Genomic DNA, 56,337 nt, shown 5'->3' with positions numbered 1-56,337 from the left:
GTGATCTCCGTCGACCTCGCCGACACGGCGCCGCGCACCATCGCCTCCGGGTTGCCCGTCGGGCCGCCGCCGGGCGTGGTGCCCAAGCCGCTCAAGGGGATGCCGCCGTTCTCCGGGCCGCAGGGCCCGTTCGCCGGCATCGCCGCCGCGGCCGACGGGACCCTGTATGTCTCGGCCGACGGCGAGGGCAGCGTCCTGGCCCTGCGGCCGGCGCAGAAGCGCCGCTGATGCCCCAGACACTGCCCGGCGAGCACCGCTACCTGCAGATCGCCCGCACGCTGCGCAAGGAGATCGTCGACGGCGTGTATCCGGTGGGCTCCCAATTGCCGACCGAACACCAACTGTGCGAGCGATTCGCCGTCAGCCGCTATACCGTTCGCGAGGCCCTGCGCCGGCTGCGCGAGGACAACCTCGTCGCGTCGCGGCCACGGGCGGGCACCCGAGTGGTTTCCGGGCCGACGACCAGATCGTATGCGCAGGACGTCATGTCGATCGACGACCTGCTGGCCTTCGCGGCCGGGGCGCAGCTGACCATCGAGACCAACGAGATGGTGACGATCGACGAGGAACTCGCCGCCCAGACCGGGCTGCCGGCCGGGACGCAGTGGTTGTCGGTGCGCGGCTATCGGCGGGCTGACGACGCGCCGTCGCCGCTGTGCCGGACCGAGTACTACATCAGCCGCGATTTCGCCGCCGTGGGCCGGTTGCTGCACCGGCACACCGGTCCGATCTTCCCGTTGATCGAGGACCTGTTCGGCGTGAGTATCAGCGAACTGCACCAGGAGATCACCGCGGTCGTGCTCGTCCCCGAGCTGGCCGAGGCCCTCGGCGTGGCGCCGGGCACGGCCGCGCTGCGGATGCGGCGCACCTACAAGACGTCCGACGGCGAGGTTGCCCAGGTCACCGTCAACACCCACCTGTCGTCGAGCTTTCGGTACGCGATGACCATGCGCCGCGTGAACGACTAGGCCGGGGAAGGGGAGGAGCGTGATAGCCCGGGTACGCCAGGACGCCGCGCTCGCGGCCGACGCCTACCGCCGCGGGCTGTGGGCGGACACCACGCTGGCCGATTCGCTACGAGCCGCCGCGGAACTCTCGCCCCGGCGAACGACGCTGGTGGACAACGATGTTCGGGTCGACTGTGCAACGCTCTACGACCGGGCCGTCCGGCTCGCGTCCGCGCTGCTGCGGCGGTTCCCGCCCGGCACCGTCGTCTCGTTCATGCTGCCGAACTGGCACGAGGCCGCCGCCATCTATTCGGGCGCGACGCTGGCCGGGATGGTCGTCAACCCGATCCTGCCGTCGCTGCGCGACCACGACCTGCGCTTCGTCCTCGAAGACGTCGGGGCCGCCATGATCTTCGTGCCGCACCGGTTCGGCGGCCACGACTACTCGGCGATGCTCGAACGCGTGACCGCGGAATTGAGCCCGGCACCCGAGGTGGTGGTGTTGCGCGGCGACGCCGGCCCGCACACCCCCTACCGCGCGCTGCTCGACCACGACCCGGTCCCCGCGCAGCTGCCCACCCTCGATCCCGATGCCGTGCGCATGGTGCTCTACACGTCGGGCACTACCGGCCGCGCCAAAGGCGTTCTCCACAGCCATAATTCGATCCGGGCGCTGATCTGCCAGATCCGCGACCACTGGGCCATCGACCCGGGCGACACGTTCCTGGTCCCATCGCCGATCGCCCATATCGGCGGTTCCATCTACGCGTTCGAATGCCCGCTGCTGCTGGGCACCACCGCGGTCCTGATGGACCGGTGGGACCCGGCGGCGGCCGTCACGCTGATGGACGGCGAGCGCTGCACCCACATGGCCGGGGCGACACCGTTCCTGCAGCAGTTGCTGGCCGCCGCCCACGCCGCGGGCAGTCGCCTCCCCGAGCTGAAGGTGTTCATCTGCGGCGGCGCCTCGGTGTCGCCGTCGCTGATCCGCCGTTGCGCAGACTATTTCGACCGGGCGGTGGTCACCCGGGTGTACGGCTGCACCGAAGTGCCCGTCGCGACCGTCGGCGCCCCCCGGCCGGACGAGGCCGAGCGCGCCGCGGCGACCGACGGCCGGCCCGGCATCGCCGAGATCAGGATCGTCGCCAACGACGCCGCGCCGGACGGTGACGGCGAGATCTGCGTCCGCGGGCCGCAGATGCTCACCGGCTACCGGCATCCCGAGGACGACGCCGATTCCTTCGACGCCGCAGGTTTTTTCCGCACCGGAGACCTGGGGCGCTGGGTCGACGGCGAGTATCTGGTGGTGACCGGCCGGGCCAAGGACGTCATCATCCGCAACGGGGAGAACATCTCGGCCAAAGAGGTGGAGGACCTGCTCGCCGACCACCCGGGCATCGCCGAGATCGCGGTGGTCGGGGTGCCCGACGAGCGCACCGGAGAGCGCGCCTGCGCGGTGATCGTGCCCGCGGGTTCCGCGAGGCCGGACGTCGGCAGCCTGCTGGGGTTGCTCACGAGTAAGGGGGTGGCCAAGTTCAAATCACCCGAAGAGGTGGTCATCTGGGACGCGCTGCCCAAGAACGACGCGGGCAAGATACTCAAGCATCGGATTCGCGCGGCGTTGATGTCTTCCGCGGGCCACGGTCAGGGAAGTCAGGGAGCAGGGACGGCACATGGCTGAGATGAAGGTCGCGATCGTCACGGGGGCCAGCGGTGGCATCGGCCGGGGGTGCGCGACGAAGCTCGCCGAGATGGGGATGGCCGTCGTGGGAACGGGCCGAGACCGCGATCGGCTGGCGCAGCTGGAAACGGCGATCGGGGACCCCGATCGCGTCGCCACGCTCGCCGTCGACCTGACCGAGGACGACGCGCCGCGGCGCATCGTCGACCTCGCGGTGTCGCGATGGGGACACGTCGACTTTCTGATCAACAATGCCGGCGTGGGCAGCCCCAAGCCGCTGCACGAAACCGACGACGAGACGCTCGATCACTTCCTGGGGGTGATGCTGCGTGCCCCGTTTCGCCTCGCCCGGGACGTGTTGCCGCACATGGGACCCGGCTCGGCGATCATCAACGTCACGTCGACCTTCGCGGTCATCGGCGGGCTACGCGGGGGCGCCTACTCCGCGGCCAAGGGCGGGCTGACGGCGCTGACGACGCACATCGCCTGTCAGTACGGCGCGTCCGGCATCCGATGCAACGCCGTGGCGCCCGGCGTCACGCTCACGCCCATGGTGGAGAAGCGCCTGGAGGACGAGCGCTTTCGCAAGATCAACACAGAGATGACGCCGCATCAGCGGCTGGGCACGATCGACGACATCGCCGGCACCGTCGCCTTCTTGTGTTCGCCGGCCGGCAGTTTCATCAACGGCCAGACGATCGTCGTCGACGGCGGATGGAGCTCGACGAAGTATCTGTCGGAGTTCGCGCTGGCGTCGGAGTGGATCGCGCGGTGACCCAACGGTTTCGGTGACCCCGCTCAGTTGTCGGCGAAATCGATGAGGCCGCGAATGTTGCGGCCCTCGCGCAGGTCCGAGAACGCCTCGTTGATCTCCTCGAGCCGGTAATGGCGGGTGACCAGCTCGTCCAGCCTCAGCGTTCCCGCCTGATACAGCGACAACAGCATCGGCACGCTGGTGCGCGGATTCATGCCGCCGTAGAGCGCCCCCCGCAGCTGTTTGGCCGACAGTGTCATCTCCTGCAGCACCAACGGAACCGGGGGCTCGGTGAACGGGGTGATGCCGGTCAGCACGCAGACCCCGCCTTTGCGCAGCAGCGCCATCGCCGCCGGGATCAACTCCACCCGGACGACGCCGGGCGTGACGATGACGCGGTCGGCCATGACGCCCGCGGTGATCTCCCTGACCAGCGCGATCGCTTCCTGCGCCGAGGCGACGGTGTGGGTGGCACCGAAAAACTTGGCCGAATCTCGTTTGGAATCAACGGGATCCACCCCGACGATGTGGGTCGCCCCGACGGCACGCGCCCCCTGCAGGGCGTTCATCCCGACGCCGCCGGTGCCGATGACGACCACGGTGTCGCCGGGTTCGGTGCCCGCCGACACCGTCGCCGAGCCCCAGCCGGTGCTGACACCGCACGACACGAGCGAGGCGGCGTGGAACGGGATCGTGTCATCGATTTTGATCACGGATCGCTCCGAGAGCACGGCGTATTCGGCGAAGGTGCCGAGTTGGCCGTAGGCCAGCAGGTTTTCGTCGCCGAGATGCCGGCGGCAGGTTCCGTCGGTGGGCATCTCACGGACGAACAGGCTCGCTCCGACATCGCAGATGTAGCTCTGGCCGTTCACGCAGAACCGGCAATTGCCGCACGCGGGGATGAACGAGAGCGCCACGCGGTCACCCGGGCGCACCGACGTCACGCCGGGCCCGACGTCTTCGACGACGCCGGCCCCCTCGTGACCGCCGAGCAGCGGGAACCAGTCCGGCCCGGACATGCCGCTCGCGGCCAGCACCTCGGGCGTCGGCACCACATCGCCGGTGAAGAGGTGGTCATCGGAGTGGCAGATCCCGGCGACCGCCATCCGGACCATGACTTCGCCCGCGTGCGGCGGGTCGAGCACGATCTCGCGGATCTCCCAGTCCATCCCGACCCCGCGGATCACGGCCGCACGACACTTCATTGCACCCTCCTCACGCCCGACCACCGGAGCTCATGCTAGAGCGTGCACGCCGACCACCGATCCGGGTAACCCCGCTCACTCAACCGGACTCGAAGTGGCGCCGGATGCCGGCCAGCATCTCGATGTGCGCCTTGACCGCTTCCCGGATGGTGAGGGCGGCCAAGGGCCGCGGCGCGGAAATCCGCACCCGCTCGGTGACGCGGGTCCCGCCGGGAACCGGTGTGAAGCTGACCGTTCCGCGCAGGCGCACCCCCGGTGACTGATCGGCCTCGGTCAGCACGTCGCCGTCGGCGCGCACCCGCAGCCGCGCCCGGTAGCTGACCTTGATGGTCAACGGGCCCAACGGGATTCGGTCGATCACCCGGTAGACCTGCAGGTAACCGTCCGCGGTTTCCGTGCGGGAGACCGTCTCTACCGCGACGATCAGGGGGTGCACCAGCTTGATGTTGTTCAGGTCCACGTAAAAGTCGCGGACCGCTTCCGGCGGGGCCGGCACGTCCTCGGTGAGGGTGCGCTCGGTGTCACCGCGCCACCAGCTCACTGCGCGAACTCCGCGAGCAGGGCCGCGGTGCGCCACCAGGTCAGCGCGACGAACACCGCGAGCGCGGTCAGCGTCGCCGCGACTTGGACCGCGTTGCGACGCTCCTTGGGCGGATAGACGTAGGCCGCGGCGACCGCGGCGCCGGTCACCAGCCCGCCCAGGTGGCCCTGCCAGCTGATCAGCTGCGAGCTGATCGCCGGGACGACGAAGGTGAAGACCAGGTTGATCACGATCACCGCGACCACCCAGCGGATGTCGAGCGCCAACTTCCTGCCCACGACGAACGTGGCGCCGAACAGGCCGAAGATCGCGCCGGAGGCGCCCGCCGTCGCGGTGTTGAGCGGCGACAGCAGATACACCAGCACCGAGCCGCCCAGCCCGCTCAGGGCGTACAACGCGCCGAACCGCAAACGGCCCAGCCACATTTCGAGCGGAGGCCCCACGACATACAGCGCCCACATGTTGAACAGCAGGTGCGTCGCGCCGTAGTGCAGGAACGCGGAGGTGACCAGGCGGTAGTACTGGCCGTCGGCGACCGCCGGTGGCCACAGGGTGAGCTGTTTCTCGAGCTGCCCCGAGGCGATCTGGATGACGAAGGCCAGCACGTTGATCGCGATCAGCGCGTACGTGACCACCGGCGCGCCCGATCGTTGCCGGCCCCCGAAGCGGGTCCGGGGCTGGCGAACGCCGCGGGCGCCCGCCTGCACGCAGTCCACGCACTGGTGTCCCACGGCGGCGTCGCGCATGCACTCCGGGCAGATGTAGCGGTCGCACCGGTTGCAGCGGATGTACGTCGGGCGGCCCGGATGCCGGTAGCACGTCGGCGCCGCGGCCGGCGACTGGGGCACGCTGGCGTGGCTCATCGCACCATTGTTGCCTGCCAGCCCTCTTACCGATCCCATTTGCCGGACCTCCGTACCGGCCTACGGTGGTGGGGTGACCGGAGTCGTCGAGCGGTACCTGGAATGCCTCGCCGCCCACGACTGGGCCGGCGTCGCCGCCACGATCGCCGACGACGGGCTGACCCGGGAGGGCCCGTTCTGCGACGTCATCGAGGGCAAAGCGCATTACGTCGCGTACCTACGCAAGGTGCTCACCAACTTCGAGGGCCACGAGTTGCGGGTGCAGCGCGTCTCGCACGTCAACGACCGGCTGTCGTTCGTCGAGTTGACCGAGGCGTTCGTGATCGACGGCGCCCCCGCCCGCTGGCCCGAATGCATCCTGTTCGAGCGGAACGACGACGGTCTGATCTCGCGCGTCAGCGTGTTCTTCAAACAGCCCGGCAACGAATCGGCAGCGGCCACCTGAAGGGCCTGTTCCCTCCCCTGCCCGGTTCACCTACTGTGACACGGGTGGAGTCACACGGAACCCCCGAATTGGTGCCCGTCGAGAAGTTGCACTCCGGCGACCCGGTCACCGACGTCAACGGCGGCGGTCAGCGCTACATCGTTCTCGAGGCGAAGACCGTCGGTGACGGCTGCGTGGTCCTGGAGCTCGAGACGCGGATCGATCACCACTTGCAGGTCATCGAGAAGTCCTTCCCCGTCGGCTACCAGTTCGGCCGGGCGCACCACCACAGCCTGTAAGCCGCGGTTAGCGCGCCCGCTCGCCGTCGCTGTCGTGCCATTCCCACCGCTCAGACGGCGCCGCCCGCGGGCAGCCCTCCGGGGAGTCCTCCCAATTCTCCTGGCGCCCAAGGGCTGTCATGTCGAAGAAGCTCCAGGTAGTGCCCAGCGCCTGGAGACCGCGGTTGTTGACGAAGGCCGCGGTTATCGATGAAGGCCGCGGTTATCGATGAAGCAAGTGCGGAACACCCGGAGACCGTGCCGTGCCACTCGTGCACGGCCGAAGTCGACATCGGAGCTGCCGGTGATCGTGTACCAGGGTGCAGGCCGGCGTCGAACTCGAAATGCCGCCCCACGCCCTGTGGTTCACGCCGCCGCGTGCCGAAGGCGCACTCCATCCACGTGCTGCCCGTCGGCGCGGCCGGCATCGCCACCTTGACCGTCTTTCTCGACCCGCTCCTGTTCGCGAGGTTTGGACTGCCGCCAACCCGGTAAACTTCCACCCAGGGACCGCGGTTACCGCCCCTGACAAGAGTCGCACCGATCATCGGTGTCCTCGCATGCCCACCTCCGGCCCACCCGTGTGGACAGGTCCCTGACACGCCAGGATCATGAGTCGCGGTACACGCAATCGAAGGGTGACGCAGTGAAGATTCCCGGCGTAACCGACGTCGTCGCCGGCGTGGCCGGCGGAGCGGCGCAACTGGTGCGGGCCGGCGTCTCCACAGCGGCCGGGGCGGCGAGCGCCGTGCAGACGCTGACCAGCCCGGTGACCGAACTGGCCGTGCCGGTGGTGCAGTCGATGGCGCAGACCACCGGCCGGGTCATCGGGGTGACCGGCCCCGCGCCGCGCGCCCCGGCCCGGGTCACCGCGATCGGCACACCCGAAATCCGGCTGGCCAGGCGGACGTAGGACTCGAAGTCCAGGCCGGCGATGACGCCGCCGGTGAAGATGCCGGCCGCCTCGGACAGCGCCTCCTCGCGCCGCGGGGCCGGCAGCGGGGCGACCTTCCGCTGGGCGGCCATCGTGCGCGAAACATACAGCGGCGGAACCACACTCAACTCGGCAACCGCGACGCCGGACATGCTGGCGATGACTTCGCTTTTGCGCGTGCGGTATTCGCCCCCCGCGCCGAGCGCGTCGATCCGCAGCACGGCTAGTACACCCCCTCGATGACGGTCTCGCCCTCGAAGGTGCTCACCGGTCCCACCGCGCTGACCGAGTCGCTGAGTTGCCCCGCCGGACCGGGCAGCCGCACCGCGGTGTCGCGTTCGAGGTTGTTGGGGATGAACATGCCCTTGCTGACGTGATTCATCACCACCTGGCCCCGCCCGCCGTAGGGCACCCGCTCGCCGGTGTCCGGGTCGATCACCCAGAACACCACGTACGGGGTGCGCGGGTGGAAAACGAATGAGCCTTCGTCGGTGATTTCGGTGACCGCTTGCGAGAGCACCATGGTGCTGCCGAAGGCCATGGTGATCGTCGTCCGCGGGAACATGTCGCGCAGCAGGTCGAGGGTGTCGGCGTCCACGTGCGCGCCGCTGAGCAGCAGGTATCCGACCTTGGCGTTGATCAGGTCGACGACGCGGTCGTGGCGGGCGATCGCCTCCAGCAGCGGCGGGGTGGTGTGCATGTTCGCGACGTTCTGCGTCTGCAGGATGACCGCGGTCTGCTCGATGACGTGCTCGACGTAGGCGGCCACCGCCGCGGCCCCCCGCGGGGCGGCGTTGCCCGCGGCGATCTTCTTGACCCAGCGGGGATCGATGTCGACCGCGTGGCAGGCGGCCCCCAGTCGCTCGGCCACCAGGCGGGAGAAGTAGCCGACGCCGTGCGGGCCGCTCGGCATCACGCACACGAATCCGCGGCCGGGCAGGAAGCCGCCGGCGGCGAAGTCCTCGGTCTGCCACCGCACGACCTGCGCCACCCAATCCGGCATCTGCACAGTGCGTTTGGGGGCTCCGGTGGTGCCGCCGGATTCGAATATCTGCGGCACCGGGGGCGGCGATCCGGGGGATGCGTAGCCGCGCGGGACGAGGTCCTCCACCGGCACGTCGCGTAGATCGTTGACGAGGTTGGGGAACATCCGCAGATCCGCGAAAGAGCGGACCTCGGTGAGCGGGTCGAAGCCCAGCGTCCGCGCGGTGCGCAACCAGTACGCGGATCCGGTGTCCTCGCCGAAGTGCCAGGCGATCGCCGCGCGCAGATAGGCGTCGGGGTCCTCGACCGGCGTCGGTCTCGGCACGTCCAACAGCGAGAAGTCGACATCGGGCATGCGACCGATCCTGTCCCACCCCGGCGGGCACGCCAAGCACGCCGGGCCCGGCCGCCACCGCTATTGCCTTAATTCACAGGGTGTTCTACCACCGTGTACCCGCCGTTCAGCGGGCCCGGGGCTCAGGCGGCCGGGCGGTTGTGCAGCGTGCGCGGGTCGACGCCCGCCCGGCGCCACGCGGCGGCCGCCCAGGGCAGGTAGATGGCCCACAGCGGCAGCCGGTTGACGAGCGGGTTCAGCGCCCGCATGGTCGCGGCGAACCGCTGGAACCGGCGTTCTTTCCTGTCGTCCCATGGCAATTGGCACACCTGGCGCATCTGGGGCGGCATCGTGCCGACCAGGACCAGGCGGGTGTAGGCGTTCAGCGGCGCGGAAAGCACCCTCCACACGGGCCGGGGGATCCAGCGTGGCCCGGGGATGCCCTTGCGGATGTAGCCGGTGCCGTAGAGGACAGTCTTGTGCGGGACGAACCGCTCGAGCATGTCGTCCCAGTAGGCCACGAATTCGTCATAGGTCGGCGGCTGGCCGCGATCGCTGACCCCGTACAGGTCGTACCAGACCTTGCCCTCGGTGAAGATCTGCTCCTTCTCCGCGCGGGACAGCCTGCGGATGAACGTGTCGGCGGTGTAGATGACCTGGTCGACGAACGTGGCGTGCGCCCAATAGAACAACTCGGGGTTGAGCGCGTGATACCGGGAGCCGTCGCTGATCGTGCCCTTGATCGGCTTGTGGAAGTCGCGCACCCTGCGGCCCCACGCGTGCGGGTCGTCGGAGTAGACGGTCTTCATCAGCGGGGGTGCGGTTCGCTTGGCGCGGCCGAGGGTGTCGCTGAAGATCACCGAGTGGTCGAGTACGCCCTGCGCGAGCTGCTCGATGCAGTTCTCGACACCGGCCGTGCGCTGAAACCCGAAGAACTGGGTGCGGTGATCGCCGTAGAACTTCCAGATGAGCGACTCCGGCCCCAGCCGCGGCGTGGCCGCGGACCCGTCGACGGGCATGGGCAGCGCCTCGCGAACGCCGGTGTCGAAATCCTGTGCGGCCGATCCCGCTGCCATACCGACTCCCTCGCGGCGCCCGATTGTGAACAGAGACACAAATGCGTATCTTTGTGTCAAGATAACATTCTTCCGCCGAGATTGCCGTGGGGGTCGCGATCCATGCCCAGCCACCGCCTCGAGCCCAGCCTCGACGACAAGATCCTCGACACCGCGCGGGCGGTGTTCGAGACCTACGGCGTGCGCCGCGCCAACATCGAAGACGTGGCCTCCCGCGCCGGGGTCAGCCGCAGCACCGTCTACCGGCGCTTCCCCACCAAGGACGCCCTGCTCGGGCAGGTGGTGCGACGGGAGGCGGAAACCTTCTTCGCCACGCTCGACCAAGCCACCTCCGGCCGCACCCCGGCGGAGGCCGTCGTCGAGGCGTTCGCCCTCGGCGTGCGACTGGTCGGGGACTCGCCGCTGTATTCGCGCATCGTCGAGAGCGAGCCGGAGTTGTTCGGCCTGTTCTCGCGGTCGCACGTCTTCCCCATCCGCCAGTTCGCCGACGGCATCGCCCACACGCTGCGGCGCTGCGGCGCCGCGGCGCCCGAGGCGGAGCTGGGGGACATCGCCGACATCCTGCTGCGGGTCGCCCTGGGCATCATCGTCTTTCCCACCGACCGGCTCGACATCACGGATCCGGCGGCCGTCCGGCGGTACGCCGCCCGCTATCTCGTCCCGATCATCGACCGCTAGCCTGGAGCCATGGCGCCGCCGGCTCCGCGGGCCCGGTACGCCAGCTGCAGTGAGGTCGACATCGCCTATCAGGTCTTCGGTGATGGCCCGACCGACCTGCTCGTGCTGCCGGGGCCCATGATTCCCATCGACTGCGTCGACTCCGAGCCGTCGATGTACCGCTTCCATCGCCGGCTGGCCTCCTTCAGCCGGGTGATCCGGTTCGACCAGCGTGGGATCGGCCTGTCCTCGCGGATCGCGTCCGTGGACTCGATCGGTCCGGACTCGTGGGCGCACGACGCCATCGCGGTCATGGACGCGGTGGGATCGGAGCGGGCGACGGTCTTCGCGCCCGGGTTCACGTCACTGGCCGGACTGGTCCTGGCGGCGGATTTCCCCGAGCGGGTGAGCAACCTGGTGATCTTCAACGGCGCCGCGCGCACCCTGCGCGGTCCGGACTACCCGATCGGCGCCGAGGTGGCCTCCGCCGATCCCTTCACGACGGTCGGGATCGAACCGGACGCCGTCGAGCAGGGCTTCGACATGCTGGCCGTCATCGCTCCGTCCGTGGCCGCCGACGAGGCGTTCCGGGCGTGGTGGGACCACGCCGGCAATCGTGCGGCCTCCCCCAGCATGGCCCGCGCCTTCATCAGGAAGATCCGGGACGGCGACGTCCGCGACGCCCTCGCCCGCATCCGGGTGCCGACCCTGATCCTGCATCGCGACAATCCCGACTTCAGCCCGCTGGGCCACGGCGTCTACCTCGCCGAACACATCGCGGGCGCGCGGCTGATCGAGCTGCCGGGCAAAGACTCCCTGTACTGGGTCGGCGACACGGGGCCCATGCTGGAAGAGATCGAGGAATTCGTCACCGGCGTGCGCGGCGGCTTGGACAGCGAGCGCCTGCTCACCACCATCGTCTTCACCGACATCGTCGGGTCGACCGAGCGCGCCGCACAGCTCGGCGACCACCGCTGGCGCGACCTGCTGGACAACCACGACACCATCGTGCGGCACGAGCTGCAGCGGTTCGGCGGCCGCGAAGTCAACACCGCCGGAGACGGATTCGTCGCGACCTTCAGCAGCCCGAGCGCCGCCATCGCCTGCTCGGACGCGATCGTCGACGCGGTCCGCGTGCTGGGCGTCGAGGTGCGGGTGGGCATCCACGCGGGCGAGGTCGAGGTGCGGGGCGTGTCGAAAACCGACGTCGCCGGCATGGCCGTGCACATCGGCGCGCGCGTGGCGGCGCTCGCCGGTCCCAGCGAGGTGCTGGTCTCCTCGACGGTGCGTGACATCGTCACCGGGTCGCGGTACCGGTTCGCCGACCGGGGCGAGGCGGAGCTGAAGGGGGTGCCGGGACGGTGGCAGTTGTGCGCCCTGGCGCGCGAGAACGCCGCCGTCCGCCGGGCGTAGGCTCGATATTCCGAGTACCGCTTGGTTTTTGAACCGAGTTCGTCTGTTGAATCGAAGGAGTACCCGTGACCGACGTGCACGTCTCGCTGCCTCCCGCGCGGGCCGCGGGCCCCGACGGCCTGGCCCTGGGCATCGACATCTCCGAGCCGATGCTCCAACGCGCGGTGCGCAACGAGGCCGGGCCGCAGGTCGGCTTCATCAGGGCTGACGCGCAACGACTTCCGCTGCGCGACGACACCGTCGACGCGGTGGTCTCGACGGCCGTCCTGCAGTTGGTGCCCAACCCGACGGCAGCCCTGGCCGAGATGGCGCGGGTGCTGCGCCCGGGTGGACGGCTGGCCGTGATGGTGCCGACCGCGGGGCCCTTGGCCCGGTTCTGGCAGCAGCTGCCGAACGTGGGGGCGCACGCGTTCGGTGAGGACGAAATCGGCGACATCCTGGAAGAGCAGGGATTCGCCAGCGTTCGGGTCAAGAACCTGGGCAGCATTCAGTGGGTGCGCGGCACCAACGGCTGAGTGCCTCAGCGGTCGGGCGCTTGCGCCAGCGCGGCCAGCCGGTCGATCGACTCGCGCAGCATGTCCGGAGTCGTCGCCCGGGCGCGTGGCAGCCGGGTGCTGTCGGTCAGCGCCGTCCAGTCATAGGTATGGGTGACACTGGTCAGTGAGGCGTTGACGGGATGCAGCTCCCAGCGCCAAAGGTGGCCCGGCGGCTGCTTTTTCGGCTCCGCCGGGCACCACGCGATCTTGCTGCCCTCGATGAATTCCACCACGTGGTTCTCCCGCACGGCCCCGCTGGTCAGTGTCGTCCTGAAGATGTCGCCGACCTGACGCACGCGCTGCCCCGGGGCGGCCGAGGCGAGGTTGTCGTTGCCGTCCCAGCTCGGCTGCAGCGACGGATCGGCGATCAGCTCGAAGATCCGTTCCGCGCCGGCCGAGATCACCCGGGTGGCGCTGACAATGCCGTCCTGTTCCTCTCCCATGCCGATATCCAAACACGGGCAGGTTAACCCCCGCCGCGGTCGATGTGACTTTTGGCGGATGCGATAGGGACCTTCGACCTCGAACCGGCGCCGGATTGCTGTCAGGCTGATTCCTGCCGGGCCAAACCCGGCGGTTTGCCTTCGGGCAGACGTTCATGGCGGTGGTGCCGTCGACCTCCCCCCGGTCGCCGGCACCACAGCCTCCACCATCTCAGCCCAACCGCAGTGCCTCGATGGGGCCGGACAGCGCCGCCTTGACCTGACGGGTGTCGTCGTCGGCCAGCACCTCGGCCTCGGCCCGCTCGATGCCATCCACCACCGCCCGCGCCACCTGACGCGGATCGTTTTTCGGCGCGTCGAAGCCGTCGGCCATGTCGGTGTCGGTGAAGCTCAGGTGCACGCCGGTGACGACGGTCCCCTGCTTTTCCAGCTCGATCCGCAGGGAGTTCGTCGCGGACCACAGGGCCGCCTTGGAGTCCCCGTAGCCGCCGAAACCCGGCAACCAGGACAGGACCGAATGGATGTCGACGAGCGCGCCGCCGCCGTTCTCGGCCAGGATGGGCGCGAACGCCTTGGCGACCCGAAGCGCGCCGAAGTAGTTGGTCTCGAACACCGCGCGTACCTCATCGATGTCGGCGTCGAGCAGCTTCGGAGCGCCCAGTATGCCGGCGTTGTTGACGACGATGTCAGCGTCGGGTGCCGTGTTAGCCAGTGCGGCAACCGAATCCGGCTTGGTCACGTCCAGTTCGACACTCACCACGCGTGGGTCCTCGCTGGGCTTGGGCGCCCGGGCCGTCGCGTACACCTTCGTCGCCCCCCGCTCCAACAGCTCCGCCACGATGGCCTTGCCCAGGCCGCGCTGCCCGCCGGTGACCACCACCGTCGCGCCTTTGATGTTGACCATATTCTCGCTCCTTGACGTAGGTGAACCAGTTTTACCTCTGTCACGGTAGTGGACGCACTTGACAGAGTCAAGTATCCTTTGACTATGTCAGTTGAATGGCCTGCGTCACACCGCTACGGAATCACTCCGGCGGACGGAGGGCTCGGACTGGTCCAGGACTTTCTCAACACCACCGGCATCGCGGGATACGGCCCGGACCTGCTGGCCGATGCCGAATCCGCCGACGACTGGGCAACCGGTGCGGTGCGCACGTGGGCGTCACTGCGTGGCCTGGCGGGGGCGCCGCCGGCCCTGGAAGAGGCGGATTTGGTGAAACTGCGTTCCCTGCGGTCCACCATCCGCAGCATGGTCGACCACGAGTCACCGCCCCGCCGCGGGCCGGGTGCCGTCTCCGCCTCCTTCGGGCTGTCGGACTCGGGCGAGGTCCGGTTGGAACCCGCGGGCGGCGGCTGGCGCTGGCTGGCTTCCGCGCTGTGGGCCGAGATCCTGCTGAGCCAGCAGGCCGGAACGTGGCGGCGGGTGAAGCGATGCCACAACCACCACTGCGGGTCCGCGTTCTACGACCGCTCCAAGAACAACAGCGGTGTCTGGCACGACGTGAAGACGTGCGGGAACGCCGCGAACCTACGCGCCTCCCGGGCCCGCAAGCGCGAACGCGAGCGCGCCGGCCGTTCCTGACTTGCACGCCGCCAAGGACGTCAGGGCTTCCGCCAGTGCAGGCGGTACCGGTAGTAGAGGCCCCGGCGGATGACCGCCCCCGGCAGCACGTCGCGCGCCACCCGCCGGATCTCGGCGAGGCTTTCCCCGGGCTCGGCGACCGCCACTCCGACGTCCCGGGTCTCCCGGTGCAGCCACGAACCCACGCGAACCGGCGGCGTGCAGAGGGCGGCCCACGTCCAGTCGGCGACGCTCTTGTTGGCCGAGAGCCCGACGACCGCCAACTCCCCTCCCGCGCAGAGCATCCGGCGCGCCCTGTGCAGCGATTCGCGCAGCGGCAGGTGATGCAGGCTCGCCACGAACGTGATCAGGTCGTACGAACGCTCGTCGGCATCCATGCTCTCGAAGCGGCCCAGCCTCACCGAGGCGTTGTCGAGAATGCGCAGCCGCGCCCGCGCCCGCCGCACCGACTCCGGATCGGCATCGATGCCGACCACACTCCGCGACACCGGTGCCAGCCGCTCGAGCAGCAGCCCCTCCCCGCATCCCACATCGAGGACGTCACCGCGCCGCCGGGCCGCGATGTCGGCCAACCACGGGTGGTAGGCGGTGTTGTGGTTCCAGTAGTCATCCACCGGTCGGCCCGGGACGCACTGTCAGCAGCGCTCGGCCCCCTTGGCCATCAGGGGCACATCGGGACGGGCACGGCGTGACCCGGCCCTGCGCACGGCGTTCAGGGCGTCGCACGCGCGGGCCCTGAGCGGCGCGACGACGTCGAGTCGAGCGGGGCCCTCACTGATCCAGGCCTGCAGCGCTGCCACGGTATCGATCCTTCGGTCGGTTCGGCCGGGTGTTCAACCGAATCACTGTATTGAATTGCACCGCCGCTGTTTTACGCGCTCGCCGCGCCGCGGTAAACGCCGCGAAAATGTGTGCAGTGACGTACCGCACACCGTCGGTGAAGCGCAGCGTGCGTCACACGCCGCCGCCGCGGCGGAACCGCCGCAGATAGCCGACCAGGCGGTGCGCCGGAACCGGTTTCGGCCAGTCGTCGGCCCGGAAATAGGCGTCGGTGCCGCCGTCGACGAACACGACGCTGCCGCAAAGGAAGTCGGCCGCATCCGACAACATGAAGCACATCCAGGCCGCCATTTGCGGTGCCTCACCGAACCCGCCGACCGGGACCGGGAACGACCGGACCGCCTTGGCCTGCCTGCGATCTGACAACTGTTCCTGCAGCAGTGGGGTCATGACCGCCCCGGGCGCGAGCGCGTTCAGGCGCACCCCCGACCCGGCCCAGTCCGGCAGCACCGCGTGCCGCCGCACCCAGCGGCTCACGGCGATCTTCGACGCCGCGTACATCATCGTCGGCGCGGCCGGCCCGAGCAGCCGGACCGAACGCACCGCCTTGTCGGCGTCGTGCGCCAGCAACGCGTTGATCGTTCGGCGGGGCACCGCGGGCACCGTCGTCGCCGAGTTGCTGGCGACGACGACGACTTTGGACCGGCCGGCCGCCGCGAACGCCGGCCGCCAGGCCTCCAGAAGCTCGACGACCCCGAGGTAGTTGACCTGCGCGATCAGGCGCGGCCGATCGCGCCCGGGGCTGGGGCCCAGGCCGGCGGCCAGAACGGCCCCGTCGAGCCTGCCGCCCACGGCCTCCAGCACGGCGGCGGCGGCGCGCCGGCGTCCATCGGGCGTCGACAAGTCGGCGACCACGTCGGCGTCTTTAAGGTCGACACCGACCACGGTGTGGCCCTCGCCGCGGAGCCGCTGCGCGGTCTCGCGGCCCATGCCCGAGGCCGATCCGGTGATCGCATAGGTGGCCATTCGCATCTCCGTCCTGCTCGGTCCGGCGGTCAGCCGTTCGAGGATTTGCCCAAAGTCTCATCCGCCCAAGCCCGCAACGCGGCGATCGGCATCGCGCCGGATTGGCGGCCGAGCGGCTTGCCCTCCCGTAACAGCAGCAGGGTCGGCACCGCGCGGACGGCGTACCGCTGCGACAGCGAGGGAGCACGGTCGACGTCGACCTTCACCAGCTTCAGCTCCCCCGACCGCTCCCCGGCCAGTTGCTCGAGCGCCGGGCTGACCATCCGGCACGGGCCGCACCACGTCGCCCAGAAGTCGACGAGGACCGGGATCGAGGATTTCTCGGCGACGTCGGCGAAAGTGTCGTCGCCGGCGTCGACGATCCACGGCAGCCAGTGCCGGCACTGCGCGCAGCGCGGCCTGCCGGCCGCCGCGGCGGGCACCCGATTCCTTCGGCCGCACTGCGGGCAGCCGACGATGCGCGCGCTATCGGTCATGTCGACGATCGTTCACCGATCCCGTCATGCGGCGGTCGCGGCCCGCTCGACGTCGAGCAGTTGCTCGCCGCGGCGCTCCTCGTCGTAGGCCTTGCGACCGCCCCGCAGACCGAACAGGCGTTTCGAGACGAGCAGGTACACCACGGCCGCGACGTTGATGCCGAAGGTGACGGCCCGGGTCATCGTGACGCCCTTGGCCAGGTCATGGATCTCCAGCGGGAGGAACACCGACGTGGCCACCACGGCGAAGTACTCGCCCCACCGCTTGAGCAGCCACAGCCCGACGCCCTCGACGACCTCCACCAACGCATAGACCACCAGCGCCACGGTCAGCAGTGCGAGCGTGGAGGGCTTGGCGGCCAGCGCCTTCTCCAGTTCGTGCACCGCGGTCATCTGGTCGACCCTGAATCCGCTGGCGCGCAACAGCGGTAGGTCGCGGTCGAGGGTGGCCTGAATGGAGCCGCGCGCTCCCCGGAACTTCCACACCGCATATGCCGCAAGGGTGATCGCGAGCGCCCGGAAAAGCCGCTCCACCGCGAGGATGCGGATGATGATCGCCTGCCGTAACGCCTTGCCGCGCATGATCATCGGCGCATCGTCGGCCGGCCCGCGGCCGGACGGCGGCCCCAGGGTGAACTCGCCGCAGCGCAGGCAACGCCACACCTCACCCAGTCCGGTGGTGCCGCTCAGCCGATCGGCGAGGGCCGCGTCATCGGGCGCATAGGTGACATGCCCTTGCATTCCGCACGTGGCCAGCTCCCACCGGTTGCCGCCGCGGTCCTTGCGCATGGACTCCGATCTTTCAGGGCGGGTGGCGCATCACGCAAGAGGCACGCGGCGCGACGGTCTCAGAACCGCGGCCTGCTGCGCGGCCGTCGGGCGGTGGGACTGACGGCGCCCAACAGGGCGGCGAGCGCGCCGGCCGTGATCCCCTCCAGCTGGTCGACCGCGGCGATGATCTCGGCCTGCAGAGGCTGGTCGCAGAACGGCTCGGCGAGCCAGCGGAATTTGTCGACAACGCGTTCCCAGGACATGGGCCGCGTAGGCGAGCCCTCGTAATCGCTTTGCTCGCGGCTCAATTCGCGCCCGTCGGCCGTGGTCACGTGCACCCGGGCGGCGGTTCGTCCCGGATAGTCGGCGGTCAGGTCGGCGGCGGGTTCGACGTCGACGCGGGCCAGCAGTTCCTGGACGTCGGCGCGCAGGACCCGCTCGTCCTCCAGTTGCTCGGGACCCACCCCGCCGTCGAGCAGGGCAACCGCGGTCAGGTACTTGAGGTTGTAGTCGGCCTGTTCCTTGGTCTCCGGGTGGCTCTTGTCGCCGTAGGCGCCCCCACCGGCGAAGTCGTACGCGCCCTGGAAAACCTCCAGTTTCACCCGCGCGATGTCGCTCCCCAGCAGATCGTTGTCGGTGCGGATCGCCAGCACGGCATCGATCACCACCTGCCCGTGGATGAGGGAGCAGTACTGCTTGAGATAGGTTTCCTCGACGCACGCGAGCGACGGGTCGTGGGTGCGCAAGTCGATCGGCTGCCCGAAAAGCTGCACCAGACCCTGGGGGCCCTCGAACAATGCCTTGGGGCCGGTGATGCCGCGGCCGGCCAGCACCGTCGTGTACACCGCACGCATGCCGGTGATGGCGGGCGAGATGCCCTTCCAGTGGGCGACGGGCTCGGCGTGCACCGCCGCCAGCGACACGTTGTCGGCCGCGGCGGCGGCGATCGCGTTGGCGGTCTGTTCGGCGTCCAGGCCGAGCAGCCTGGCGGACCCGGCCGCAACCGACATCGCCAGCTGCAGAGCGTGATTGAGGCCGCGCGCCATGACGGGCACCTGGGCGCTGAACCGGCACTGCACCTCGTAGGCAACCGCGAGGGCGAGCAGGAAGTCGGCCCCGCTCGCGCCGGTGTGCTCGGCCACCGCCAACACGGCCCCGAAGTTATCCGCGGGATGGCACAGCCCCCCGACGGTGAGGTACGTGTCGAGCAGGTCGGGATACCGGACCAACACCGCGTTGAAGAACGCGGCCTGGTCCACCGACGCCCGGCCGCCGCCGACGAGCGTCGCCGTGGGCGCGCCGCTGAACTGGTCGGTGTGCGCCCGGATCGTCGCAATGAGCTCGCCGTCCAGCGAGCCCACGGCGCAGGCGATGCTGTCGAGCACGTTGCGCTTCAGCAATTGCCGCGGTCGGCCGGCGAGATCCGCCGGACCCGCGCCGACGACGAAGTCCGCCAGATCGTCCACAACGTGGCCACGCGCCATGGCTTTTCGCCTCCCGGTCCGGGACCCGACCCGGACCCACGTTAGCCCGGCTGTTCGGACAGCTGCCGAGCGCCCGTGACCGCGGCCGCCTCCTCGACCAGGCGGTCGCCGATCTCCCGGACCCGCCGGGCGCTCAGGGGGCACAACGGATGCACGGCCACCATCAGCGCGACGCGCCCGCGGTGGTCGAAAGCCGGTGCGGCGATGGTCACCACGGGCTGCTTGCGGCGACCGGGGTTGTCGTCGGAGACGAAGCCGATGGTGGTGAACTCGGCCCGCAACTGCTCCAGGATCTGCCGCGCCGGGGTGGGCATGTCGGCGCTGTCCAGCGTGGCGACCAGGCGCACCGCCTGCGCCAGCGCGGGCGTCGTCCAGTCGACGTCGTACCCGCGCCGGCGGGTGCGCTCCAGAATGCGTTCCAGCCGCCCCGTCCGGTCGGGGTCGTCGCCCGCGCCCCGGCGGATCCAGGCGCGGCGCTCCTCTTCGGGGTCCCACGCGGCAAAGGCGACGCCGAAGGGCGGCGCGTAGGGGATCCGATCACCCGGTATGCCCGACGGCTGGGTCGCGGGTTCACCCTCGAATGCGGTGACCACCAACCAATCCCCGAATCGCTCGACGACGGAGCCCGCGTAGCCGACCTCGCCGGCGAGGCGCAGCATCGCGGAGCGCGCCGCGTGCGCGAGCGGCCGGACCGTGTCGGTGCGCGCGGCCACCACGGCAAGGGCGGGTCCCAGTGTGAAGACCTTGGTCACCGGGTCCCGGCTCGCCCACCCGCGATCGCACAGCGTCTTGAGGATCGCATGCGCCGTCGCCTGGGTGAGGTCGAGCTCACGCACCACGTCGGAGAACCGCAGCTGCCTGTTGCCGGCGCGCGCGAGCAGCTCGACCACGTCGAGCACCCGCGCCGTCGGCGCTGACGTCGATCCGCGAATTTCCTTGACTCCTTCAGGAGGGGCTTCCTACAGTAAAGCCGAACATTCGATGCTTTGTCTCGATTATTCGAGAAGGTGCGCCGAGCCAAAGTGCGCAGCGCTACTCGACGTTCCCGAGACAACGGCCCCTGCAGCCCTCGATGGAGCAGTCCAATGACCGAACATGAAGATCGCCAAGACATTTCGGACCTGCTCGTTCGCTACGCCACCGGCATCGACCGTCGCGACTGGTCGCTGTTCCGTACGGTGTTCACCGACGACTGCGACCTCGATTACGGTGAGATCGGCGCCTGGCGGGGCGTCGACGCCGTCACGGATTTCATGACGCAGGTACACGCCCCGGCGGGGCACACGTTGCATCGCCTGAGCAATCAGGCCATCGCCGTCGCGGGCGACACCGCGACGGCGCGCACCTACGTCGACGTCGTCATCATGGTCGGCGACGACGGTTCCGGTGTGAATGGAATCGGGTTCTACGACGACGAGATCGTGCGCGGCGCCGCCGGATGGCGCATCGCGAAACGGCGGTTCACCGCGGTGCGCGTGAGCGCGCTGGGCAGCGCACAGTGACGTCCGCGACATCCGCGACGTCGCCGACGTTCGCGGCCAAGTACGGGCCCTGGGCGCTCGTGGCCGGCGCCTCCGACGGCCTGGGGGCCGCCTTCGCCAAAGAGCTGGCCGGCCGCGGGGTCAACGTCGTGTTGCTCGCCCGCAGGCAGGCCGTCCTCGACCGGGTGGCGTCCGACATCGAGTCGCAGACCTCGTCGCGAACCCGAACGCTGGCAATCGATCTCGCCGACGCCGGCGCCGCCGCGGCGATCACCGGGGCCACCGCAGACCTGCAGATCGGGTTTTTGGTGTACTGCGCGGGCGCGGACCCGGACTTCGCACCGTTCCTCGCGAACTCCGTCGAGTCCGCCGAGGCGATGGTGCACCGCAATTGCGTCGTGCCGCTGCAGCTGTGCCACCACTTCGCCCGGCCGATGGTGGAGCGGGGCCGCGGCGCGATCGTCATCTTCGGGTCCGGCGCCGGGCTGGCCGGCGGTCCGAACATGGTCGCCTACGGCGCTTCCAAGGCTTTCGACATGGTGTTCGCCGAAGCGCTGTGGGCCGAACTGCACGACAAGGGCGTCGACGTCCTCGGCCTCATCCTGGGCAAGACCGACACGCCCGCGTTGCGCAAACTCGAACACCGCCGGGGTCTGATCGGTTCGCCGGACCAGGTGCCGCCCGGCGCCTGCGCCGTCGACGACGTCATCGCGGAGGCTTTCGACAACTTGAGCAACGGCCCCACGCTGATGGCGGGCGACGGCATGCGTGCCGCCGCGCACATGCTGTCATCGCTGCCCCGCAACCAGGCCGTCGATCTGCTGGCGCAGGCCGTCAGGTCAACGATGGGCACCGAGTAGGGGCCGGTCCGCCGGAACCCCCGCGCGCCCCGCCGCGTCATAACGGCAGTGCGGCTGTTAGCCAACCGCTCGCGGAACAGGTTTGCCGAATCGAAAGATCAGGGCACCCTAATTCTGCGCGTGTGGTGCCATTGGCCAGCAAAGATATCGAGCCGGGCAACCGCGGCCCGGCGCACGGTCGCGTTGCTGGCGACGCGTTCGACGCGTACGTTGGAAAGGAAGTTCGCCTCACCCGCGAGCCTCCCGAGCCCCCGCCGGGCGCACGCGACACCAGGATCGGCACCCCTCCCGAACGAAGGATGACGATGATCGCCACCGAGAGGCCCGCTCTCACGGCTGGTACGGCATTGCGCGGGCCGCGGCGCACGCTGATCCGTTCGGCGCTCATCACGGGGACCGTCATCGCACCGGCGCTGGTCTTTCGGCTGGCCGGCCTGCACACGGAACCGGTCGCCGCGCTGCTGATCTTCGGGGCCGCGGTGGTCTCGGCCAGCTTCCTGCTCGCGTGGGCCGCCGAGGCCGCGCAGATCGACGTCTCGGGCGGGGTGGCCATCGCGGTGCTCGCGCTCGTCGCGGTCCTGCCGGAATACGCCGTCGACCTCTACTACGCGTACGTGTCCGGACACAACGCGGACTACACCCAGTACGCCGCGGCCAACATGACGGGCTCCAACCGTCTGCTGATGGGGCTGGGGTGGCCGGTCGTCGTGCTCGTCGGCATCATGGCGGCGCGAAAGGCCGGCGCCGGCAAGGCCGGCGCCGGCAAGGCCGGCGCGCTGACGTTGCAGCCCGCCAACCGCGTCGAACTCGGCTTCCTGCTCGTGGCGGGCGTGATCGCATTCGTCATACCGGCCAGCCGACAGATCCACCTGGGGCTGGGGTTGGCGCTGCTGGGCTGGTTCGGGTTCTATCTCTACAAGGTCAGCCACGGCGACGTCGAGGAGCCCGACCTCATCGGCACGGCCGCGGCGCTGGGGGAGCTGCCCGACCGGCGGCGCCGCATCGGCGTCATCGGGCTTTTCGTGGCGTCGGGCGCGGTGGTCCTGCTGTGCGCCAAGCCCTTCGCCGACAACCTCGTCGACGCGGGCACCGAGCTGGGCATCGACAGGTTCCTACTGGTCCAGTGGCTGGCCCCGCTCGCCTCCGAGGCCCCGGAATTCATCATCGCGACCATCTTCGCCGCCCGCGGCAAGGGCACCGCCGCCATCGCCACGCTGATCTCCTCCAAGGTCAACCAGTGGACGCTGCTGGTGGGATCGTTGCCGGTGGCCCACCTGCTCGGCGGTGGCGGGTTCACGCTGGCGCTCGACTCCCGCCAGGTCGAGGAGGTACTGCTCACGGCCACCCAGACCCTGATGGGGGTGGCGCTGATCCTGGGGCTGCGTTTCCCTCGCGCCGCCGCGTGGGCGCTGCTGACGTTGTTCGTCGTCCAGTTCCCGATCGTCTCGACGCACGGCCGGCTGCTGTTGTGCGGGATCTACACCGTGGTCGCCGTCGCCGGACTCATCGTCAACCGCCGCCACCTGGTGGCCACCGTCCGGGCGCCGTTCCTGGGGAAGGCGATCCGCCACACCGGTCACCCGCATCACTGGGACAACGCCGAACCAGCACCCGACCACTGAGGTGGCGGCCCCGCGCCGGTTACCATCCCTCGACGCAGTCAACTGAGGATTGGAGCGATTATGGCCGGCGAGGTCTTGACCGTGCTCGGCGTCGGTGGCATGGGTCAGGCGATCGCCGAGCGGCTCGGCGCCGGCAAGACCGTGCTGCTGGCGGACAACAACGCGGCGACGCTCGGGTCGGTCGCCGAGGCGCTCTCCGATGCCGGCTACCACGTCGAAAGCCGACAGGTCGATGTGTCGTCGCCGGACTCGGTGCGCGCGCTCGCCGAGCACGCCGCCTCCCTCGGCGCGGTGACTCAGGTGGCCCACACCGCGGGCCTGTCCCCGGCGCAGGCCCCGGCCGCGGCGATCCTGGCCGTCGACCTGCTGGGCACCGCGCTCGTACTCGAAGAATTCGGCGACATCATCGCGCCGGGCGGTGCGGGCGTCGTTGTCGCCAGCATGGCCGGGCACATGTTTCCCGCCCTCTCCGCCGAGCACGAGCGCGCGCTGGCCCACACCCCGGGCCGCGACCTGCTGAGCCTGGACTTCGTCAACCCGGAAAACATCACCGAGCCCGGCATCGCATACGGAATCGCCAAGCAGGCCAACCACGTTCGGGTCCGTGCCGCCAGCGCCCAATGGGGGAGGCGAGGCGCGCGCATCAACTCGATCAGCCCGGGCATCATCTCCACCCCCATGGGCCGGCAGGAACTCGCCTCACCCGTCGGTGACGGCATGCGGGCGATGCTCGCCATGTCCGCGACCGGCCGCCTCGGGACACCGGGCGATATCGCCGCGGCCGCGGCGTTCCTGCTCGGACCCGATGCGTCATTCATCACCGGCACCGACCTGCTCGTCGACGGGGGCGTGATCGCGGCGGTCAAGGCGGGCAGCCCCCAGGGTTAGTCACCGCCGATCGGATGCCAACACGGGCGTTGGCTGACCGCCCGAAGAGACGCGCGGCGTTCGGTGCATCCAGTCCCGCGACCGCAGCCGCCAGGTCCGGCGGGCGTACTCGAGTTCGGTGTAGGGCCACTGGGTGACGATGCGGCCGGAGGGCGACCGGAAGTAGCTGTCGCACCTGGTCCAGATGGTCTTTTCCAGGTCCACGGAAAGCCGTTGGTTGTACCGGCTTTCGACCTCCGCGCGGATCTCCAGGCAGCCGCCGCGGCGCGCCACCCGGCTCACCGCGCCGGCCACCAGTCGCGCGCCGGCCTCCAGGACGTAGACGATCGAGTTGCCGCCCTGGTTGGTGTTGGGTCCATAGACCATGAAGAAGTTCGGGAAACCGCTGACGGCGATGCCGAGGTAGGCCGTCGGATCGTCGCCCCACCGCTCGTGCAGGCTCTCCCCGCCGCGCCCGATCACGTCAATGCCGTTGAGGTACTTGCTGGTCTGAAACCCGGTGGCGCAGACGATCGCGTCGGCGTCGACCGCGTCGCCGGCGGCGGTGACGATCGAGGTCTCGGTCACCCGGGCGATGGGGTCGACCACCAAATCGACGTGATCCTGTTGCAGCGCCAGGTAGTAGTCGGCGCCGAGCAGCACCCGCTTGCACCGGAACGGGTAGTCGGGGGTCAGTAACTCGCGCAGCCGCTCGTCGGGCACCGTGCGCTTCAGGAAGGCGGTCGCGACTTCGGCGCGGCCGGCGACCTGTGGATCGTCGACCGCGCTGCCGGCGAAGTCGTGGAACTGCTTCCAGATGCGCCATCGTTCCCGCCGGGCGGCCCACGGACTACGACGGAACCTGGCCAGCTCCCCGGCGCTGAACGGGCGGTCGTCCTTGGGCACCATCCACGGGGGTGTCCGCTGAAAGACGCTGACGCGTGCGGCGATTCGGGCGAGTTCGGGTACGACCTGCACGGCGCTGGCGCCCGTGCCGATCACCGCGATCTTCCTGCCGGCCAGGTCGACGCCCGCGTCCCACGCGCAGGTGTGCATGAGCCGACCGCGGTAGTCGCTCAAGCCCTCGATGTCGGGCAGCCTGGGCTCCGCGAACAGCCCCACGGCGCTGACCAACACGTCGGCGCGCAGCGCCGTCGTGACGTCGCTATCCGCCTGCCGCAGTTCCAGTTCCCACGAAGCGGTGTCCTCGTTCCACCGCGCGCTGCGCACATGGGTCCGCAGCATCAGGTGCCGGCGCAGGTCGAATTCGTCGGCGACCGACTCGAGGTAGGCGAGTATCTCCGGCTGCCGCGCGTAGGTTCGGCTCCAGGACTTGTTGAGCGCGAACGAAAACGAGTACAGGTGGCTCTGGACGTCGCACGCCGCGCCGGGATAGGTGTTGCGCCGCCAGGTTCCACCGACTCCGTCGTCGCCCTCGATGATGACCAGGTCGTCGACGCCGGCGCGGCGCAACGCCACCGCGGCGCCCAGCCCGCCGAGCCGGCCCACGGCGTAGAGCCGACGGGCCCGGCGGCTCGTCATGCGACGCCCCCGTGGGTTTCCAGGCCCGCCATATCGCCCGCGGCGCGCCAGGCCGCAAGGATGTCGGCGTACTCGGTGGGCGCACCGAAGAAGAAGCTGCCCTGCCGGGTCTTGGCGTCGGCCTTGCCCTCCCGGTTGTAGTAGCCGGGCGTGCAGGTCTGGGCGCGCTCGGCCGACGCCGCCGAGCGGGCGACCACCGTGTCGACCCAGGCGGCCTCGGCCTCGGCCGAGGGCTCGAGTTCGGCGACGCCGCGCTCCAGCGCCTTGGCGATGATCCACGCGGCGTGGCCGGCCTGGACGTCCAGCAGGTAGGGAAAGTTCACCGTCAAGCCCGCCTGGGAGATGCTCTCGATGAAGCAGTTCGGGAAGCCGCGCGCCAAGAGTCCCTGGAAGGTGCGCACACCGTCGCGCCAGCTGTCGGTCAGCGTTTCGCCGCCCCGGCCGATCAGCTCGAATCCGGTGCGACGGCAATAGTCGGTGCCGACCTCGAAACCCGTTGCGAAGATGAGGCAATCGAGCTCGTACGTCCTTCCGTCGACGACCACGCCGGCCTCGGTGATCCGTTCCACACCGCGGCCGTGGGTGTCGACCAGCGTGACGTTGTCGCGGTTGAACGTCTGCAGATACTCGTCGTGAAAGCATGGCCGCTTGCAGAAGTAGCCGTACCAGGGTTTGAGCGCCTCGGCGGTGGCGCGGTCGGCCACCAGCTCGTCGACCCGCGCGCGGATCTCCTCCATCTTGGCGAAGTCCGCGATCTCGATGTCGCGGCCGCGTCGCGCGGGGTCCACACCACCGGTGTCCTGACGCATCACCGGCAGCTTGCGGGTGATGCTGGTCCAGGCATCGGCGACGAGGTCCTCGTCGGCCTGGCCGCCGGCGGTGAGGATCTGGAAGTTCTGTATCCGTTGGCGTTGCCAGCCGGGCCGCAACTCGGCGGCCCAACCCGGGTCGGTGGGCCGGTTGGCGCGCACGTCCACCGAGGACGGCGTGCGCTGAAACACGTAGAGCCGCTGGGCCGCCGCGGCGAGGTGCGGGACGCACTGGACGGCCGTGGCTCCGGTCCCGATGATGCCGACGCGCTTGGAGGCCAGGTTCTCCAGCCGCTCGCCGGTGTAACCGTAGTCCCACCGGCTGGTGTGGAAGGCGTGACCGCCGAACACATCCAGGCCCTCGATGCCGGGCAGCTTGGGTTTGGCCTGGTAACCGTTGGCCATCGACACGAACCGGGCCCGCATCTCGTCGCCGTGGTTGGTGCGGATGATCCAGCGGGATTCGTTTTCCTCCCACCGGATCTCGTGGACATCGGTCTGCAGGCACGCGTCGCGGTACAGGTCGTAGTGTCGCGCGATGCGCTGACAGTGCGCGAAGATCTCGGCTCCGCTCGCGTATTTCTGCGTGGGCAGGTACCCGAGCTCTTCGAGCAGCGGGATGTACACGTAGGACTCGACGTCGCAGGCGATGCCGGGATAGCGGTTCCAGTACCAGGTGCCGCCGACGTCGGCCGCCCGATCGATCAGGCGCACGCTGTGCACGCCGAGCTCGCGCAGCCGCGCGCCGGTGAGCAGGCCGCCGAAGCCGGCGCCGACGACGGCCACGTCGACCTCGTCGGTCAGCGGGTCGCGCGTGAAGGTGCCGTCCACCCAGGGGTCCTCGGCGAACCGCGCGAACGCGCCCGCAGTCTCGACGTACTGCTCGATGCCGTCCGGGCGCAGTCGCCGCGCCCGCTCCTCGGCGTATTTCCGGCGCAGGGCGTCGACGTCGAACGCCACGCCAACGGTTTCGGTCACGGGTCACCGGCTTTCTCTCCGCGGAGAAGACTATATAATCAATCGCTTGATCACATCAAGGCCCCGGCGGCCCGCCCGCCCGTGCGAACAGCGTCCCCCTGACCAATTGCTTGGCCGAACCCAGCGCGGCCTGGTAGTCCGCCGGCGGCAGCGTCGCCGCCAACTCGGTCAGGCCGTACACCAGGGAGTAGATCGCCTCGACGGCGCCGCCCGCCGGGAGGTCGCCCCCCGCGTCGGCGAGGATGCCCTCGATGATCTCCCGGAACGCCTGAAAGTTGCCGCCGGCCAAGCCCGTTCCGATCGCGGCCGCGTTTTCCGACCGGATCGCCCACTCGAAGGCGGCCAGGTCCGGGTACTCGCGCATCAACTGGCCCGATTCGTCGAGCACGGCCTCGATCCGGTCGACGACGTCGCCGGGCCGGGCGGCCGCCGCGCGCAGCCGCGGCAGCGCCACGTCGGTTCTCGCCGCGATCGCGGCCTTCATCAGTTCGGACTTGTTGGGAAAGTAGTTGTACAGGCTGGCGCTGGTCACCTCGGCGGTGCGGGCGATCTCGCGGATGGTTGCCCGCGAGTACCCGCTCTGTGCCACGCACCGCATGGTGGCGACGACGAGCCGCCGGCGGGTCTCCTCGCCGCTGGCGCCGATCGGGCGCCCCAGCTGTGCAGGCGACATGTGGGATCCTCACTGCGGCGTTCGGTCCGCGACTCGAAAGATATTATCGAGCGATCAATTAATTGGTTGCGTCGGCGCGGAGGTGCGCGGTGGGTGGTCCACGGACCGGCGGGTACCACGCGGCATGAGGGTCACGCCCCCGGCACGGGGCCGGCCCGTGGGCGTCAACGGCGAGCAGACCCGCGCCCGCATCGTGGCCGCGGCCATGCGCTGCGTCGCCGAGGTCGGCTATTCGCGGACGACGATCCGTCAGATCGCCAGGGCGGCCGAAATCACCAGCGGCAGCCTCTATCACCACTTTCCGAACAAGTCGGAGTTGCTCGAGGCGACCGTGCGCGAGGTCGACGAGATAGCGCTGCCGCGGCTGCGGTCCGCCGCGGACCGGCCGGACGACGTCGTCGACCGCCTCGAGTCGGTGCTCGACGAGCTGGACCGGCTGATGCGCGACTATCCCGACCTCGCCGCGTTCGACCGCGCCATGCGCGCCCAGCGCGCGCCGCACCCCCGCGGCATCCCCTCGACCGGCCTGAAAGCGTTGCGCGCCATCATCAATGACATCGTCGCCGACGCCGTTTCCGGCGGGGCGCTGCCACCATCCACCGACCCGGCCGCCGTCGTCGACGCGCTGTACGCGTTGACGCGCGGCCTCACCGAGCGGGCGAGCAGCCTGACCCCCGACGCGTACGCGGCCACGTTGTCGTCGGCGAAGCGGTTGATCCGGGGAACGCTGTTCGGCGGACCACGATGAGCCCGATGACGGCGCTGCGGCTCAACATGACCAACGTCGCCAACCCGACCGCACGGCACGCGGACCGCTATCGGGCCGCCCTGGACATGGCGGAGTACGCCGACAGCCACGGGTTCACCGCCGTCAGCGTGGAGGAACACCACCTGGCGGTCACCGGTTGGCTGCCGTCGCCGCTGATCCTGGCCGCCGCGATCGCCGGCCGGACGCGCAACGTGCGAATCAGCATCAACGCGCTGATCGTCCTGACCCCGAAGCAACTGGTCGACGAAATACGCCGCGGCAGAAAGGAAGTCGTGATCAACCCGCTCGTCGGCGGACTTCCCCTCGACGCGGGCTGGGCCAGCCAGCACTGCTGGCGGAGCAGGTGCTGCCCGCGGTGACGGCCTGACCTATCGCGCGGCGTAACGGTCGCGCAGCCCGGCCAGCGTCGCCTCGATTCCGGCGGTGTTGCCCTTCACGGCGCCGATCCGCTCGTAATACTTCAGCGTGTTCTTGATCGGACCGGCGTCGTGGTAGTCGAACGTCTCGGTGACCCGGGTCAGCGTCGGCGAGAGCGCCTCGAATTCCCACCGCCAGCGGTGACCCATCGGATGGCGCCACTCCACCACCTGGTTCGGCTGGAGGTCGGTCACCGTGCTGGTGATCCGATACGGCAGCCCGTACATCTTCATCTTCGTCGAAAACTTCGATCCGACAGCCAATTCCGTCGGTGAGTCGATGTTTCCTCCGACCGTGCCCGAGCCGTCCAGCTCCTGATGGCGCCGGGGATCGGCGGCCATCGCGTACAACTCGGCAACCGGCGCGGCGACCTCCACCGAGCGGCTGACCCGTCGCGGCCCGGCATTGACCACGGTGACCATCATTGCCGACTCCTCCTGCTCTGGGGCATCGCGTGCTCGACGCTACGCTCACCGCGCCGGCACCGGGAGCATCGGTGCTCTCGACGCCCCGATCCGGCGGCACGCCGGAAGACCGGGCAGAATCGTGCCGGGCCGGTCAGGCATTCTCGCCGCGGTGTCCAGCGGTGAAGGGAGACCAGCGGTGAAGGGAGAGTTGTGACGACCAGCGAGTACCGGGTCAGCGGGATGAGTTGCGCCCACTGCGAGGCCGCCATCCGCGGCGAGGTGGCCCGGATCCCCGGGGTGCAGGGTGTCGACGTCAGCGCCGACACCGGCAGGCTCGTCGTCGTCAGCTCGGCGCCGATCGATGAACGGACGGTGCTGGGGGCCGTCGACGAGGCGGGCTTCGAGGCGGTCTTGGTGGCATGACGGCGGCGGCGGTCGACGACGTCGAGCTGACCATCACGGGGATGACGTGCGCGTCGTGCGCGGCCCGCATCGAGAAGAGGCTGAACAGGCTCGACGGCGTGGCCGCGACCGTCAACTACGCGACCGACAAGGCTACCGTCACCGTCCCGTCCGGCTATGACCCGCGGGCGCTGGTCGCCGAAGTCGAGAAGGCCGGGTACACCGCCGCCCTACCGCGGCGGCGCCGTGAGCCCGCCCCGGCCGGGCCCACCGGAGACGCCGAGCTGGCGGGGCTGCGCAACCGGCTCGTCGTCGCGGCCGGGCTGGCCGGCCCGGTCATCGCCATGGCAATGTTCCCGGCGCTGCAATTCCCGTGCTGGCAGTGGGTGTCGCTGGGCCTGGCGGCGCCGGTGGTGACGTGGTGCGGCGCGTCGTTCCATGCGGCCGCGTGGACCAACCTCCAGCGCGGCGCCGCCACCATGGACACCCTGGTCTCGATCGGAACCCTGTCGGCGTTCCTGTGGTCGCTCTACGCCCTGGTGTGGGGCACGGCCGGGGAACCGGGGAGGCGGCACGGGTTCGAGCTCACCGTGCGCCAAACGGCGGGCGCGGGCAACACCTACCTGGAAGTGGCCGCGGGGGTGACCTTGTTCCTGCTGGCCGGCCGATACTTCGAAAAGCGCTCCAAGCGGCGGGCGGGCGCGGCGCTGAGCGCCCTGCTGCAACTCGGCGCCCGGGACGTCGCGGCGCTGCGGGACGGCGTTGAAATCCGCCTTCCCGTCGAACAGCTCGCGGTCGGAGACGAGTTCGTGGTGCGCCCCGGGGAAAAGATCGCCGCCGACGGGATCGTCGTCGGCGGCTCCTCGGCCGTGGACGCCTCGATGCTGACGGGCGAACCCGTCCCCGTCGAGGTCGGCCGCGGCGACGCCGTCACCGGCGGCACCGTCAACGCCGGCGGCCGCCTCGTCGTGCGGGCCACCCGGGTCGGCGACGGCACCCGACTGGCGCAGATGGCCAAGCTGGTGGAGGCGGCCCAATCGGGCAAGGCCCGGGTGCAGCGCCTGGCGGACCGGGTCGCCGGCGTCTTCGTGCCGCTCGTGCTCGTGATCGCGATTCTCACCCTCGCAACGTGGCTGGTCCTCGGCCTGCCGGCCACCGCGGCCGTGACCGCCGCCGTCGCGGTGCTGATCATCGCGTGCCCGTGTGCGCTTGGGCTGGCGACTCCGACAGCCCTGCTGGTGGGGACCGGGCGCGCCGCGCAACTCGGCGTCCTCATCAGGGGCCCGGAGGTGCTGGAGTCCAGCCGCAAGGTCGACACGATCGTGCTCGACAAGACCGGCACGGTGACCACGGGCACGATGACCCTCGTCGACGTCGTCACCGGGCGGGGAACCGGCCGCGAGGAGCTGCTGCGCTGTGCAGGCGCCCTGGAGAACGCCTCCGAGCATCCCATCGCCCGCGCGATCGCCGGGGCCGCCGCGACCGAACTCGGCCCGCTGCCCGTCGCCGCGGACTTCGCAAGCCTGCAAGGTTCCGGCGTGCAGGGCGTCGTCGACGGCCACACCGTACTCGTCGGGCGCGCCAGCATGCTGGCCGATCGCGGCCAGACGCCGCCGCCCGGCCTGGTGACCTCGGGCCCGACCGCCCCGGCCGCCCTGCTCGGTCCCCCTCCGCCGAACGCTCGGATTCCGCTCCCGGGCGGGGGCGCGCTGATGAAGATTCCCGGCGACGGCGACCTGCTGGCCCTGACGGTGGACGACGGCGTCAACAGCGAGGTCGTGCGCGCCTACACGCAGTTCGCCAAGGACACCGGCGTGCGGCTGACGTTCTTCGTCAACGGCGTGTATGACTCGTGGACGCAGAACCAGGACGTGCTTCGGCCGCTGGTCGACAGCGGGCAGATCCAACTCGGCAACCACACCTGGTCGCACCCGGACCTGACCAGCCTGTCCAAACAGGACGTCGCCTCGCAGCTGCGGCGCAACGACGAATTCCTGAAGAAGACCTACGGCATCGGCGCGAAGCCGTACTGGCGCCCGCCGTACGCCAAGCGCAACGCCACCGTCGACGCCGTCGCGGCCGATCTCGGCTATACCGTTCCGGTCCTGTGGTCGGGGTCGCTCTCGGACTCCACGCTGATCACCGAGGACTACATCGTGCAGATGGCCGAGCAGTACTTCACCCCGCAGTCGATCGTGATCGGCCACCTGAACCACCTGCCCGTCACGCATGTCTACCCGCAACTCGTCGACATCATCCGCTCGCGCAACCTGCGCAGCGTCACGCTCAACGACGTGTTCGAAAAGACACCGTAGCCCTCCACCAATTCGGTTGCCCCGGGCCGTATTCCGTTCGGCCGGCCCGTCACCCGGGGCCGTTGGACATCGGTATGCCCGATGCTGTCACGACGCCGGCAGGATGTTCTGGTTGATGCGGAACACGTTGCCCGGATCGTAGTGCGCCTTGATCTCGCTGAGCCGCTGGTAATTCGGGCCGTACGTCGCGCGGACCCGGTCCTGCCCTTCGTCCATCATGAAGTTGACGTAGGCACCGCCGGCCGAGTACGGGTGGATGGCGTCCCAGTAGTCCACGGTCCACCGCTTCAGCGCCTCCGCTTTGGCCGGGTCGGGATCGACCCCGGCGATGACCTGAGAGAAGTTCACGTCCCGGTAGGCCCAGGCGGTGTCGTTCTGGCCGACCCGTTGGACGGCGCCGTCGATCGGGTAGAGGTGCATCGTCGAGTGCATCGTGGGCAGTTCCGCGTTGAACCGGGCGTGGGCTTCCACGGCGGCGTCGGGCACCGCACGGATGAAGTCACCCCGCCAATACCATTGCAGGCCTTTGGGATACAGCGCATCGAAGGTGGACTGCAGCGCCGGGTAGGGCGCCGCGGCGAGGCCCTCGAAGGCCGGCTGCATCTGCCGGACCGGTGCGAATACCTCGTCGGCCAGCGCGGGATCGCCGCTGTAGCACCAGACCACGGCGCACGCCTTCTGTAGGTGGAACGCCTCGGGGAAGGGCGGCGCCGGGGGAACGGTCATGCTCGCGAAGAAGCCGTAGAGGTCCTCGCACTGAGCGGGCAGGAAGTCGCGGTACCACCGCAGGATGTCGGCCGTCGCCGATGCGGGCCACGCCGTGGGTCCGCAGATCACGTTGTGCACCGGATGCAGCCGGAAGGTGAAAGAGGTGACCACGCCGAAGTTTCCGCCGCCACCGCGCAGCGCCCAGAACAGGTCGGGGTGATCCGCTTCGGATGCGGTGACGACGCGGCCGTCGGCCAGCACCACCTCGGCCTCCACCAGGTTGTCGATGGTCAGCCCGTGCTTGCGGGTCAGGTAGCCGTGGCCACCACCCAGGGTCAGGCCGCCGACACCGGTGCTGGAGATGATCCCGGACGGCGTCGCCAGGCCGTGCGCGTGGGTCGCGGCGTCCACCCGTGCCCACGTCGCGCCGCCCTGGACGCGGGCGGTGCGGCGGTCGGCGTCGACGTCGACGCGGTCCATCGGCGACAGGTCGATCACGAGACCGCCGTCCACGCAACCGAATCCGGGGCCGCTGTGGCCGCCGCCGCGGACGGCGACCGCAAGGCGCGACGTGCGGGCAAAGCCGAGCGCGCCCGCGACGTCGGCGGCGGACGCGCAGCGCACGATCACCGCCGGCCGCTTGTCGATCATGGCGTTGTGCATCGCCCGGGCCTCGTCGTAGCCGGGGTCGCCGGGGAGGATCGCCTTCGCGCCGAGCGCGGCGCGCAGTTCCTCGGTTGCGGTTGTCAGGCTCATGGCCCGCACCTCCTTGTTTGCTCGCGGGTCCTGATGCAGCGACGCTACGAGCCAAGCGGGCGGTGCGTCATGACCACAACGGAGCATTTCCAAGGCATTCAACGATAGTCAGTTTTGACTATCGACCGACCGACTCAAGCGCGGCTACCTTGTTTGCATGGCGCAGTGGGTGCCACCGCCGCTTCCGGCAGAGCTGGTCGCGCGTCGTCGCGGTCCGCTGGTCGGCCGCGACGCGGAACTCGCGGCGTTCGAACGGGCCTGGGAGCGGGTCGAGCGGGGCGAACGCCAGGCGGTGTTCATCGGCGGCGAGCCCGGCGCCGGCAAGACGCGACTGGCCGCCGAGGTGGCCGGATCGCTGTCCGACCACGACGTCGCGGTGCTGGTCGGCCGCTCCACGGCCGACGAGGACGTCCCCTACGCACCGTTCGCCGAGGCGCTGGACCGCCTGCTGAACCTCGCTCCATCGGGCTCGATGGCCGAGCTGCTCGCCGACGCGGGGCCGCAGCTGCGGCGCCTGTCCTCCCGGGTGGACCGGCATTGCCCCGAGGCCGCGCCGGCGATGGAGGTCGGGTCGCCCCGGCAGGCGCTCTTCGACGCCCTGACCGGCTTCCTGCGCCGCCTGGCCGCCGATCGCCCGGTCGCGCTGATCCTCGACGACCTGCACTGGGCGCGGGTGCCGACGCTCGCGATGCTCGAATACGTCATCGTCGCCTGCGCCGACGTCCGCATGCTGGTGGTGTCCACGTTCCGCACCACCGAACCGGACCGCTCGGACGAGCTCACCACCCGGCTGGCCGACTTGCACCGCTTCGACGGCGTCCGGCGCCTGGACCTCGCGGGCCTGGACACCGAGGCGATCGCCGAATTCGTCGGCCGAACCCAGCAACTGGCTCCGGCATCGGCGCGCACCGCAGCCGCCCTGCTGCGGGACAAGACCGGCGGCAATCCGTTCTTTCTGACCGAGCTGGTCAACGACCTCGAAAACCGCGGGGGGCTGGCCACATTGGGCGTTCATCAGACCGTGCCGGCATCGATCGGGGATGCCATCGCACGCCGCCTCTCCGGACTGGGGGCCGGCGTCCGGGGCGTCATCGAGCAGGCCGCGGTGCTGGGTGAGACGTTCGATCTGCCCGCGCTCATCGCCGCCAGCGACACCGATCTCGCCGCGACCCTGGCGGCGGTCGATGCCGCGGAAGCCGTCGGGCTGGTGCGGCCGGTTCGCGGCTCCGACGGCGAATTCTCGTTCGTGCACGCGCTGACGCGCGAGGCTGTGGGCGGCGGGATGGCGGCGTCGCGGCTGCGGATCATGCACGCGCGGGCCGCCGAGGCCCTCGACGGCCGGGCGGACCCATCCGTCGTTCCCCGCCTGGCGAACCACTACCTGCGGGCCCACGTCCTGGGCTACCACGAACAGGCGCTGCGGTATGCCCACCAGGCGGCCCGGATGGCCGAACAGAGCCTGGCCTACGAAGACGCCGCCCGGTGGTTCGAGCGGGCGGCGTCCCTGCCCGAGCTCAGCCGCGCGGACCGCGCACGGCTGGACCTCGATGCGGCCGCAAACCATGTGCGCGCCGGCGATTTCGCCCGCTCCCGCGCGATCTACGAACGCCTCAGCGCGATGGACGATCCGCTGATCCGCCTGGGTGCGGCCGTCGGCTACGAGGAGGCCAACTGGCGTCGGGGCCTGTCCGATTCGAAGGCGGCCGACATGCTGGCGGCCGCGTTGGAGTCCTGCGGGTTGACCGCCGACGACCCCCGCTATGTGCAGGCGCTGGGCAGCTTCGGGCGAGCGCTGGCCTTCGCGGGCGAGGCTGCGCGCGCGCGGGAAATCGGCAACACCGCCATCGACCGCGCGCGGGCCGTCGACGATCCGGCGGTCCTGATGCACACGCTCAAGGCGAGCCTGTGGCACGGCCTCACCCCGGAGCTCTGCGAGATCCAGGCGGAGCGTTCGGCCGAGGTCTCCCGCATGGCGCTGGCGCACCGAAGTTATGAGGTGCTGGGCGCTTCCTCGCACTTTCGCGCCATGGTCAGCTATCTGGCCGGCCGTCCCGAGGACCTCGCCGCGTCGACCGCGGACATGCGCAGAGCCGGTCAGGCCATCGGCCAGCCCGTCTTCGGTTTCGTCGGCGCGTGCGTCGAGCACGCGCTCGCCTACCTGCGCGGCGACTTCGCCGGCGCGAAAAGGTGGGCCGACATCGCATTGCGCACGGGCGACCTATTCGACGCGGAAGACACCCAGGGCTCCCACGGCGTCCAGATGTTCATGATCCAGCGCGAAACCGGGGATTTGAGGAACTTCGCCGAATTCATTGATGGCAGCGAGACTTTCGCCGGGCGCTGGGTGCCCGGCCTGCTGGCCCTGTACACCGAACTCGGCGCCGAAGCGGGCATGACGCGCGCCCTCAATCACCTCATCAACCGCCAGTTCGATGACCGCACGAATGACGCGCAGTGGCCGATGGAGCTGGTGTTCATGGTCGAGGCGGGGTTGGAGCTGGGCAACCGCGCAGCGCTGCGCGCGCTGCGCCCCTTCGTGTCCCGCTACGCGGGCAAGAACCTGGTGGCCGGCCAGTTCGTCGCCCTGTTCGGCAGCGCCGACCGGTATCTGGCGCGGATGGCGGCGCTCGACGGCGACAACGCCGCGGCAGAGAGGCATTTCGGCGTCGCCCTCGAGATGGACCGCCGGATGGGTTCGGTGGTTCACATCAGCGAGACGCTGGCCCGGTACGCGTTATTCGAGGCATCGCGCGGCCGGACCGACGAAGCTCGGCGCCTCGCCGACGAGGCGCGCGCGCTCGCCACGCAGATCGGCCAGAACCGGGTGGTCGACCTGGTGGATTCCCTGCTGACCGTGGGACCGGACGGGCTGACCGACCGCGAGGTCGAAGTGTTGCGCCTGCTCGCCGAAGGGCTGAGCAATCGGGCGATCGGCGAACGCCTGTACATCAGCACCAACACGGCCGCCAACCACGTGCGCAACATCCTGATCAAGACGGGCGCGGCGAACCGTACGCAGGCGGCGATGTATGCCGCCGATCACGAACTGCTCGGGTGAGCGGCCTCAAATGTCCGACAACGCCCCATCAGGCATCACCCGGTCGCGCACCTCGACGATGACGTCGGCGGGCAGGCCCGCCCGCGCGGCCGCGGTGCGGATGGCCTCGGGCGACGGGGCCTCGTACAGGCAGTAGGTCTTCCGCTTGTCCGCCGACAGGAACGAGTACATCCAGCGCACGCCCTCGTCGTCGTTGATCCGGTTGATGCCATCGGCGACCTCGAGGCTGGGTTCCATTTCCTCGGCAAAGTTTCGCTCGACCATGAAGATGGGCACGGCGTACTCCTGTCACTCTCTGGGTCGAACCTACGCCCCGCACAGCGGACCCGGCGCGCCGATCCTGGCCCTTGTCAGTCGGCCGCCGCGTCGGCCTCGCTCGAGAGCAGCATCTGCAGGCTCTGCCGAAGTTCGCCGAGCCGTTGGGGCCCCAGGACCTCCTCCCAACGCTTCTCCAAATCGACTGCGTTGGAACGCCGCCCGCAGCCGGGGCGCCCCCGAGGCGGCCACCAGGTTGACCAGCGCCGGGATCGTCGGTTTCCAGTTCGCATCGGCAAGGCGTCGCATGCAGACGAGTGTGCCATCCCGCGTATTTTTGACAAGTCACTTGTCAAACATCGCGGCCGGTGGCACGCTGGTCGCATGCGATCGCTACGCGCCCGGGTGTTCGGCGTTTGTCTCGTCTCGGTGTTGGTCGTCGTGCTCGGCGGTTGCGTGGGCGGCGGGCACGCGTTGGGATCGCCTGGAGCCCAATCCATTCCGCTCGGCCAGTCGACGCAGTCCATCGACTCCGGCGGCGTGGAAAGGACGTTTCACCTCTACCGGCCGAGCGGGTTGCCCGACGCCGCACCGCTGGTGGTGATGCTGCACGGCGGCTTCGGCAACGGCGCCCAGGCCGAGCGGTCCTACAACTGGGACGCCGAGGCGGACAATGGGCATTTCCTGGTCGCCTACCCCGACGGCCTCAACCGCGCCTGGAACGCCGGAACGTGTTGCGGGCAACCGCAGCGGGACGACGTCGACGACGTCGGCTTCATCACCGCGATGGTGGGAGCCATCGAGCAGGAGATCCCGATCGATCGCGCGCGCGTCTACGCCACCGGCATGTCGAACGGGGCCATGATGGCGCTTCGGCTGGGATGCCAGACCGACACCTTCGCAGCGATCGCCCCGGTGGCGGGCACCCTGCTGACCGACTGCTCGCAGGCGCGCCCGACCTCGGTGCTGCAGATCCACGGCACCGCCGACGACAGGGTGCCCTACAACGGCGGACCCGGAAAAGCGTTCGCGATCAACGGGAATCCGCGCGTCGACGGACCCTCGGTGGAGTCGGTCAACGCCACCTGGCGCTCCATCGACGGGTGCGGACCGCCGACGTCGAGCACAACCGGCAGCGTGACGACCCTGACGGCCGGATGCCCCGACGGACGCTCCGTGGAGTTGATCTCGGTGGCCGGTGCCGGCCATCAATGGCCCGGCGGCCAGCCCAGCCCGCTGGCCGAGCTCGCGGGCATCCCCGAACCGTCGACGGCGCTCAACGCCACCGACACGATCTGGCAGTTCTTCGGCCAACATCAGCGCTGAGGACTTTCGACCCTCACGCCCCAGCGTCGGCTTGTTGTTGCGATTCCCGCGTTTTCGGCCCAACGACTCGACTCTCAAGCGCTTCAGCGGTTCAGCATCGCGTCGATGAGCCGGTGCAACACCTCCTGAGTCTCGTGGCGCGCGCGCTTCGGGTCCTGTGCGGTGGCGATGTACATGGCCGCCTCGTCGAGCGCCCCGATCAGCACCTGGGCCAACGGGCGCACCGGTTGGTCGGCCAGCTGGCCCGCCTTGACGGCCTCGGTCAGCAGTTGTTGGGTCATCCCCAGGCTGTACCGCTGGGCGACGTCGCGAAACGCGGCCCAGCCCAGCACGCTGGGCGCGTCCAGCAGGATCAGCTGGCGGACCTCCGGATCGGCGGAGACCTCCAACCACGCGTCGACCGCGGCCCTGATGGCGTCGGCGGGCGTCGTCGCTCCCGATTCGGCGACCACGACACCCATCCGGGCCATCACGTCTTGCTCCACGGCTTCGACCACCTCGCGGAAAAGCGCTGCCTTATCTGTGAATTGGTGATACATCGCACCGCGGGTGACACCCGCGGCCGTGGCGATCTCCGGTGTCCCGACGTCCGCGTAGCCTCGCCCGCCCCACAGTCGGCGCGCAGCCGCGATCAGCGCCTCACGGGTCGCCGCGGAGCGCTCTTCCTGGGTCCGTCTCTTGATTTCCATACAACCTGTTGGTAACTTACGAACAGACAGTCTGTTTGTAAATGCACTGACCTGGGAGCAACCATGCCGACGATCGACATTAGTGCCGGAACCATCCATTACGAAGCAACCGGACCCGATTCCGGCAGGCCCGTGGTGTTCGTGCACGGGTACATGATGGGCGGCCAGCTGTGGCGCGAGGTGAGCCAACGGCTCGCGGCGCACGGCCTGCGCTGCATCGCACCCACCTGGCCGCTGGGGGCGCACCCTGAGGCGCTGCGCGCCGGCGCCGACCGGACCATCACCGGTGTCGCGGGCATCGTTGCCGCGACGCTCGACGCCCTCGACGTGCAGGACGTGGTGCTCGTCGGCAACGACACCGGCGGGGTCCTCACGCAGCTCGTCGCGGTGCACCACCCCGACCGGCTCGGGGCGCTGGTGCTGACGAGTTGCGATGCGTTCGAACACTTTCCGCCCCCGATCCTCAAGCCGGTGATCCTCGCGGCGAAGACCAAGGCGACGTTCCGGGCCGTGGCGCAGGCGATGCGGGTGCCCGCTGCGCGCAAGCGCGCGTTCGACGGCCTGGCGCACCGCAACATCGACGCGCTCACCGAAGAATGGGTGCGCCCGGGGATCTCCGACCCGGCGGTCGCGGAGGACCTTCGCCAGTTCACCCTCTCGATGCGCACCGAAATCACCACCGGCGTCGCCGCCCGGCTGCCCGAAATCGACCTGCCCACCCTGGTCGCCTGGTCGGCCGACGACGTGTTCTTCGAGCGGGAGGACGGCCGGCGGCTGGCCGAGACGATCCCGAACGCCCGGCTCGAGGTGATCGAGGGGGCGCGGACGTTCTCGATGGTGGACCAACCGGACCGGCTGGCCGAGCTGCTGTCGACGATCGCGGTGCGCGCCTAACTCCCGGCCCCTTTCGCGAGCGTAACGCCACGGCCGAAACTCGGGCGGAATCTCGCCGTGGCGTTACGCTCGCTGGCATGGAAAACGCGCTGCAGGGCCGACGCATCCTGGTCACCGGCGGGGCCACCGGAATCGGCGCGGCCGCCGTCGGAGTCCTCACCGAGGCCGGCGCCGCGGTGACCGCGACCTACCACCGCGCGCCGCCCCCCGAGGATTCGGCCGCGACCTGGCTGCAGTGCGACGTGCGCGACGCCGACGCCGTCTCGGCGATGGTGCGGCAAGCCGCCGAGGGCATGGGCGGGCTCGACGTGCTGGTGAATGCCGCCGGGCTGTGGCAGGCGGGGATACCCGGCTACATCGCCGTCGACGACATCTCGTTCCTGTTGGACACCAACGTCAAGGCGACCATCCTGACCAACCAGGCCGCGTACTCCGTCATGAAGGGGTCCGGCGGCGCCATCATCAATTTCGGGTCGTCGGAAGCCGTGATGGGAAGCCCGATCTCGGCCGTCTATGCCGCGACCAAGGGCGCCGTGCAGGCGTGGACGCGCTCGGCCGCCAAGGCCTGGGCCGCCGACAAGGTCACCGTCAACGCGCTGGCGCCGGCGGTGCAGACGGCCGGGGCCGACCGGTTGCGGGAATTCCTCGGGCCCGAGGCGGGCGCGCTCATCGACCAGCAGATGAAGATGATGATTCCGCTGGGCGGCACGCTGGGCGATCCGACGCGCGACCTAGGCCCGGTCCTGGTGTTCCTGTCCGGCACCGGCGCGGGCTTCATCACCGGGCAGCTGCTGGCGGTGGACGGCGGCCTGATGATGGTGGGCGGATAGGGTCAACTCCGGCCGGAACCGCCCGCTACCATAAGACGGACCGTCTCGTCTCGCAGCCGCGGCGGGCGTAGTGGAGGTGGATCCATGACAGACGACACGATCCAGGCGCTGTTGCGCAAGCGCCTGTCCGACCCGGCGACCGCGGTGAAATACCGCGATCTCGAATGGACTTGGGCCCAATACCTGGGGCACGCGGCGGCGCGGGCGGCGGCGCTGCTCGGCGCCGCCGACTCGAACCGACCGATGCACATCGGCGTCCTGCTGGGCAACACGCCCGAGATGCTCGCCCAGATGGCGGCCGCCGGGCTCGGCGGCTATGTGCTGTGCGGGCTGAACACCACCCGGCGCGGCGCGGCGTTGGCCGCCGACATCCGCCGCGCGCACTGTCAGTTCGTGGTGACCGACGCCGAACATCGCGGCCTGCTCGACGACATCGACCTCGAGGGAACCCCGGTGTTGGACATCTCCACGCCCCAGTGGGCCGAATTCGTCGGTGGCGGGGGCGAGTTGGTGGCCCACCGGGAGGTCACCGCGATGGACCCGTTCATGATGATCTTCACCTCGGGGACGAGCGGAAATCCCAAGGCGGTGCAGGTCTCACACCTGATGGCCACGTTCGCGGGGATGAACCTCGTCGAGCGCTTCGCGCTCACGTCGCAGGACACCTGCTACGTGTCCATGCCGCTGTTTCACTCCAATGCCGTCGTCGCGGGGTGGGCGCCCGCGGTGGTCTCCGGCGCGGCCATCGTGCCGGCGAAGTTCTCGGCCACCCACTTTCTGGACGACGTGCGCCGGTACGGCGCCACATACATGAACTACGTGGGCAAGCCGCTGGCCTACATCCTGGCCACCCCCGAACGCGACGACGACGCGGACAACCCGCTGCGCGTGGCGTTCGGAAACGAGGCCAACGACAAGGACATCGACGAGTTCGCGCGCCGGTTCGGCGTCCAGGTGGAAGACGGCTTCGGCTCGACGGAGAACGCCATCATCGTCGTGCGCGAACCCGGCACCCCCAAGGGCTCGATCGGCAGGGGATTCGACGGGGTCGCGATCTACCACAGCGACACCCTCACCGAGTGCGCCGTCGCGCGCTTCAACTCCGCCGGAGCGCTCGTCAACGCCGACGAGGCGGTGGGCGAACTGGTCAACACCATGGGTTCGGGTTTCTTCACCGGCTACTACAACGACGCCGAAGCCAACGCCGAACGGATGCGCCACGGCATGTACTGGTCGGGCGACCTCGCGTACAAGGACGCCGACGGCTGGATCTATCTGGCCGGGCGCACCGCCGACTGGATGCGGGTGGACGGGGAGAATCTGGCCGCAGCGCCCATCGAGCGAATCCTGCTGCGCCACAGCGCGATCAACCGCGTCGCGGTGTACGCCGTCCCGGACGATCGCGTCGGCGACCAGGTGATGGCCGCCATCGTGCTCAACGAAGGTGACACCCTGGACCCGGTGGAATTCGAGGCCTTCCTCGACGCGCAATCCGACCTGTCGCCCAAGGCGCGCCCGCGCTACGTCCGCATCGCCGCCGACCTGCCCAGCACCGCCACCCACAAGGTGCTCAAGCGCCAGCTGATCGCCGAGGGAACGGCACCGCGCGCCGGAGAGACGCTGTGGGAGCGGGAGCCCCGTGGCACCGCCTACCACGACAGGTCGGCTACCCCCGGGCAACCCGGCGGCGCATCTGTCCCTTCGACCGCCGCACCCGCGTGACGGGATCGCGCGTTGTGCCCGTGGCGATCTCGTCGCGGAGCGCGGAGATGTTCGAGATCTCCGCGTACAGCCCGCGGATGGCGTAGTCGAGGACCGCGAACGAGAACCGCTGCTCGGGATCGTCGACGATGCCGAGGTCGCGGGAGCGTTGCCGCGACCACAACGCCTCGTCCAGCCGGGCGCGGGTCGCCTCGAGGTGCCGCTCCAGGGTGTCGATGACGTTCTCGGGGTCCTTTCCCCGCGCGAGCCAGGTCTTGAGGATGACGGGGTGCTTGATGACGACCCGATCCTGATCCGGGATGTGCTGGACCCAGCCGCGGAGCGCGGCGAGCCCGGCATCGGTGGTCTCGTACAACGTGATCGCGCGCTTGCCCGACCGGGCCCCGATTTCGTTGACCAGCCCGCGCGCCAGCAACCGGGTCAGCTCCCGCCGCACGTGGCTGACCGACGGCGACCAGTAGAAGTGGCCGACCGACAGTTCGGCGCGCGTCTTGATCTCGCCGGCGGTGAGTTGCTCGTCGTTGGCGGCCAGCACGCCCAGGACGAGGTAGGCGGTGACCGGCAACCCGTCCACGCTGCGCACGCGGCTCACGGTGGACCAGCGAAGTACGGCGTGAAATACGGCAAAGTCACGTCGGGCCCCACGGGGTGGAACTGCACCCGCACCCGCATGCCGATGGCCAGGTCACCGGCCGCCACCCCGACGACGTTGGTGAGCATCTGGTAGCCCTCGTCCAGCGTGACGATGGCAGGCGCGTAGGGCGGTTCGAACTCCGGGGAGACCGGGCGGTGCACCACCGTCCAGCTGTAGATCTCGCCCGTGCCGTCGCCGGTTTGCCACCGCAGTTGTGGCGAAAGGCATTGGCGGCAATGCTCGGTCGGCGGGAAGTTGGCCAGTCCGCATGCCGCGCAACGCTGATAGCGCAGCTCCTCGGACCGGCACCCCTCCCAGAAGGCGGCGCTCAGCGGGCTGCTGGCGTGCGGCACCGGGCCCGGTTGTGGTTGCAGGGTGCTCATCGTGGTTCGGCCCCCAGCAGCAGCACCGTGGTGAACAGGGCCCCGGCTCCCCCGTTGCTGCAGAACGCGACCCGGGCGCCGGGCACCTGCAGATCGCCGGCCTGGCCGCGCAACTGCTGGACGGCGCGGACGGCCCGCTGCATCATCTGCGGGTTTGAGCCGGCATGGCTGAACGACATCGTCCCTCCGTCGGTGGTGATCGGGTGGCTGCCGTCAAGCGCGATGTGGCCGTCGGCGACGAAGGGTCCGCCCTCTCCCTCGCCACAGAACCCGAATGCCTCGAGCTGACGGATGATTTCGAAGGAGAACGGGTCGTAGAGCTCCAGCACGTCGACGTCGTCCGGGCGCAGCCCGGCATGGGTGAACGCCCGCTGGGCCGCGCGCCTGCCGACGACGCCGTTCACGTGGTCCCCGCGTCGCCCGGCGAGGTCCCACGCGGGCGGGTGCTGGTAGGACGGGCCGTGGAAGTCGGCGCCGCTGCCCAGCACGTAAATCGGCCGGCCGGTGACGTCGACCTTGTCGATGTTGGCCACCACCAGCGCGCAGCCGCCCTCGGACGTGGTGGCGCAGTCGAGCAGGTGGAACGGTTCGGCTATGGGCCGAGACGCGGTGATGTCGTCCGGGATGAACGGCCCCCGTTGGTGGTACACCGCGTCGGGGTTTCGCGACCCGTTGTTGCGGATCGTCGCCGCCACAATCGAAAGTTGTTCGCGCGTCGTGCCGTAGACGTGCATGTGGCGCCGGGCGATCAGGGCGAACTCGGCGGCGGTGAACATGCCCCACGGTGCGACGAATTCGTTCTCGGGCCGGGTCCACGGTGCGGTGGCCTGGTGGTCGCGGTACTCGCCGGCCTGGGCCGCGACCAGCACCACCACGTCGGCCATGCCGTGCTCGATCGCGGTGGCCGCCTCGGTGATCATGCCGACCCCGAAACCCAGTCCCTGCCAGGCCGGGCCCAGGCGCAGGTCATAGATCAGCGTGGTGGACAGCGGGCCGGCGCTGATCCCGTCGACGTCGTCGAGACCCAGGCCCGCGTCGGCGAGTGCGCCGTGAATCGCCTTGAGCGCCAGACTGCGTGACGTCTCCCCGTCGAGGCGGCGGCCCTGGCGGGTGTTGTGCACGCCGACGATGGCCGCGGTGCGCTTCGCCGGATCAGTTCTCATCCGCGACCACCCCCAGGTAGGTGCCGACGACATCGCAGTCGCGCCCGTCGCGGTTGATCCGTCCGATCGTCTTGGTCCGCGCCTCGGCGTGCGGGACTCCGGCGCCGACGACGTCGATCCGCACGTCGACGGGGCGCGCCGTGCTCGGGTCGGTGATCTCGACCGTCAAGACCACCGCGCGCTCCTTGTCGTCCCACTCGACGCCCGTGATGCGGTGCCGCGCGGTCAGTTCCATCACCACCGAATCCTGGCGAAGCAAGAACCGCACCGGCGCGCACAGTTCGCCGGACCGCGGGGCCACGCACAAAGTCACCGCCACGTCAGAGCCCCGCCGGCCGGGCGGCGACGGCGCCGCACTCGTGCAGGCTCGCCAAATCTCCTGCGCCGTAACCCAGCACACCGGTCAGCACCTCGGCGGTGTGCTGGCCGTACAGCGGCGGCACCCGGCGGATCCAGCGCCGCGGCCGCCCGGCGAACGCGAACGGCATGCCCGTGCACAAGAACGATCCGGCGACGGGATGGTCGACGCGTTCCCAGAAGCCGCGCGCCCGCAGCCTCGCGCGCAGCGCGCGGGCCGCGTCGGCCGCGGTGAAGCCCGCGGCCCAGCCCGAGATGAGCTTGTCGAGCTCGTCGGCCCGCTCGCGCCACTCGGCCTCGGGGAGCCCGGGCTGACCGATCAGGCCCGCCAGCGCGGCACGGGCGGCGTCGTCCATCGCGGCGATTGCGACCCACTCGTCCTCGCCGCGGCATGCGTAGACGCCCTGCGGGGTCGCGCCGGGGCCGCGATTGCCGGCCCGGCGCATCTCGATGCCGTTACCCGTGTACTCCAACACCATTTCGGCGGCCACGTTCAGCGCCGACTCCACCATCACCGCCTCCACCTGCATCCCCGCACCGCTGCGATCGCGTACCACGAGCGCGGCCACCGCCGCGAACGCGGCGTGCAGCCCCGCGATCGGGTCGCAGACGCCGCGCGGGATCACCGGCGGGCCGTCGGCGTGTCCGGTCATCCACGCCATTCCGGTGGCCTGCTCCATCGTCTGCGCGAAGCCGACCCGGTCACGCCACGGCCCGTCGAGCCCGAACGCCGGCATCCGGACCATGACGGCGCGGGGGTTGGCCGCGCGCACGGCATCCCAATCGAGGCGGAAGTTCTCCATCACCCGGGGTGAGAAGTTCTCCATGACGAGGTCGGACGACGCGATGAGGTCCAGGGCGATGGCGCGTCCGGCGTCGGCGCTGAGTTCGGCGCTGATGGCGCGTTTGTTGTTGTTGCTGCACAGGAAAACCGGGCCCCACTCCCACCACTGGTCCCAGGTGGGGGGCCGGCCCGCCGAGAACCTCATGCCGTCGGGCCGCCGAACGCCTTCGATCTTGACGACGTCGGCGCCCAGCGCGCCGAGCAGCTGGGTGGCGAACGGGCCGGCCCAGAAGGCGGTGAAGTCGGCAATCCGGATGTCGGACAGCGGAAGCGCGTCCGCGCGCGGGTCGGCCCGCGCCGGCCTGGGTGGCCAATCGCAGCGCCCGTTGTCGGCGCCGAGTTCCGGCGGTTGCCGGGGCGGCGCGGTCGCGATCGCGTCGCTGCGGTAGGGCACCCGCGGCCGCAGCGCGCCGGCCCCGGAATCGACGAACACGCCCCGTTCCACGAAGTGGTCGACCTCCGGCAGGGTGGCCGGGGACCCGATGGGGGCGACCGGTATTCGGAAGGCGACGGCGAGGTCCACGATCTCCCGGGTGCTGCGCGCCCGGGTCCATTGCGTGACCATGCCGAGGAATTCGTCGCGGCGCGCGACGCGCCCCTCGAACGAGGCCAGGTCGGCGTCGTCGAGCAGGTCCGCGCGCTCGATCATGACCAGGAAGTCCTGGAACTGCTGGGCGGTGATGGTGCAGAATCCGACCAGGCCGTCGGCCGTGGGGACGATCGACGGCAGTTCCAGACTGCGTTGGTGCACAAGGGAATCCGCTCCGAGCACGCTGGCCGACATCGCCGAGAGGCCGCCCATCGCGATGGCCATCGCCTCGTACGTCGACACGTCGATCACCTCGCCGTGCCCGGTGCGCAACGCGTGCCGGGCGGCGGCCGCGGCGACCGCCGCGGCGAAGGTGCCCGCCAGCCACTCCCCGAGCCGGCCGCCCGCCTGCACGGGTTCGTCGCCGGGCCAGCCGCGGCCGTCGATCGAGCCGCACAGCGCCTGCAGGATGAATTCGTTGGCGACGACGCCCTCGTCGACGTAGGGACCCGTGGTGCCGAAGGGTGTGACGGCCAAGACCACCGCCGCGGGGCCGGTGTGCCGGGTGATGCCCTCGAGGGTCCACCCGTCGGTCAGGTCGGTGAGCACGACGTCGGCGCCGGCCAGCAGCGCCGTGATCCCGGCGCCGGCGCGGTGCACGACCGACCTCTTGCCCGCCGCCAGGTAGGAGAACAGCGCCCCCGGCGGCCCGCCCGCCGACCAGTAGCGCAGCGAATCTCCCCTTTGCGTCTCGAGTTTCACCACGTCCGCGCCCGCGTCGGCGAACATCTTGCCGCAGTAGGACGCGGCGATCCCGTTGGACAACTCCAGCACACGCCAGCCCTCGAACGGCGCCTGCACACTCACGGATCAGTCGCCCAGCGTGGTGGCGCGCCCGGCGATTCCGACCGCCTCGGCCTGAGCCTGCAGGGCGAATTGGGTCATCCGCGTCCACGCGTCGCGGTCGCGCTGGCTGGCCGCGCGCCCGACGTGGGTGACGACGTCGACGTCGGTGGCCTGGCCGCGGAGGTGGCCGGCGCGCGCCCGCTCCTTCGGGATGTGCCGGAAGGGGTCGAAAGAGTAAGCGGCCATGGCGTTTTCGTGCGTGATCTTATTGATGACCGCGTCGTCGAGATGGCCCATGGTTTCGATGACGTCCTCCGGGGCGAAAGGCCAGTTGCTGTCGGAGTGCGGGAAGTCGGACTCCCAGCACAACATGTCCTCGTTGAACCAGTCCATGTTGCGCACGCCCACCTTGTCGCTGATGAAGCAGGTGTAGAAGTGCCGCTTGAAGACGTCGGTCGGTCCGCCGTAGCCCGGCGGGAACGTCGCCTGCGTCCACCCCGAGTGACGCTTGTACACGTGCTCGGCGCGCCACAGGAAGTACGGGATCCAGCCGACGTCGCCCTCGGTGAGCGAGAACTTGATCTCGGGAAAGTCGGCGTAGAACTGCGCCCAGATCAGCTCGGTGAAGGTGAACATGCTCATCATCGACGACGCCGTCATCATCACACTCGGCGGGGCGTCCGTCGACACCATCGGTGACCGCGAGGCGGAGCCGACGTGCGTGCACAGCACGGTCCTGGTCTCACAGACGGCCTCGAACAGCGGGTACCAGTACCGGGAGTGGATGCTCGGCATCTGCAGCGCCTCGGGATTCTCCGAGAATGTCACCGCGTGGCAACCCTTTTCGGCAAGGCGACGGACCTCCGTGGCGGCCTCGGCGACGTCGAACAGCGGCAGGATCCCGCAGGGGATGAACCGGCCCGGGTACGCCGCGCACCACTCGTCGACGTGCCAATCGTTGTAGGCCTTGATCATCACCAGGTTGACGTCGCGGTCGGGGCCCTGGTTGAGGACCTGGCCGGAGAAGCCGGTGAAGTTGGGGAAGTTCAGCCCCGCCAGCTGTCCGCCGGCGTTCATGTCGCGAATCCGTTCGTCGACGTTGAAGCAGCCCGGGCGCATCTCGTCGTAGCGGGAGGCGTCGACGTTGTACATCTCACGCGGCTTGCCCGCGACCGCGTTGAGGCCCATGTTCCGCCCGCGGATCTCGCCGTAGTACCACTGCTGGACGCCGTCGGGTTCGATGACGACCCGCGGGGCCCGGTCTTTGTACTTCGGCGGAACGTGGGCGTCGAACATGTCGGCCGGCTCGGCGATGTGGTCATCGACGCTGATCAGGATCAGGTCATCCTTGTGCACTGCCGGCCTCCCTAATAAGGGACTAGTAGACAATGCCGCCGGTCGCGGTGTCAACGGCGCCAGCGGCGTCAGCCGTTGCCATGCAACCGATGTGTGGCCCGAGCGCGCACTGTCCCACGCGCCGTATATCGACTAATAGGCCATTGATTCGCTGACTGACTCACAGCCGGGCCGTAGGCCGGATTGCGGCATCGCGCCGTTCGATACCGACCGGCGCAGGCAGGTTCACTCTCGAGAGCCGAACTGGCGCCACGACTCATCGCCCGCGGGGCGGCGACCAGGACCGTAGCGGACGGAACAAGGCGTTCTTCTTGTAGTGGTGCCCTCCCATTCGCCGCATGATGTTGTCGAGGACGGTGACTGCGTCGTTGAGGTACGGGCCCTTGTTCAGCATCACGCACTCGGCCCGCTCGCTCATCGCCGCATCGCTGATCTCGGCGCGGGACGGGAGCCCGGTCTTGGCAAGTTGCTCGAGCACCTGGGTCGCCCAAATCACCGGCAGGTGCGCAGCCTCACACAACCACAGAATCTCCTCCTGCAATTCGGCCATCCGCTCATAACCGCACTCGACTGCCAAATCCCCGCGAGCGATCATCACCCCCACCCGGGGCCGGCGCATCGCCGTCAGCAACAACTGCGGCAGGTTTTCGAAGCCCTGCCGAGTTTCAATCTTCAGCACGAGGCCCAAGTTGTCGGCACCAAGCCGGCCGAGCTCATCGAGTAGCCGCTCGACATCGGACGGGGTGCGCACGAATGACAGCTGGACCAGATCCGCCAGTTCTGCCACGGCCGCCAAGTCGGCGGCGTCGCGATCGGTGAGCGCCGAAATCGGCAAGTCGGTGTCGGGCATATTGATGCCCTTGCCGGCCTTCAGGTGGGCTTGCCCCTGCTGTGGGTGGTCGATGCGCACGGTGAGGACGTCGCGGTCGACCGACACCAACCGCCCACCGACCTTCCCGTCGTCAAAGTAGACCGCGTCACCCACGCGGGCGCGGTCGAAAGCCTCGTGCAACGTGCAACCGATGCGCGGAAGAGCTTGGCTGCCGTCGACCGGAGCCGGTGAACAGTCGCGGGTCAACTGCAGAAGGTCGCCAGGGTGCAGCACCAGACTCTGCTCGGTCTCGGGCAGCGTTCCAACTTCGGTCGATTCCCCACCGTCTCCGGCATGCAGCGCCGTTCCGGTTTCCAAGTACGTCCTTTTTCGTGCGGTCATCAGGAATCCGCCCGGGGTATCGGCAGCAGCTTCCAGAACGAGTTCACGCTTGGCCCCGCGGGCGTCGCGCAAAACCAGGACATCGTCGGCGGCGCGGTTGGTCAGCCAGTGCCGCGGCACCGTAACCGACACCATCCCGGGTTCGGGCGGGTCGGTCGGCTCCTCGGTCGACGTCAGCCACCCCCGCGCCGGGGTGACAACCTGACCGAGAGCGCCTCTTTGCGGACGTAGCTTGACGACGCGCGGTCCCGGCTCGAGTGGTCCGGTTCGCAGCTTCGGCCCTGCCAGATCCATCGCCACCCGACACGTTGTGCCGGCACGTGCGGCCGCCTCCCGGACATGGTGTGCCATCGCGCGCCACGCCTGTACATCGTCGTGGGCGCAGTTGATCCGTGCGATGTTCATGCCTCGCTGCACGAATTCGCGGACCACGTCAGGGTCGGTCGCGGCCTCCGAAGGCAGCGTCACCATGATGCGTCCCATGCGATGGGCCGGGCGGGGCCCCAGCAGATCCACTGTGTGTTGGCGCAGGATCGTTGGCCCCTGTTCAATCGGCACCGCCGACGGTGGAGGCGGCTGCCACTCCCCACCCAGCATGGCGGCGATTGCTGCGCGGACCGCCGCAAGCGTGGCCTGAACATGCGATTCGCTGCGGCCCAATGACGAAAGCCCAAATACCGCAAGCTCCGTTTGCAGGTGCCGTAGATCGAGTTGGCGAATCGCCCAGTAATGCACCAGGTTTCGGGCGCTGCTCCGGTGCTCCGGTGCAATGGTGGGCAGCCAGTCGGCCCATGCGGACTCCGCATTCGACAAGCTCGTCAACAAAGCGTCGATCTGCTCGAACAAGCGGACTAGTCGCTGAGTGGTCTCGGTCCCCGCGCCGCGCGGGACGCCGCTCAGCTGGCCGCCTAGGTGCTCACTGGGCACGACAACTCCTTATTTCGTTGTTTGGCGGCCACATGGTGTTAACGTCCGCGTAACGCTTTGCGCGCGAATCTTGAAGCTAGAGAACAGATTATCGGCGCACCCTGCGCTGCGGCAGGGGCATTGGTCCCAAACTCGTACTGGTTTTTGGTGGGTATCGGAGGCGTTTCCGGCGCTTATCCGATGTCGATCGCGCGCAGACCTTGACCCACCCGGTCGGGTAGCGATCCGCCGTGGCTCAGCCAGTCGTCCAGGGCGATGCGCACCGTGGCCATTGCCAGCGCACCGATGAGGCGAGGCCTCGGGTCCTGGGGAGTCAAGCGGGGCATCCGCGGCGCGATCAGCTCGGCGATTGCCATCTCATAGCGCACATAGACGTGCAGCGTCCAGGCATCCAACGCCTCGGAGGATCTCGTGAGCGTGGCCAAGTCGTGCACCTGGTGCTCGATCTCGGCGAATCCGCCGGCGAGCTCGCCGAAGGCGCCGATCACCGCCTCCACGGCGGACAGGTCGGCGGGCTGGGCGGCAAGGGCGGTGGTGATCCGGTCCAGCCAGTGGGCCGTCATGCCTTCGGCGACGGCGTCTTCCTTCGAGTTGAAGTACCGAAAGAACGTGGCGCGGCCGATGTCGGCCGCGGCGGCGATCCTGTCGACCGTTGCCCCCGCCAGCCCGCGGCTGGCGACGAGCTGGGCGGCGGCTGCGGCGATGCGCTGGCGCGTGGCCGACCGCCTGCGTTCGGCGAGCGACGTGGACATCGGCCTCACTCTATTCGCTCTGATGGGTTCCTGACTGTAAGACAAAGTCTTACTATGAGACTATGTCTCATAGTAACGCGGGCCCGCCGGGTGCCGCCGCGCAGCACAGCCTGGCCGCGTGGCAGTTCTTCCAGCAGATGCTCGCCGACGTCACGAAGATCGTCACGGAGGACGCCGAATCGGAGCGCGAACTCCTCGAAGGCCTGCGGGTCATCGCGCGCGTGTCGTCGCTGTGCTCGCAGCTGTCCGTCGAGGCCGACGTCGATCGGCCCGCCTTCTTCGACATGTGTTCGGACACCAGGATGATCGGCGGGCCGAACCCCGACGGAAACTATTACCTGGCGATGATCCGCGGCGATCGCAGCTACCGGATCACCGGCACCCGCGGGACGACGGCCTATCTCGGCTTTCAGATCCTCGCCGGCACCGGCCTGACCCCGCGGCGGATGGCCAACTACGTCAGCGACGTCGACCTGTGCCTGCAGTCCGGCCAGTTCGCGCTGCTGCTCTCGGCCGAGGAGCCCGCCGATCCCGCCGGCGCCCGGTGGGTGCGGATTCCCGACGACGCGTCGTCGGTCGTCGTCCGGGAGTACATCGGCGATCCGGGCACCGAACGGCTGTCCACCCTGCACATCGAAGCCATCGACCCCGGGCCCGTCGCGCCGCTGACCGACGACGAACTCGCCGACCAGTTCACCGCCATGGCGTGGACGTTGATGAAACTCGTTACGCTGCACCGCACCATCACGCCCGAACTCCTCGACCGGCCCAACACCCTGATCACCGCGCGGGCCGCCGACCTGGGTGCGGCCGACACCACCCCGGACAACCTCTACATGATGGGGACCTTCCGGCTCGACCCCGGCCAGGCGCTGATCCTCGACATCGAGCCGCCCGACACCCGGTATTGGAACGTGACGCTGGAGAACATCTGGCACGAGTGCCTCGAGCCGCGTCGCCGGCACAGCTCGGTCACCAACCGCGCGGCGCGGCCCGACCCGGACGGACGGGTCCGCATCGCGATTTCCGCGGAGGACCCCGGGTTCGGCCACTGGCTCGACACCGGCGGCCGGCACCGCGGATTCGTCGTCCTGCGCTGGCTGGACAACCCCAGCGCGCCCGACGTCAGAGTCGCGGTCCGCGAACGGGAGGACCGGGGATGACGCCGGCCGAACGGTTCGATCCCGACCGGCTCATCGCCACCGCCTGCGACGAAACCGGATACGACGACTTCGGCGACGGGCCCGGCCTCGAGGGCTGGCGGTCCGGGCTGCAGCGCCTCACCGACGGCCTGGTCAACGAGGCACGCCTCTCCGACATCGGGGTGGAGGTCGCCCACCTCGACGTCATGCGTGCGTTGAAGAACCGGCTGGACGTGATCGCCTGGCGCACAGCGAATCCCGAGATCGCCACCAAGCCGGTCACCGCGCCGATCGTGATCGTCGGCCAGCCGCGCACCGGCACCACGATCCTCTTCGACCTGCTCGCCCAGGATCCCGACCTGCGGGCGCCACTGACCTGGGAGGTGGACGCGCCCTGCCCGGTCCCGCGGCCCGAGACCTACCACACCGATCCGCGCATCGCGCAGGCCCAGGCCAGCATCGAGCTGTCCGAACAGATCATCCCCGGGTTCATGGCATTCCACCCGATGGGCGCCCTGGTCGGGCAGGAGTGCGTCCGCATCACCGCCAGCGCCTTCACCAGCATGATCTTCTCGACGCAGTACCGCCTGCCGAGCTATTACCGCTGGTTGCTCTACGACGCCGATCACACCGCCGCCTACCGCTTTCATCGAATCTTCCTGCAGCACTTGCAGTCCGGCGTCCCCGGCCAGTGGCTGCTGAAGTCGCCGGCCCATTTGTGGCAGCTCGAGGCGCTGTTCGCCGAGTATCCCGACGCGCTGATCGTGCAGACACACCGCGATCCCCTCAACGTCATCTCCTCGATCGCCGCGCTGGCCCACCACCTGAGGCGAATGGCCAGCGACGAGTCGAGCGTCGCCGAGTGTGCGGCGCAGTCCTATGAGGAGATCGCCGTCGGCCTCGACCGCGAGATGGCCGCGCGCGACAGCGGCGTGTTCCCGAAGGATCGCGTAATCGACGTGCTGTTCCGCGATTTCATCGGCGACCCGTGGGCGACGATCGGGGACATCTATCGGAAGCTGGGCCGAGAATTGCTGCCCGAGACCGCTCAGAAGATGCGCGACTTTCTGGCCGCCCATCCCGGGGACGGCGGGCGCGGCCGCTACACCTGGTCGGACACCGGCCTGGACGCCGACGAGGTGCGGGAAAGGGTCAGCGCCTACCAGGACCGCTACGGCGTGCCGACCGAGACGCTGCGCTGATCTGTGCGCGCGAGCGTGAAGCTGGCTTCACGCTCGGCGCCCAGCGTGAGGCTGGCTTCACGCTGGTCGGGGTAATTCAGGCGGGTTCGTAACGCAACATGGTGACGTCGTGCTCGGGGTAGTCGAAGAAGACCGGGCGCACCCGCATGCCGACCCGCAGGTCCCCCGGATCGGCGTTGACCATCTCGGTGGAAAACCTTGGGCCCTCGTCCCATTCGACGATGGCCAGCAGCTGCGGGACCGCGTCGGCGAAGTGCGGGCCGACGGGCCTGCGCGCCACCGTGAACGAATACAGCGTGCCCATCCCCGAGATTTCGCGCCACTCGAGGTCGTTGGCCAACGTGTGCGGGGCGCGCACCCGCGGGTAGAACACATATTCACCCGATGACGGCGAGAACTGGATGACGATGCGGTGCTGCGCCAACGCGTCCCAAAACGGCGCGCTGGTGGGCGTTTTGACGGGCATCGGGCGTTCGAAGGCGGACATGTCAGTCAGTCTCCCTCGAGGATGAGCGTCGTCTGTTCGGACAGGATGCCGCCGTTGCCCGACACGAAAGCGCGGTTACAGTCGGCGACCTGCGCCGCGCCGGCCCGGCCCATGATCTGGCGGGTGGCGTCGCAGACGTGGTGCATCCCGCCGGCCAGACCCGCCTGGCCGAAGCCGAGTTGACCGCCGGCGGTGTTGAGCGGGAAGTCGCCGCGGAAGGTCAGGTCGTGGCCGGCGACGAAGTCCATTCCCTTGCCCTTCTCGCAGAACCCGGCGTCCTCCAGCGACAGCAACACCGTGATCGTGTAGCAGTCATAGATGGACACCATGTCCATCTGCGCGCGCGTCAGGTTCGTCATGGCGAAGGCGGTTTCCGCGGCCGCGGCAATCGGGGTGTGCAGGAGGTCCTGCGCATAGGTCGGCGTCTTGAACGGGACGTGCTCGCCAAACCCCTTGATCCACACCGGGCGTCGCCGCGACCGCTTCGCGACGTCGGCGTTGGCCACCACGACCGCCGCCCCGCCGACGCACGGCATGACGATTTCGAGCATGTGCAGCGGGTCGGCGATCACCGGGCTGGCCAGTACGTCCTCGACCGTCAGCGGCTTGTCCTTCCAGATCGCGCCCTCGGTGTGATTCGCGTTGACCCGCTGGTCGACGACGATCTTGGCCATGGCGCGTTCGTCGTACCCGTGGACCGCCGCATAGCGCGTCGCGACCTGGCCGTAGGGGCCGTTTTGTCCGAGGTTGCCGTAGGGGATCTCGAATTCGGCTTGCGGAGAGCCGTATTGGTTGCTGGACGATCCGAAGAACATGGCGTCCACCAGGCGCCTGGGCTTCTTCGGCGAGGTCGGAGTGATGTAGCGGGCCGGCAGGGCGCACAGAACCGCGTCGCAGATGCCGAGCTCGGGGGCGGCGGCCCCCCGCCACACCATGCCCGCGGCGCTGGCTCCCCCGAGATCGACCAGCTCGGCGAATCGGGCACCGACTCCGAGGTATTCGGCCACCGTGGAGGGCACGAAGATCTCCGTCTCGGCGACGTGCGACGTGGCGATGCCATTGACGACCTCGGCGGGCAGGCCCGCGTCGTCGAGCGCGGCCGCGGCGAGCTCTGCCCACTGTTCGATGACGAACGGCGCGGGCGAGGCCTTGTTGAGCCGCTCCGGCGGCAGCTCGACGTAGCCGACGATCGCCGCTTCTCCGCGTAATCCCATGTGGCGTCCTACTTTCGGGGCAGGCCCAGGATCAGCTGCGCGATGATGTTCAGCTGAATCTCCTTCGTCCCTCCGCCGATGAGCTCGGCGGGCAGGTGCAGGTAGGACTCGACGACCGGGGGATCGGTCTCGGCGACCATCGCCAGCCGGCCCACCAACCCCAGCGTGGCCTCGAACGTCCGGCGCAGCAGCACGTTCATCGCGACCTTGGCGATGCTCGACGCCGGACCGGACGCCTGCCCGTCGAGCAACCGGATGGTCTCCCGCACGCCGAGGGCCCTGATCGCGTTGGTGTAGGCGTCGAGCTCGCCCAGGGCGCGCAGCGCGTCGTCGCGGTCGGGTCCCGGCTCCGAGGCGAGCCGGCGCAGGGCGGCCGCCCGGTCGAACTTGACGTAACCGCTGATCGCCGAGCGCTCCTCGGCCATCGTGCTGATCGCGAGGTTCCAGCCGTCGGTCGGCTCGCCGAGCAGCATGTCGTCGGGGACGAAGACGTCGTTGAGGAAGACCTCGTTGAAATGGGCCTCGCCAGTCGCCATCTTGATCGGCTGGATCTCGATCCCGGTGCTGCGCATGTCGACGATGAAGTAACCGATGCCCCGGTGCTTGGGCGCGTCCGGGTCCGTGCGGGCCAGCAGCGCCCCATAGTCGGCCCGGTGCGCCGCGGACGTCCAGATCTTGTGCCCGTTGATGTTCCAGCCGCCGTCGACCTTGGTCGCCCG

General features: G+C 69.5%; 55 protein-coding genes and 2 pseudogenes (2 of these 57 only partly in view). 25 read left to right on the top strand and 32 right to left on the bottom strand.

The annotated features are described in order from the left end of the window. The 4 genes in view from BN971_RS20980 to BN971_RS20965 are tightly spaced (at most 19 nt apart) and all read left to right on the top strand, a layout consistent with a single transcriptional unit that may run on beyond the window. A protein-coding gene (locus BN971_RS20980; protein WP_085179636.1) for an SMP-30/gluconolactonase/LRE family protein crosses the window boundary here: on the top strand, positions 1-228 show its 3' end. Its footprint begins 1,419 nt before the window's first position; only the last 228 of its 1,647 coding nucleotides appear in the window; its start codon lies off the left edge, out of view; it ends in the stop codon at positions 226-228. Further along, entirely contained in the window at positions 228-968 is a 741-nt protein-coding gene (locus tag BN971_RS20975; RefSeq protein WP_085179637.1) for a GntR family transcriptional regulator, read from the top strand. The genes BN971_RS20980 and BN971_RS20975 overlap by 1 nt, the downstream gene beginning before the upstream one ends. A gap of 19 nt (positions 969-987) precedes the next feature. Then, on the top strand, positions 988-2,628 hold the full coding sequence (locus BN971_RS20970) for an AMP-binding protein (RefSeq protein WP_085179638.1): 1,641 nt from the start codon (positions 988-990) through the stop codon (positions 2,626-2,628). Further along, positions 2,621-3,403: an SDR family NAD(P)-dependent oxidoreductase gene (locus BN971_RS20965; RefSeq protein ID WP_085179639.1), complete on the top strand. Its 783-nt coding sequence runs from the start codon at positions 2,621-2,623 to the stop codon at positions 3,401-3,403. The genes BN971_RS20970 and BN971_RS20965 overlap by 8 nt, the downstream gene beginning before the upstream one ends. Before the next feature lie 23 nt (positions 3,404-3,426). Here the strand turns inward: BN971_RS20965 and BN971_RS20960 are convergent, their stop codons facing one another. From BN971_RS20960 to BN971_RS20950, 3 genes are all read right to left on the bottom strand, one after another. Beyond that, positions 3,427-4,587: an NDMA-dependent alcohol dehydrogenase gene (locus tag BN971_RS20960; RefSeq protein WP_264026398.1), complete on the bottom strand. Its 1,161-nt coding sequence runs from the start codon at positions 4,585-4,587 to the stop codon at positions 3,427-3,429. 79 nt (positions 4,588-4,666) lie between these two features. Further along, positions 4,667-5,128 (bottom strand): SRPBCC family protein, encoded by a 462-nt coding sequence (locus tag BN971_RS20955; RefSeq protein WP_085179640.1) that lies wholly within the window; start codon positions 5,126-5,128, stop codon positions 4,667-4,669. After that, complete coding sequence (locus BN971_RS20950; RefSeq protein ID WP_085179641.1) at positions 5,125-5,991, bottom strand: rhomboid family intramembrane serine protease; 867 nt, start codon at positions 5,989-5,991, stop codon at positions 5,125-5,127. Before BN971_RS20950 ends, BN971_RS20955 begins: the two co-directional genes overlap by 4 nt. Positions 5,992-6,064: 73 nt before the next feature. On the opposite strand from BN971_RS20950, the gene BN971_RS20945 reads away from it, so the two are divergent. Together BN971_RS20945 and BN971_RS20940 are read left to right on the top strand one after the other, a co-directional pair. Further along, positions 6,065-6,436 carry a nuclear transport factor 2 family protein gene (locus tag BN971_RS20945; protein WP_085179642.1) on the top strand — a complete coding sequence of 124 codons (372 nt, stop codon included), beginning with the start codon at positions 6,065-6,067 and terminating at the stop codon, positions 6,434-6,436. A 44-nt stretch (positions 6,437-6,480) separates the two neighbouring features. Beyond that, positions 6,481-6,714: a hypothetical protein gene (locus tag BN971_RS20940; protein WP_211279779.1), complete on the top strand. Its 234-nt coding sequence runs from the start codon at positions 6,481-6,483 to the stop codon at positions 6,712-6,714. 588 nt (positions 6,715-7,302) lie between these two features. Here the strand turns inward: BN971_RS20940 and BN971_RS25405 are convergent. The 3 genes from BN971_RS25405 to BN971_RS20920 form a co-directional block, all read right to left on the bottom strand. Beyond that, positions 7,303-7,848 carry a hypothetical protein gene (locus tag BN971_RS25405; RefSeq protein WP_211704229.1) on the bottom strand — a complete coding sequence of 182 codons (546 nt, stop codon included), beginning with the start codon at positions 7,846-7,848 and terminating at the stop codon, positions 7,303-7,305. 2 nt (positions 7,849-7,850) lie between these two features. Further along, the gene (locus BN971_RS20925; protein WP_085179648.1) at positions 7,851-8,966 is read right to left on the bottom strand and encodes an acyl-CoA synthetase family protein; all 1,116 of its coding nucleotides are present in this window, start codon (positions 8,964-8,966) and stop codon (positions 7,851-7,853) included. A 122-nt stretch (positions 8,967-9,088) separates the two neighbouring features. After that, entirely contained in the window at positions 9,089-10,021 is a 933-nt protein-coding gene (locus BN971_RS20920; protein ID WP_085179649.1) for an oxygenase MpaB family protein, read from the bottom strand. 102 nt (positions 10,022-10,123) lie between these two features. Here BN971_RS20920 and BN971_RS20915 point away from each other — a divergent pair, with 102 nt between their 5' ends. The 3 genes and pseudogenes from BN971_RS20915 to BN971_RS20905 form a co-directional block, all read left to right on the top strand. Further along, complete coding sequence (locus BN971_RS20915; protein WP_085179650.1) at positions 10,124-10,699, top strand: TetR/AcrR family transcriptional regulator; 576 nt, start codon at positions 10,124-10,126, stop codon at positions 10,697-10,699. A 9-nt stretch (positions 10,700-10,708) separates the two neighbouring features. After that, positions 10,709-12,091 (top strand): adenylate/guanylate cyclase domain-containing protein, encoded by a 1,383-nt coding sequence (locus BN971_RS20910; protein WP_085179651.1) that lies wholly within the window; start codon positions 10,709-10,711, stop codon positions 12,089-12,091. Between the two features lie 89 nt (positions 12,092-12,180). Then, positions 12,181-12,606 (top strand): annotated as a pseudogene (locus BN971_RS20905) (class I SAM-dependent methyltransferase); the annotation flags it as partial. Positions 12,607-12,611: 5 nt separating this feature from the next. Here BN971_RS20905 and BN971_RS20900 read toward each other — a convergent pair. Further along, complete coding sequence (locus BN971_RS20900) at positions 12,612-13,070, bottom strand: SRPBCC family protein (RefSeq protein WP_085179848.1); 459 nt, start codon at positions 13,068-13,070, stop codon at positions 12,612-12,614. Between the two features lie 211 nt (positions 13,071-13,281). Next, positions 13,282-13,974, bottom strand: coding sequence for an SDR family oxidoreductase (locus tag BN971_RS20895; protein WP_085179653.1), 693 nt, complete (start codon positions 13,972-13,974; stop codon positions 13,282-13,284). An 84-nt stretch (positions 13,975-14,058) separates the two neighbouring features. Here BN971_RS20895 and BN971_RS20890 point away from each other — a divergent pair, with 84 nt between their 5' ends. Next, positions 14,059-14,652: a CGNR zinc finger domain-containing protein gene (locus BN971_RS20890; protein ID WP_245836553.1), complete on the top strand. Its 594-nt coding sequence runs from the start codon at positions 14,059-14,061 to the stop codon at positions 14,650-14,652. A gap of 20 nt (positions 14,653-14,672) precedes the next feature. Here BN971_RS20890 and BN971_RS20885 read toward each other — a convergent pair whose 3' ends face one another. From BN971_RS20885 to BN971_RS20860, 6 genes are all read right to left on the bottom strand, one after another. Next, entirely contained in the window at positions 14,673-15,266 is a 594-nt protein-coding gene (locus BN971_RS20885) for a class I SAM-dependent methyltransferase (protein ID WP_085179654.1), read from the bottom strand. 340 nt (positions 15,267-15,606) lie between these two features. Next, positions 15,607-16,458: an SDR family oxidoreductase gene (locus BN971_RS20880; protein WP_085179655.1), complete on the bottom strand. Its 852-nt coding sequence runs from the start codon at positions 16,456-16,458 to the stop codon at positions 15,607-15,609. A 29-nt stretch (positions 16,459-16,487) separates the two neighbouring features. After that, positions 16,488-16,934: a thioredoxin gene (gene trxA / locus BN971_RS20875; protein ID WP_085179656.1), complete on the bottom strand. Its 447-nt coding sequence runs from the start codon at positions 16,932-16,934 to the stop codon at positions 16,488-16,490. 24 nt (positions 16,935-16,958) lie between these two features. Beyond that, positions 16,959-17,723 carry a DUF2127 domain-containing protein gene (locus BN971_RS20870; RefSeq protein ID WP_085179657.1) on the bottom strand — a complete coding sequence of 255 codons (765 nt, stop codon included), beginning with the start codon at positions 17,721-17,723 and terminating at the stop codon, positions 16,959-16,961. Positions 17,724-17,782: 59 nt separating this feature from the next. Continuing rightward, positions 17,783-19,171, bottom strand: coding sequence for an MmgE/PrpD family protein (locus BN971_RS20865; RefSeq protein WP_085179658.1), 1,389 nt, complete (start codon positions 19,169-19,171; stop codon positions 17,783-17,785). A gap of 59 nt (positions 19,172-19,230) precedes the next feature. Beyond that, complete coding sequence (locus tag BN971_RS20860) at positions 19,231-20,088, bottom strand: IclR family transcriptional regulator (protein ID WP_085179659.1); 858 nt, start codon at positions 20,086-20,088, stop codon at positions 19,231-19,233. A 186-nt stretch (positions 20,089-20,274) separates the two neighbouring features. Between BN971_RS20860 and BN971_RS20855 the strand changes: the two genes are divergently transcribed. The 4 genes from BN971_RS20855 (at position 20,275) to BN971_RS20840 (ending at position 24,040) form a co-directional block, all read left to right on the top strand. Next, positions 20,275-20,691: a nuclear transport factor 2 family protein gene (locus BN971_RS20855; RefSeq protein ID WP_085179850.1), complete on the top strand. Its 417-nt coding sequence runs from the start codon at positions 20,275-20,277 to the stop codon at positions 20,689-20,691. Continuing rightward, positions 20,688-21,530, top strand: a complete 843-nt coding sequence (locus BN971_RS20850) for an SDR family NAD(P)-dependent oxidoreductase (protein WP_245836569.1) — start codon at positions 20,688-20,690, stop codon at positions 21,528-21,530. Before BN971_RS20855 ends, BN971_RS20850 begins: the two co-directional genes overlap by 4 nt. A gap of 299 nt (positions 21,531-21,829) precedes the next feature. After that, positions 21,830-23,152 (top strand): sodium/calcium exchanger protein, encoded by a 1,323-nt coding sequence (locus BN971_RS20845; RefSeq protein ID WP_085179661.1) that lies wholly within the window; start codon positions 21,830-21,832, stop codon positions 23,150-23,152. 60 nt (positions 23,153-23,212) lie between these two features. Then, a complete protein-coding gene (locus BN971_RS20840) occupies positions 23,213-24,040 on the top strand; it encodes an SDR family oxidoreductase (RefSeq protein WP_085179662.1) in 828 nt (275 codons plus the stop codon). Here the strand turns inward: BN971_RS20840 and BN971_RS20835 are convergent, their stop codons facing one another. From BN971_RS20835 to BN971_RS20825, 3 genes are read right to left on the bottom strand one after another with little or no spacing between them, the layout of a single operon-like run. Then, a complete protein-coding gene (locus BN971_RS20835; protein ID WP_090350531.1) occupies positions 24,041-25,561 on the bottom strand; it encodes a flavin-containing monooxygenase in 1,521 nt (506 codons plus the stop codon). Beyond that, positions 25,558-27,348, bottom strand: coding sequence for a flavin-containing monooxygenase (locus BN971_RS20830; protein ID WP_085179664.1), 1,791 nt, complete (start codon positions 27,346-27,348; stop codon positions 25,558-25,560). Before BN971_RS20830 ends, BN971_RS20835 begins: the two co-directional genes overlap by 4 nt. A gap of 55 nt (positions 27,349-27,403) precedes the next feature. Continuing rightward, positions 27,404-28,021 (bottom strand): TetR/AcrR family transcriptional regulator, encoded by a 618-nt coding sequence (locus tag BN971_RS20825; RefSeq protein ID WP_085179665.1) that lies wholly within the window; start codon positions 28,019-28,021, stop codon positions 27,404-27,406. A gap of 124 nt (positions 28,022-28,145) precedes the next feature. Between BN971_RS20825 and BN971_RS20820 the strand changes: the two genes are divergently transcribed. Together BN971_RS20820 and BN971_RS26490 are read left to right on the top strand one after the other, a co-directional pair. Next, complete coding sequence (locus tag BN971_RS20820; RefSeq protein WP_085179666.1) at positions 28,146-28,769, top strand: TetR/AcrR family transcriptional regulator; 624 nt, start codon at positions 28,146-28,148, stop codon at positions 28,767-28,769. Further along, a pseudogene (locus BN971_RS26490) lies at positions 28,766-29,011 on the top strand (LLM class flavin-dependent oxidoreductase); the annotation flags it as partial. The gene BN971_RS20820 and the pseudogene BN971_RS26490, both read left to right, overlap by 4 nt. Positions 29,012-29,158: 147 nt before the next feature. Here the strand turns inward: BN971_RS26490 and BN971_RS20810 are convergent. Then, positions 29,159-29,632, bottom strand: coding sequence for an SRPBCC family protein (locus BN971_RS20810; RefSeq protein WP_085179667.1), 474 nt, complete (start codon positions 29,630-29,632; stop codon positions 29,159-29,161). 192 nt (positions 29,633-29,824) lie between these two features. Between BN971_RS20810 and BN971_RS20805 the strand changes: the two genes are divergently transcribed. Beyond that, positions 29,825-30,037 (top strand): heavy-metal-associated domain-containing protein, encoded by a 213-nt coding sequence (locus tag BN971_RS20805; protein ID WP_085179668.1) that lies wholly within the window; start codon positions 29,825-29,827, stop codon positions 30,035-30,037. After that, positions 30,034-32,331 (top strand): heavy metal translocating P-type ATPase, encoded by a 2,298-nt coding sequence (locus tag BN971_RS20800; RefSeq protein ID WP_090350529.1) that lies wholly within the window; start codon positions 30,034-30,036, stop codon positions 32,329-32,331. The genes BN971_RS20805 and BN971_RS20800 overlap by 4 nt, the downstream gene beginning before the upstream one ends. A gap of 87 nt (positions 32,332-32,418) precedes the next feature. On the opposite strand, the gene BN971_RS20795 is transcribed toward BN971_RS20800, so the two are convergent. Next, entirely contained in the window at positions 32,419-33,795 is a 1,377-nt protein-coding gene (locus BN971_RS20795) for an FAD-binding oxidoreductase (RefSeq protein ID WP_085179851.1), read from the bottom strand. Between the two features lie 157 nt (positions 33,796-33,952). On the opposite strand from BN971_RS20795, the gene BN971_RS26335 reads away from it, so the two are divergent. Next, positions 33,953-36,853, top strand: coding sequence for a helix-turn-helix transcriptional regulator (locus BN971_RS26335; protein ID WP_085179672.1), 2,901 nt, complete (start codon positions 33,953-33,955; stop codon positions 36,851-36,853). Between the two features lie 6 nt (positions 36,854-36,859). Here BN971_RS26335 and BN971_RS20785 read toward each other — a convergent pair whose 3' ends face one another. Continuing rightward, on the bottom strand, positions 36,860-37,129 hold the full coding sequence (locus BN971_RS20785) for a DUF4242 domain-containing protein (RefSeq protein ID WP_085179673.1): 270 nt from the start codon (positions 37,127-37,129) through the stop codon (positions 36,860-36,862). Positions 37,130-37,492: 363 nt separating this feature from the next. On the opposite strand from BN971_RS20785, the gene BN971_RS20775 reads away from it, so the two are divergent. Beyond that, positions 37,493-38,434: a CE1 family esterase gene (locus tag BN971_RS20775; RefSeq protein WP_085179675.1), complete on the top strand. Its 942-nt coding sequence runs from the start codon at positions 37,493-37,495 to the stop codon at positions 38,432-38,434. Between the two features lie 83 nt (positions 38,435-38,517). Here BN971_RS20775 and BN971_RS20770 read toward each other — a convergent pair whose 3' ends face one another. Beyond that, positions 38,518-39,123, bottom strand: a complete 606-nt coding sequence (locus tag BN971_RS20770; protein ID WP_085179676.1) for a TetR/AcrR family transcriptional regulator — start codon at positions 39,121-39,123, stop codon at positions 38,518-38,520. A 63-nt stretch (positions 39,124-39,186) separates the two neighbouring features. On the opposite strand from BN971_RS20770, the gene BN971_RS20765 reads away from it, so the two are divergent. The 3 genes from BN971_RS20765 to fadD1 all read left to right on the top strand — a co-directional run bounded on the left by BN971_RS20765 (position 39,187) and on the right by fadD1 (position 42,569). Continuing rightward, complete coding sequence (locus BN971_RS20765; protein ID WP_085179677.1) at positions 39,187-40,017, top strand: alpha/beta fold hydrolase; 831 nt, start codon at positions 39,187-39,189, stop codon at positions 40,015-40,017. Between the two features lie 77 nt (positions 40,018-40,094). Then, positions 40,095-40,847 carry an SDR family NAD(P)-dependent oxidoreductase gene (locus tag BN971_RS20760; RefSeq protein WP_085179678.1) on the top strand — a complete coding sequence of 251 codons (753 nt, stop codon included), beginning with the start codon at positions 40,095-40,097 and terminating at the stop codon, positions 40,845-40,847. A gap of 84 nt (positions 40,848-40,931) precedes the next feature. Beyond that, the gene (fadD1, locus tag BN971_RS20755; RefSeq protein ID WP_085179679.1) at positions 40,932-42,569 is read left to right on the top strand and encodes a fatty-acid--CoA ligase FadD1; all 1,638 of its coding nucleotides are present in this window, start codon (positions 40,932-40,934) and stop codon (positions 42,567-42,569) included. On the opposite strand, the gene BN971_RS20750 is transcribed toward fadD1, so the two are convergent. The 8 genes from BN971_RS20750 to BN971_RS20715 all read right to left on the bottom strand — a co-directional run bounded on the left by BN971_RS20750 (position 42,514) and on the right by BN971_RS20715 (position 51,573). Further along, positions 42,514-43,152, bottom strand: coding sequence for a PadR family transcriptional regulator (locus tag BN971_RS20750; protein WP_372511822.1), 639 nt, complete (start codon positions 43,150-43,152; stop codon positions 42,514-42,516). The two genes, fadD1 and BN971_RS20750, sit on opposite strands and share 56 nt — an antisense overlap. Positions 43,153-43,157: 5 nt before the next feature. Further along, the gene (locus BN971_RS20745; protein WP_085179681.1) at positions 43,158-43,586 is read right to left on the bottom strand and encodes a Zn-ribbon domain-containing OB-fold protein; all 429 of its coding nucleotides are present in this window, start codon (positions 43,584-43,586) and stop codon (positions 43,158-43,160) included. After that, positions 43,583-44,749 carry a thiolase family protein gene (locus BN971_RS20740; RefSeq protein ID WP_085179682.1) on the bottom strand — a complete coding sequence of 389 codons (1,167 nt, stop codon included), beginning with the start codon at positions 44,747-44,749 and terminating at the stop codon, positions 43,583-43,585. The genes BN971_RS20745 and BN971_RS20740 overlap by 4 nt, the downstream gene beginning before the upstream one ends. Beyond that, positions 44,739-45,068 (bottom strand): hypothetical protein, encoded by a 330-nt coding sequence (locus BN971_RS20735; protein ID WP_085179683.1) that lies wholly within the window; start codon positions 45,066-45,068, stop codon positions 44,739-44,741. The genes BN971_RS20740 and BN971_RS20735 overlap by 11 nt, the downstream gene beginning before the upstream one ends. 1 nt (position 45,069) lies before the next feature. Beyond that, a complete protein-coding gene (locus BN971_RS20730) occupies positions 45,070-47,346 on the bottom strand; it encodes a CaiB/BaiF CoA-transferase family protein (RefSeq protein ID WP_090350527.1) in 2,277 nt (758 codons plus the stop codon). Positions 47,347-47,349: 3 nt separating this feature from the next. After that, positions 47,350-48,681, bottom strand: a complete 1,332-nt coding sequence (locus tag BN971_RS20725; protein ID WP_085179685.1) for an amidohydrolase family protein — start codon at positions 48,679-48,681, stop codon at positions 47,350-47,352. Between the two features lie 256 nt (positions 48,682-48,937). Continuing rightward, a complete protein-coding gene (locus BN971_RS20720; protein WP_085179852.1) occupies positions 48,938-50,794 on the bottom strand; it encodes a pyruvate kinase in 1,857 nt (618 codons plus the stop codon). A gap of 200 nt (positions 50,795-50,994) precedes the next feature. Then, complete coding sequence (locus BN971_RS20715; protein WP_085179686.1) at positions 50,995-51,573, bottom strand: TetR family transcriptional regulator; 579 nt, start codon at positions 51,571-51,573, stop codon at positions 50,995-50,997. 62 nt (positions 51,574-51,635) lie between these two features. On the opposite strand from BN971_RS20715, the gene BN971_RS20710 reads away from it, so the two are divergent. After that, positions 51,636-52,736, top strand: coding sequence for a DUF1214 domain-containing protein (locus tag BN971_RS20710; protein ID WP_085179687.1), 1,101 nt, complete (start codon positions 51,636-51,638; stop codon positions 52,734-52,736). Next, positions 52,733-53,917: a sulfotransferase family protein gene (locus BN971_RS20705; RefSeq protein WP_085179688.1), complete on the top strand. Its 1,185-nt coding sequence runs from the start codon at positions 52,733-52,735 to the stop codon at positions 53,915-53,917. Before BN971_RS20710 ends, BN971_RS20705 begins: the two co-directional genes overlap by 4 nt. Before the next feature lie 76 nt (positions 53,918-53,993). On the opposite strand, the gene BN971_RS20700 is transcribed toward BN971_RS20705, so the two are convergent. The 3 genes in view from BN971_RS20700 to BN971_RS20690 are tightly spaced (at most 8 nt apart) and all read right to left on the bottom strand, a layout consistent with a single transcriptional unit that may run on beyond the window. Further along, positions 53,994-54,404 (bottom strand): Zn-ribbon domain-containing OB-fold protein, encoded by a 411-nt coding sequence (locus BN971_RS20700; RefSeq protein ID WP_085179689.1) that lies wholly within the window; start codon positions 54,402-54,404, stop codon positions 53,994-53,996. A gap of 5 nt (positions 54,405-54,409) precedes the next feature. Then, the gene (locus tag BN971_RS20695) at positions 54,410-55,618 is read right to left on the bottom strand and encodes a thiolase family protein (protein WP_090350526.1); all 1,209 of its coding nucleotides are present in this window, start codon (positions 55,616-55,618) and stop codon (positions 54,410-54,412) included. A gap of 8 nt (positions 55,619-55,626) precedes the next feature. Then, on the bottom strand, positions 55,627-56,337 hold the 3' portion of the coding sequence (locus tag BN971_RS20690; protein ID WP_090350524.1) for an acyl-CoA dehydrogenase family protein. 1,515 nt of this gene lie beyond the right edge of the window; only the last 711 of its 2,226 coding nucleotides appear in the window; the start codon falls outside the window, past its right edge; the stop codon is at positions 55,627-55,629.

Source organism: Mycobacterium bohemicum DSM 44277 (assembly GCF_001053185.1).
Taxonomy (GTDB): domain Bacteria; phylum Actinomycetota; class Actinomycetes; order Mycobacteriales; family Mycobacteriaceae; genus Mycobacterium; species Mycobacterium bohemicum.
The sequence above is the reverse complement of the archived record's forward strand: the minus strand, read 5'-3'. Positions and strand labels throughout refer to the sequence as shown.

Coding starts and splice junctions, on each gene's coding strand:
- BN971_RS20975 (WP_085179637.1), top strand. CDS start 228: ATGCCCCAGACACTGCCCGGCGAGCACCGCTACCTGCAGATCGCCCGC.
- BN971_RS20965 (WP_085179639.1), top strand. CDS start 2,621: ATGGCTGAGATGAAGGTCGCGATCGTCACGGGGGCCAGCGGTGGCATC.
- BN971_RS20960 (WP_264026398.1), bottom strand. CDS start 4,587: ATGAAGTGTCGTGCGGCCGTGATCCGCGGGGTCGGGATGGACTGGGAG.
- BN971_RS20950 (WP_085179641.1), bottom strand. CDS start 5,991: ATGAGCCACGCCAGCGTGCCCCAGTCGCCGGCCGCGGCGCCGACGTGC.
- BN971_RS20925 (WP_085179648.1), bottom strand. CDS start 8,966: ATGCCCGATGTCGACTTCTCGCTGTTGGACGTGCCGAGACCGACGCCG.
- BN971_RS20920 (WP_085179649.1), bottom strand. CDS start 10,021: ATGGCAGCGGGATCGGCCGCACAGGATTTCGACACCGGCGTTCGCGAG.
- BN971_RS20915 (WP_085179650.1), top strand. CDS start 10,124: ATGCCCAGCCACCGCCTCGAGCCCAGCCTCGACGACAAGATCCTCGAC.
- BN971_RS20910 (WP_085179651.1), top strand. CDS start 10,709: ATGGCGCCGCCGGCTCCGCGGGCCCGGTACGCCAGCTGCAGTGAGGTC.
- BN971_RS20900 (WP_085179848.1), bottom strand. CDS start 13,070: ATGGGAGAGGAACAGGACGGCATTGTCAGCGCCACCCGGGTGATCTCG.
- BN971_RS20895 (WP_085179653.1), bottom strand. CDS start 13,974: ATGGTCAACATCAAAGGCGCGACGGTGGTGGTCACCGGCGGGCAGCGC.
- BN971_RS20890 (WP_245836553.1), top strand. CDS start 14,059: ATGTCAGTTGAATGGCCTGCGTCACACCGCTACGGAATCACTCCGGCG.
- BN971_RS20880 (WP_085179655.1), bottom strand. CDS start 16,458: ATGGCCACCTATGCGATCACCGGATCGGCCTCGGGCATGGGCCGCGAG.
- trxA (WP_085179656.1), bottom strand. CDS start 16,934: ATGACCGATAGCGCGCGCATCGTCGGCTGCCCGCAGTGCGGCCGAAGG.
- BN971_RS20870 (WP_085179657.1), bottom strand. CDS start 17,723: ATGCGCAAGGACCGCGGCGGCAACCGGTGGGAGCTGGCCACGTGCGGA.
- BN971_RS20855 (WP_085179850.1), top strand. CDS start 20,275: ATGACCGAACATGAAGATCGCCAAGACATTTCGGACCTGCTCGTTCGC.
- BN971_RS20845 (WP_085179661.1), top strand. CDS start 21,830: ATGACGATGATCGCCACCGAGAGGCCCGCTCTCACGGCTGGTACGGCA.
- BN971_RS20840 (WP_085179662.1), top strand. CDS start 23,213: ATGGCCGGCGAGGTCTTGACCGTGCTCGGCGTCGGTGGCATGGGTCAG.
- BN971_RS20835 (WP_090350531.1), bottom strand. CDS start 25,561: ATGACGAGCCGCCGGGCCCGTCGGCTCTACGCCGTGGGCCGGCTCGGC.
- BN971_RS20825 (WP_085179665.1), bottom strand. CDS start 28,021: ATGTCGCCTGCACAGCTGGGGCGCCCGATCGGCGCCAGCGGCGAGGAG.
- BN971_RS20820 (WP_085179666.1), top strand. CDS start 28,146: ATGAGGGTCACGCCCCCGGCACGGGGCCGGCCCGTGGGCGTCAACGGC.
- BN971_RS20810 (WP_085179667.1), bottom strand. CDS start 29,632: ATGATGGTCACCGTGGTCAATGCCGGGCCGCGACGGGTCAGCCGCTCG.
- BN971_RS20800 (WP_090350529.1), top strand. CDS start 30,034: ATGACGGCGGCGGCGGTCGACGACGTCGAGCTGACCATCACGGGGATG.
- BN971_RS20795 (WP_085179851.1), bottom strand. CDS start 33,795: ATGAGCCTGACAACCGCAACCGAGGAACTGCGCGCCGCGCTCGGCGCG.
- BN971_RS26335 (WP_085179672.1), top strand. CDS start 33,953: ATGGCGCAGTGGGTGCCACCGCCGCTTCCGGCAGAGCTGGTCGCGCGT.
- BN971_RS20775 (WP_085179675.1), top strand. CDS start 37,493: ATGCGATCGCTACGCGCCCGGGTGTTCGGCGTTTGTCTCGTCTCGGTG.
- BN971_RS20770 (WP_085179676.1), bottom strand. CDS start 39,123: ATGGAAATCAAGAGACGGACCCAGGAAGAGCGCTCCGCGGCGACCCGT.
- BN971_RS20765 (WP_085179677.1), top strand. CDS start 39,187: ATGCCGACGATCGACATTAGTGCCGGAACCATCCATTACGAAGCAACC.
- BN971_RS20760 (WP_085179678.1), top strand. CDS start 40,095: ATGGAAAACGCGCTGCAGGGCCGACGCATCCTGGTCACCGGCGGGGCC.
- fadD1 (WP_085179679.1), top strand. CDS start 40,932: ATGACAGACGACACGATCCAGGCGCTGTTGCGCAAGCGCCTGTCCGAC.
- BN971_RS20745 (WP_085179681.1), bottom strand. CDS start 43,586: ATGAGCACCCTGCAACCACAACCGGGCCCGGTGCCGCACGCCAGCAGC.
- BN971_RS20740 (WP_085179682.1), bottom strand. CDS start 44,749: ATGAGAACTGATCCGGCGAAGCGCACCGCGGCCATCGTCGGCGTGCAC.
- BN971_RS20715 (WP_085179686.1), bottom strand. CDS start 51,573: ATGTCCACGTCGCTCGCCGAACGCAGGCGGTCGGCCACGCGCCAGCGC.
- BN971_RS20710 (WP_085179687.1), top strand. CDS start 51,636: ATGTCTCATAGTAACGCGGGCCCGCCGGGTGCCGCCGCGCAGCACAGC.
- BN971_RS20705 (WP_085179688.1), top strand. CDS start 52,733: ATGACGCCGGCCGAACGGTTCGATCCCGACCGGCTCATCGCCACCGCC.
- BN971_RS20700 (WP_085179689.1), bottom strand. CDS start 54,404: ATGTCCGCCTTCGAACGCCCGATGCCCGTCAAAACGCCCACCAGCGCG.
- BN971_RS20695 (WP_090350526.1), bottom strand. CDS start 55,618: ATGGGATTACGCGGAGAAGCGGCGATCGTCGGCTACGTCGAGCTGCCG.